We start from the raw sequence: 57,671 nt of genomic DNA, 5'->3' as shown, positions 1-57,671 counted from the left end.
CCACTGCTGCCAGTCTTACCAACAGGGCATCGAAGCTGATCAGGATGACACCGGCAACCACGGTGACGATTCCTTTGAGGCTAGCGGTCCCGGCAGGCAGAGAAGCTTTTGGCATGGTGTTCCTTACAGTTCAGGTTTAATCGTGAGAAGGTTTCGTCGGGAATTCGTTCAAGGTTGATCCCGAACAATCAGGCAGGCAGATATTAAGGATCACCCCGCCGCCACTAATTTTAATTTACGAGCCTGAGCCGCTTGAATTTCTGATAGAGTGCTTGTGCCGACTCAGCCGATTATCAACTGGTATTTAATTTAAGCAGACACTTCATTTTCCTTATGGGCGGCGACGGGCTTCTAAAAATGAATCAACAACTTTCAGGTGTACTATTCGGCCTTGCAGCTTTTCTCGCCTGGGGATTACTACCTGCATATTGGAAGCAGTTACAGCCGCTTGCCCCTTTTGAGGTTCTCTGTCACCGGATTGTCTGGTCATGTATCTTCCTGAGCATCATTATCTCCTGGCAGCAACGCTGGCCCGAGGTCAAAGGCATCATACGGGATCGGGACAACCTGAAAAAACTCTGCTGCAGCAGTTTGTTGATTGGGGCCAACTGGTTTATATACATCTGGGCGGTAAACAGCAACCATGTTGTCGAGACCAGTCTCGGCTATTACATCAGCCCCATGTTCAATGTCGCTATCGGCTTCCTGTTGCTCAAGGAAAGGTTTTCCCGATTACAGACAGCGGCTCTTTTTTTTGCCATGGCGGGGGTTTTGTATTCACTGTCAACTTATGGTAGCCCACCCTTGTTCGCGCTGGCCCTGGCGTTCAGCTTTGCTTTCTACGGATATGCCCGTAAAAAAATCATGGTCGCTCCGATCCCCGGTTTGCTGGTAGAAACCAGTCTGCTGTTCTTGCCGGCCCTTGGCTACATATTTTATCATCAATACTTCCATGAGAGCGTCTTCGGACAACAATCTGGAATAACTTTCTGGCTCATTGGTTCAGGGATCGCCACGAGCCTACCCCTCTTATGGTTTGCCATGGCAATGAAGACACTCAAGCTCTCTACCGTTGGGATAATGCAGTACCTGGCCCCGACGATTGCTTTTGTACTTGGGGTCTTTGTTTATCAGGAACCTTTTAATCTCCACAGCGCAGTCACGTTTCTTTTGATTTGGATTGGCGTGGTTGTCTTTTGTTTCGATGCCGGTCTGCGCTCCGCGCGGAGCGGCTAACTTTGATGGCATTTAGTGACAGGGACGTCGCCAGTACCCTGACCACATTGACCGGCAGTTAATGTCGGGAATCGTTTCATCCCCGCTGGTGCGGGGGGTACCGGGCTACGGAGTCGTCTGGCACCTTTTTTTTCTTCGCCTTAAACACCCCACTTCACTCGAGTGTGAATAAAAGTCACACTCCCGGCATTAAAGAAAAAAACCGCAACCCATCAGCTTCAGTTTCAGCCGGTGGTTGCGGTTATGGTTGTGGCTTTGTGTGTTCATGCTCCCCCCCTTGGTCAAATCGGATGTTAACTTGTTGCGGGGGTACAGGCAAGCATATCTGAAATAGATGATTCGGAAATCATACCGTTATCGCGCGTGGCGGGCGGACTCTGAGCGTCAGCAGGATTGCCGTGACAACCAGCGCCGCCAACAGCAGGCCGATCAGGGGCGCTGAGTCAGTGTGATCAAGAACCAGCCCGATCAGCACGGGTGCCAGGGCGGTTGACACGACCATGACCGCCTGGGCGACGGCGCGGATGGCGCCCAGGTGCCGGGTGCCGTAGCGTTCCGGCCACAGGGCACCACCGGCAGCACCGCTGCCGCCGAGACTGCCGCCCGTCAACAGCAGGTAGAGGTAGAGAGCCCAGTCTCCGGGGATGGTCGCCAGAACCAGTAGTCCGGCCACGAGGGGCAACAGGGCCAGGGGCAGGGCCCGCTGGGCACCGAAACGATCGATCAGTGGTCCGGCAGCCAGCAGGCTGAACAGATGGCCGAGGGCAAAACCGGTAAAGGCGATGCCGACTTTTTCCAGCGGCCAGCCGCGCAGACCGATGATCGCGGCCTGGTGAAAGAGGACCGCGGTGATGGTGAAGGGGGTCGCCAGGGCAGCGGGGAGCAGCAGATAAAAGCCGGGGTCATGCAGCACCTGGTTGCGGGTCAGGCTGTTTTGCGCAGAGCTGGTTGTGGTCTGCCCCCTGGTATCGTCGGGAGGTGGTGCGTAGCGAGCCAGTGTCAGCAGCAGCGGCAGTGCTATCAGGAGCAGAAAAGCAACAGCAACAAACCACGGCAGGCGCCAGTTGCCAAGCGCCAGCAAGAGTCCGGCAGCCAGGGGCAAGGTCGATTCTGCTAATGGAAAGCCGGCAACGGTGAGGGCCATGACGCGCCCGCGCTGCTGGTGAAAATAGCGCCCTGCCACGGTGACACCGAGGTGGGACAAGAGCCCCTGACCGCCAAAACGGATCAGCAGGAAACCGGGAATCAACAGTAGCCAGTTGGGTGCCAAGCCAATTGTCAGACAGCCGCTAACCAGAATCAGCAATGCCGCAAGCGTCAATTGCGGGAGAGGTCTGGTGTCTACCAGTTCGCCAAATTTGAGCAGCAGCAGAGCTGAAACCAGAGTCGCGCCGCCGTAACTGAAACCGTAAGCGCTGTTGCTCAAGACAAATTCTTCACGAATAAATTGACCGAACACCGAGATGAAAAACGTCTGGCCAAAACCGGAGGTGGCTGTGGCAAGCAGGGCAAAAAGGGCCAGCTGGGGATGTTCTGCGATAAATGTTGGTGGTTTCATCATGGGATCTTGGCATCGTTGCGGCGCATTGCAAGGTTTTTCTCAGCGTTTTTACCTGCGTGCGGTTACGGGTTGAATGTTGTGTTAATTAAAAGGCCCCGGTATCAGGTTCCACAGAAGGTTTGATAGACCCGTTGTGACGCAGGCGCTGGTTCGCGGTATTGGCGGTCAGCGTCAGCCGGATCGGCATAGGGGGTTGTAAGGACGCGCAGCAGGTTTTGAAAAGGTTGCAGGTTGCCATCCATTTGCGCTGCTGACAGCGCTTCTTCCACCCGATGGTTGCGTGGAATGACCGCCGGATTGTGGCGATCCATGTTTTTTTTAACTGCGCTGAACGGTTTTCTCTGTTGCTCTAACCGTGCTAGCCAACGGTTGTGCCACAGCTGAAAAGCTGCATCGCGATGCAGTTCACTGTCCGTTAATTGCTCAGCGGCCAGGGCGCGGAAGCTGTTGGTGTAGTCGGCCCGTAAACGCTGCATTATAGTCAGCAGATCATCGATCAGGGCCCGATCCTGTTCCTGTTCATCCATCAACCCCAGCTTTGCCCGCATCCCTTTTAGCCAGGCCCGGCGAAACTTATCTTCAAATTGATCCAGAGCCTCTTGAGCCAAGGCGATCGCGGTTTCCTGCCGCTCAGCCAATAAGGGCAACAGGGCTTCGGCGAAGCGGGTCAGGTTCCATTTAGCGATGGGGGGCTGGTTGGCATAGGCGTAGCGCCCCTGATGATCAATGGAACTGAAGACGGTAGCGGGGTTGTAGCCATCCATGAAGGCGCAGGGGCCGTAATCGATGGTTTCTCCGGAAATGGAAACGTTGTCGGTGTTCATCACCCCGTGAATAAAACCGATCAGCAGCCATTGGGCGACCAGATCAGCCTGGCGGTCGATGACCGCCTCCAGCAGGGCGGAGTAGGGATTGCCCTGCCGGGCTACATCGGGATAGTGGCGCTGAATGGCGTAATCGGCAAGAATTTTTACATCTGCGGAGGTGCCACGCCAGACAGCGTACTCAAAGGTTCCAACGCGCAGATGGCTAGCCGCGACCCTGGTCAGAATGGCACCCGGCAGCAGGGTTTCCCGCCGCACTGACTCCCCGGTTGTAACCACCGCTAAACTACGGCTGGTCGGAATACCGAGGGCATGCATGGCTTCGCTGATCAGATATTCGCGCAGCATGGGGCTCAGCGCGGCCCGTCCGTCGCCGCGGCGGGAAAAAGGCGTTTGACCGGAGCCCTTGAGCTGGATATCGACGCGTTCACCGGCGGGAGTGATCTGCTCGCCCAGGAGAATGGCGCGCCCGTCACCAAGCATGGTGAACCCGCCAAACTGATGTCCGGCATAGGCCTGGGCAAGGGGGACCGCGCCCGGAGGCAATAGATTCCCTGCAAAAATTTCAGCGCCCCGGGACGTATTCAGGTCGTGCGACCTAAGGCCGAGTTGCTCTGCCAGAGCGTGATTAAATACAACCAGTTGCGGTGCCCGTACTGCTACCGGTGCCAGTTTCCGGTAGAAAATATCAGGCAGCTCAAGGTAGCTGTTATCAAAGTTCCAGCCGGCTTGGGATGGCGTTGAGGATTGTACGGAGTCCATTTTTCCCTCTCGAATCTGGGTTGAGGTGACGATTCATTGTACCGTCAAGACCATCCGGAGGGGTAGGGGAGGCAGGTTATTTTATCCCGAACTTTTTCAGAATCTCCGCCGGGGCCTGCTCGAAGTGGGAAAACTCCATGGTGAAACTCCCCTGGCCTTTGGTGGCGCTGCGTAGCTCAGTCATGTAGCCGAACATTTCCAGCAGAGGTACGCTGGCACGGATGACGTCCTGGCCGGGAAGGGAGGTGATGCCCTCAATCTGACCACGCTTCTGATTGAGGCTGCCCATGACCCTTCCGGTATAGTCGGAGGGTGCCGTCAGTTCCAGCGCCATGACCGGTTCGAGCAGGGTCGGCGAGCTATCCCGTAAGGCCTGGTTCACTGCCCGCGAAATTGCCGTTGCAATGCCGAGATCAGTCACCCGGTGGCTGTCATAGGGGGCGGCGGTCAGGGTCAAGACCAGATCGGTCAGGGGGTAGCCCGCGGCCGGACCGGATTGACAGGCTTGATGGAGTTGCTCTTTGATCCGTTGTGCGATCTCGGATGGCCAGGGAGCAAGGACTTCTGCCGGAACATCGATGTGAAGCCCCTGTTTACGCGGCTGCGGGTTGAGGCGGAGGGTGACTTCGCCGTAGTGGGTTTTGCCATCGATTTCACGTTCAAACAGTTCATGGTGCTGGCAGGCACAACGAATAGTTTCACGGTAGACGACCTGCGGCCGGCCGGTCTGGGTGTCGACGCCGAAATCGGTTTTGAGGCGCTGTACCACTACCTCCAGATGGAGTTCACCCATGCCGGTCAGCAGGGTCTGTCCGGTTTCCGGATCTTCCTTGACTTTGAAGGTGGGGTCTTCCCATTGGAGTTTCTCCAGGGCCAGGGGAAGCTTGTCGCGGTCATCAACGGTCTTTGGTTCAACCGCCAGGGAGACAACCGGCTCCGGATAGCTGAGGCCGGCCAGCTGTAACGGGTTTCCCGGTGAACTCAAGGTGTCGCCGGTCAGGACCTGCTTTAACCCGGTGGCGGTGACAATGTCACCGGCGCCGGCCTCATCAATCCGTTCACGTTTGTGGGCATGCATGCGAAACAGACGGGCGATTTTTTCATCACTGCCGGTGCGGCTGTTGTGCAACACATCCCCTGGTTTGATCTGACCGGCGTATATCCGCAGGTAGGTCAGCTTGCGACCCTCATCGGCCAGAACCTTGAAAGCCAGGGCACAAACCGGGCCGTCCACAGAAGTTGTAACCGATATCCTAGCACCATCCTCCAGTTGTCTTGCCGGTGCCGGGGGGGCATCGAGGGGGGAGGGCAGCAGCGCGCAGATCATATCGAGGAGCGGCTGAATGCCCTTGTTGCGCAGGGCTGACCCCAACAGTACCGGAAAAATCCGGCAGGTAAGAACTCCGGTGCGCAAGGCGGCCAAAAGGCGCTCCGACGCAATCGATTTACCCTCAAGGACATCGGCGAGGATTGCATCATCAAAGTCCGCCGCGGTTTCCAGCAGCAGTTCACGGTGTCGGCGGACAGCGTCCATCATCTCAGCTGGAATGTCATGATATTCGAGGGTCTGACCGAGATCGTCAACATCGAAATAAATCGCCTGTTGCAGGATCAGATCGATTACCCCGATGAAATGTTCTTCACTGCCGATGGGCAGTTGCAGCAGGACCGGGCGAGCATGGAGCTTGGTCTGCAGGGCTTCAATCACCTGCTCATGATCGGCCCCGATACGATCCATCTTGTTGATCAGGCAGATGCGCGGCACCTGATAACGGTCGGCCTGACGCCACACCGACTCACTCTGCGGTTGTACTCCTTCAACCGCACTGAAGATGGCAACGGCACCATCAAGGGCGCGCAGGGAGCGCTCTACCTCGATGGTGAAATCGATATGTCCGGGGGTGTCGATGATATTAAAGGTATAGTCGTTCCACTGACAGCGGGTGGCGGTGGCGGTGATGGTGATGCCGCGCTGTTGTTCCTGCTCCATCCAGTCCATGACGGCCATCCCGTCGTGGACTTCGCCCATCTTGTGAATTTCGCCGGTATAGAACAGAATGCGTTCGGAAACCGTGGTTTTGCCGGCATCAATATGAGAGATAATGCCAAAATTACGAATATGTTCAAGCTGCAGTCTCATATGTCACCTGTCGTTGGTCAAAAGCTGCATTGCAGCCGTTGGAGTAGATCCGGATCGAGGTTGTTGGCGTGGGCGTAGTCCAGTTCGATCTCCTCGATCTGAAAATAATCCAGTCCGCTGTTACTGAAAAAATCTTCTCTTAAAACCCGGTTGCCATTGTGGATGATTTCCGGGAGAAACTCATGCAGATAAAGATATTCCATATACAGATCTTGCAGGACCTTCTCAAACATTTGGCGATTCAATCGCTGATTGAACATGTTGCTCGAACCGAGTTCATGGTTGAGGGCCTCATAAAGGTCATCCTGAATGCTTTTGTTCAGAATATTGGTGTTTTTTGTTTTCAGCCAGGCTTTAGCTGCCGTGAGAGTATTGCGAAAATGTTGTTCTTCTCCGGTAATAAAATGTAACTCTTCGTAAAGTTCGTCTGCCCGTAAATGCCCGGCGGTAACGGCAGAGAGCCCTTGCTTCAGATGGGCCAGTTTGCGACGACCAAAATTGCCGATATAACAGGTTTTATGTAAATCAGTGAAAAACAGTCGTTCAAATAGATCGGTGCTGATCCGGTTGAATTCCTGATAACTGGCAAGCAACCGATGAATGACCGTTTCTGCAGGCAGGTGGTTGTCAAGAAAAACAATCCGGTTGATGGCGGTCGTGGTGATATCGATGGCATCAAACAGAAGGCAGATGTTGTCGAACTGCTGTCGGGTTCTGCTGCTGTTACTGATATCTTGTGGATCATTCAGTCGGGCCTTAAGCTCCTCGATCATTCTGTTAAAACGAATATCGTAATGTTTGCGTGCCTGCTGCCGGGCGCCAAGAAGTTCCGCCACCTGCCCATTGCTGAGTTCTTGCCCGGTCGCCAGCTGATCAAGCAGATTGCGCGCAGTGGTGATATGTTCGGTTGCCTGGGTCCAGGGATCAAGCCCGGCCAGATAGTTCTGATCAAGGGTCTGCAGGAGGATTTCCGGAATCTGCTGCCGCAGGGCGATGGTTTTTATCCGGCTGATCTGTTGTTGTTGGGCGGAAGTCAGCCGGCGTTGCGCAGCACAGGTTAAGAGAAGTTTGCGGTAGCTGTCTGCGACCCGATAGTTGTCGCGGTGACGATAGATAACATCAAGACGGATGCGATCCTGTTGTAAGGCTGAAATATCCAGGTGCTTGGCCAGTTCCTCCAGAGCTTTGAGGCGGATATCTGTCATCTTGCGATCAGGATAATAAAGATTGCGCAGCTCCTGCTGAAAGTGAAGATGACGGGTATGGGTCAGGCGCACCAGATACAGGGTACAGTCGCTCGGCAATTGGGAGAGAATGCTGGTTGCCAGCCTGGAATCATCTGCGTGTGCCGGTTCCGGCAGACGTTTGAGGTTTTTGCCGAGCAATCTCAGGAGTGATTCCTGACGTGTCTGGATACTGGCGCCGGAAAGCCCGTGAATGAAGAAGAAGTAGTTGTGGATGGCGTGCCCCTGACTGAACACCTGATCATAATCAAGCACGGCCTGATGATGGTCCCGCCATTGCAGCTGGCCGTGACGATCACCGGTCGCACCCAGCAGGGTCAGGCGATTCACGACGCCGTCTTTGATCAGGTCTGCCGGTGGCAGTTTGTCGCCGTACATATAGCCGCACAGGGTCCCTCCTGTCCCACGCTGACTTATCTTTTCCGCTGTCAGGGTCAGCTCATTACCGGGTGAAAAAAAGCGTACCCTGCCGTCTTCCATGGCATAAAAGTGATGGTGAGATAAACGGTGGCCGGCAGCTGTCGCAAAAAATTCCACCTGTTGATTGATGTGCCCATGCAGGCGTAACTCAGTTTTCATAACAGATCTCGTCGCTGCTCTGCAGCTGGACTTCATAGGAAAAGCGCTGGCCATCATACGCAAGGTTGATGCCTGCAGGTAAGCCGGCGTCAGCACTAAAATGGTCAACATCATGGCTCAGATGGGTGAGCAGGGTTTGTTTTGCTCCAATCGCCTGGGCTATGGCAACCGCTTCGGGGATGTTAAAATGGGTCGGGTGAGGCTTGAAACGTAAACCGTCAAGGACCAGCAGCTGCAGTCCGTCGAGCAGCGCCAGCGAGCTGGCGGGAATCCTGTTACAGTCGGTTAAGTAAGCGAAAGGGCCGCAGCGATAGCCGGTGGCTCCCTGCGCGCCGTGGTGCAGGGGGACCGGGATAACCTCCAGCCCAAAAAGGGTCATGGCTCCTTCAATCGGGTGGAGCGTCAGCCTGGGGACGTAGCCTGACGGCTGACGCTGATCGAAGATGTAACTGAAATTTCTGCGCAGGCTGGTCAGGGTTTCAGGGGCGGCGTACAATGGGATCGGGGCGCTCCCCCGCTGGTTGAAGCCGCGCAGATCGTCAATGCCGTGGACATGGTCGGCATGACAGTGGGTATAAAGAACAGCATCAATATGTTCAATATTTTCACGTAACGCCTGGTGGCGCAGATCTGTTGCCGTATCGATGAGCAGATTATGGCCGCCGCAGGAGAGCAGGGCACTACAGCGCGTGCGCCGGTTACGGCTATCAGAAGAGCGGCAGACACGACAACGACAGCCAACCACCGGAATGCCGGTGCTGGTTCCTGTGCCGAGCAGAACAATGTTCAGGGCCGTTGTTGGCATGTTCAAATGTATCCCGGATGTTTAAAAAAACAGGTAATTGGCCAGTTAATCTAGCACTTTGATTCAGGGTAGTACAAGGATTGATTGGTTTGGTTAACCGGGCTAAACTTTAGCATGAGCGATCTATATTGAGACTTTTTGCGGTTGCAACAACCGTTGATTGTGGAGTCAATGTGGGAAAAAAACCGTCAGAACCGATCAACAAGCTATGTCACAGCTGCATCCGTACCTGCAAACAGCCGGAATCGATGCTGTTGCTCACCTGTCCGCGTTACCGGCAGCGGCCCTTTGCGTCGCAGGAACTTAGATTCAGGCAACTTGATCTGTTTGATGAAAAAAGCTAGTCACTCGATCCGATCGAGAAAGTCTTGCAGCAAGGGGATGAATTTTTCGGGTTCCACCAGAAAGGAATCATGACCGTAGTCGGACGGGATACAGTGGTATTCGACCGCTTTGTGCTGGCGCCGTAATTCGTTCACGACTTCTTCGGTCTGTTGCGGGGGGTAAAGCCAGTCGGAAGTAAATGCAAACCATAGGGATGAACAATTCAGATGGCTTAACGCGTCACTGAGTGAATCAAAATTCCAGGTGACATCGTACAGGTCGAGGGCCTTTGCCAGGTAGAGAAAAGAATTGGTGTCAAATTTGTCGACAAAGGTACCGCCGTTATAGTTAAGGTACCGTTCGATCTCGAATTGACCAAAAAAATCGAACATCCCGTCACGCACAGAAAAACGCCGGTCAAACTTCAACCACATGGACGCATCAGACAGGAACGAGATATGGCCCACCGCCCGTGCCAGGGCGAGACCGTCGCCGGGCGGGTGTTCGATCGGGTAATTCCCCTTTTTCCACAGGGGATCATTGTAGATGGCCTGGCGTGCCAGGGCATTCAGGGCGATTGCCATGGGAGAGGTACGGCCGGTGCCGGCAATCGGAACAATGGAGCGCACCATGTGAGGATAGATAATCGCCCACTCGACCGCCTGCATGGCACCCATGGAGCCACCGATAACCGTTTTTAAACTGCCGATACCGAGGTGATCGAGGAGCAGTTTCTGGGCACGCACCATGTCGCGTACCATCAGTACCGGAAATTTAAGGCGATAGGGTTTGCCGGTGCGGGGGTTGATGCTGGTCGGGCCGGTAGATCCTTTGCAGGAACCGATGGTGTTGCTGCAGATAACGAAATAACGGTCAGTATCCAGCACCTTGCCGGGGCCGATCATGTTATCCCACCAGCCCGGTTTGCGATCCTCCGGTGCATGGTAGCCGGCGGCATGGGCGTCACCGGTCCAGGCGTGGGTAGCCAGGATCACATTCGACCGGTCGCGATTCAGGGTGCCGTAGGTCTCATAAGCGATGGTCAAAGGGCCAAGCAAACGTCCGCTCTCAAGGCGCAGCTCGGTTTTGATGTCTAAATATTTAGTTGTGACCAGGCCGACGCTCGGTTCCAATGAATCAACCCTTTTAGTAGTTCGTTGGTCTTCGAAAACTCCGAAGGTTAATAGGCAAATTTCTGATTCGAAAACCAGAAGTTGTTCGCAGGGTCAGGGAGATCAGGCCGTTGAGCTGAAGCTTGGGCGCTGGTGCCGCACAACCGGATGCGAAGATTGACACAGAGATCGCGGAAAAAAGTGGTTTCAGGGACAGAAACAACAAAAGCCCTCCGTGTTATGGGAGGGCCTTTGTTGATAGCGGTTACTTCCGTATCGTCAGGCGCCGTCCCCATCTGTCCCGCCCGGCTTGAGGCCGGTCGGGCAGGAATTGGCACCATTTGGTTCGCTACGAACCCGGTTGCCGTGGTTTCACAGGGCCTACTCCCTCCACCACTCGGGATAAAGACGTGCATCTCTTCAGTGTTTCAAGGACTCTAGCCTACTGCCTCTTTTCTTGTCAATTATTCCTTGTGACAAATCAGACCTTGTTCAATGCTTTCAGTTTTTCATCCTGACGGCGGACGATATCAGCGATACTGTGGCGCAACAACACCTTGGAGAGTTCCTGCTGTGCCTCCTCCCAGACTTCATGGGCGGCACAAAAGGCATCACGGGCACAGAACTCAGAATCAACCAGGCAGTGGTTGAGCTTGAGGTCTCCTTCCTGGGCCTGAAAAATATCGAGCAGGGTGATCTGTTCCGCACCTTTCGCCAACAGAAAACCCCCGCCGACACCGCGCTGAGAACTGACAATACCGCTTTTGATCAGCGGTTGCAGGATTTTGGTTAAAAAGGCAGGGGTTACCCCCTGGGTGCGACAGATGTCCTTTTTCAGAACCACCTGGTCGCGAGGCTGTTGAGCCAGATAGATGATGGTTCTGATGGCATACTCAGTTGCGCGTGTAATGACCACTCGATGATCCTCCCCAAAAAAGACCCATGGATTCTGTATGCTTGTTTTTTTGTCCAGGTACTGCTGCTATAATTACCTGATTACTGTTGCTGCTGTAAAGAAACTTAACCATAATAATGAAGTTTACTATTGTGATTCTAACCCACTCTTCTGTGCCTGTCATCGGTCGATTTGCTCCCAGTCCTACCGGGCCACTCCATTTTGGCACGCTGGTGGCCGCAGTTGCCAGTTATCTGCAAGCTCGCCGGACTGGTGGCCGGTGGTTGGTGCGGATCGAAGACCTTGATCCGCCTCGGGTTGTTTCCGGAGCTGCTGCCGCGCTGCTGGTGCTGCTGGAAGATCTTGGTTTCGAGTGGGATGGTCAGATTTCTTATCAAAGCACGCGGTTTGATCGTTATCGAGAGATCCTCAAGGAGCTGCGCCATCGGCAGCTGGTTTTTGAATGCGGCTGCAGTCGCCGCGAGATCCTCGCCAGTGCCCCGCATCCCGGTGAGGAAGGCCCGATCTATCCAGGGACCTGTAGGCGCGGAGTCCGTGGCAATCGGCGTGAGCGCTCAGTTCGCCTGCGCGTTGAGGATGGAGATGTCCGCTATATTGACGGGATCCAGGGAGAGCAACGCCAGAACCTGGAGCGTGAGGTCGGCGACTTCGTTCTGTATCGGGCCGATGGTGTTTTTGCCTATCAGCTGGCGGTCGTGATTGATGATATCGATGCCGGGGTTTCGCAGGTCGTGCGTGGCGCCGATCTGCTGTTTTCAACCCCACGGCAGATCTGGCTCTATCGGTGTCTGGAGGCTCAGCCACCAGCCTATTTTCATCACCCGCTGGTTCTTGGTGCCGACGGGCGGAAACTCAGTAAACGTGACGGTGATTATCCCCTGATTACGGCCGCTAACGGGGCGCGCATGCTGTGGCTCGCCCTTGATTTTCTGGGCCAGTCGCCACCACCGGAACTGGCGGACACGGCAGCGGCAGAGATCCTCAGCTGGGGGTGTGGGAATTTTTCCATTGCCGCGATCGGAAGGGAAAATCGTTCACTGTCTCTGTGATTGGCATTTGTTTTTTGGCTGAATGAGGATATTCTTGCCCTTGACGCAGGTCCCCCCCCCCCCCGACCCGGCGGCATGGATGGAGCTGAATAGTAACATTTAAACTTTCATCAACGGAGAATGAAATGAAAAGAGTATTTTTTGCACTATTTATCCTGGTGTTTCTTGGTGGTTGCAGTAGCGGCGTCTATAATATTCCCAAGCGCGAATATCAATCCCGCGTGCAGGTTCTGGGAGTTGTGCCGATTCTGGTCGACAACAGACCGATGAATTATCCCCACAGTGCCGAAGTTTACAATCTGCTTAAAACCTCGGCCCGGAACAAGCACTATCATCTGACTGAACAATTGCGGGAAAAAAAAGGCTACTTTGATGTGCGCCCCCTTGATATCAATGCTGACATGACCGCCCTCTCCCTGTTGGCCGGTGGCGGTACCTATGATGACAGCGGGCATCCCTTGGGATATCAATTTGACCCGGCGACGGTATCTGCGCTGGCCCGCCAGAATGTTGTTGATGCCCTGCTGGTTGTGGTCTTTTCCGGTGAACAGATCGAGGAAAACCGGCGTTCGCGCACCAAACTGGAGAGTTTGCGTACGAGCTACAGCAGCATTCAGGCAACCGCTAAAGTCGTCGATCGTGACGGCCGGATTCTCTGGGAATTAACCGGTGCGGATAGCTATATGGCAGTCAATCTGCAATATCCCGACTTCGATGAGGCACACTTCAATCGTACCAACCAGGTCCATGTCAAGAACATCAGTGTTGCCGGTGTCGAGCGCATCATTAGCGATGGCGAGGAGCCTGATACCGCGGAGCCGTCGCGCATGTACCGCGAACTGTTTTCAACTATCGCTGGTGCCATCAGCCCGGGGCTGCTGGACTCGCTGCGTTAGGTTTTTTCGAAAAAACCTGACCGGTTGTCGCAAGAATAGTATCTTTCCTGGTTGACATGAGACGATAAAGCGGGTAAAAGCACAAAAAGCGCGAAAACTTTGATGCCTGCCCGCTTTATCTTCCTTACAAAAAATACTGTTGTGCTTATTATATGTTGTCAATATACGCCTGATATGAACAGACCAACCATCGACAGAATAAACCTGGACTAAAAGAGCCCTGATTACACACTGATTAATTAATAAGCCTATCTTCACAGCTTGAACCGAGCGGCCTTCTGTTCGTTGTCTTCGGACACGGCGGTTCGGTTGGCGGTGGCTGTCCTGTCGGTCAATTCCGGAGAACCTTCTATGAATCTGAAAGACCTGAAACAAACAAAAATTGCTGATCTGATTGCTCTGGGCAAGGAACTCGGCCTTGAAGAAATCGGTGGTATGCGTCGCCAGGATCTTATTTTTAATATCCTTAAGGCAACAGCGGCCCAGAAAAATGCCATCTTTGGTGAAGGTGTCCTGGAAATACTGCCCGACGGTTTCGGTTTTTTACGGGCGCCGGATGCCAATTATCTGCCCGGGCCGGACGATATCTATATTTCACCGTCGCAGATTCGTCGCTTTGCATTGCGCACAGGTGATACGGTAGCCGGTCAGATTCGCCCGCCCAAGGAAGGTGAACGCTACTTTGCCCTGCTCAAGGTTTCTGAGGTGAACTTTGAGAATCCGGTCAAGATGCGGGACAAGACCTTCTTCGATAACCTCACTCCCCTCTATCCAGAACAGCGCCTGACCCTGGAAACTTCCTCCGATAATCAGGCTACCCGCATCATGGACATGCTCGCGCCCATTGGCAAAGGGCAGCGTGGCCTGATTGTCGCTCCTCCGCGCACGGGTAAAACCGTGCTGTTACAGAATATTGCCAACTCCATCGCCCAGAATCACCCTGAGGTGTACCTGATTGTTCTGCTGATTGATGAGCGCCCGGAAGAGGTCACCGACATGCAGCGCAGTGTCAATGGCGAAGTTATTTCGTCCACCTTTGACGAGCCCGCTACCCGTCACGTGCAGGTTGCTGAGATGGTGATTGAAAAAGCCAAGCGTCTGGTCGAGCACCAGCGCGATGTGGTGATTCTGCTCGACTCCATTACCCGGCTGGCGCGCGCCTACAATACCATCGTCCCCTCGAGTGGCAAAATCCTCTCCGGCGGGGTGGACGCTCATGCCCTGCATAAACCGAAACGGTTCTTCGGTGCCGCGCGTAACATTGAAGAGGGTGGGAGCCTGACCATTATTGCTACCGCCCTGATCGATACCGGTAGCAAGATGGATGAGGTTATCTTTGAAGAGTTCAAGGGCACCGGCAACATGGAGCTACATCTTGATCGGCGCCTGGCCGACAAACGGACCTTCCCGGCCATGGACATCAACCGTTCCGGCACCCGTCGCGAAGAGCTGCTGGTGGATGAGACCCACCTCCAGCGTATCTGGCTGTTGCGCAAGGTGCTCACATCGATGAATACCGTTGACAGCATGGAGTTCCTGCTCGAGAAAATGGCGGAAACCAAAACCAACCAGGAATTTCTTGATTCGATGAATCAATAGCAGGTCGGGGCCGTTCGGGCTTTAGGAAGACATGATGTTTCCTGTTGTAAAGACATTGCGGTCGCTTTTCGATGCCCAGCTTTTTCTTCTTCTTATCGCCTGTGCCTTTCTGGCCCTGGCCGTGGTTGTTGCCGCAGGAATTGCGGTGACCTGGCTGACCGCAACCTTTATTACCCTGAAATACGCTTGGCTCGATACCACGGTAAATGTCATGGCGGGGCTTCTCAGCGGAGTCGGCGGGTGGTTTATGTTGCCCGTCTTGATAGTTCTTATTGGTGGTGTCTTTCAGGAAAAAATTATTCATCGGGTCGAGCAGCGCAGCTATCCGCACAGCAGGCGAAAGACGGAACCGAAACTGTGGCCTGACGTTGTCCACGATCTTCTTTTCACGCTGCGCGCCTTGCTGCTTAACCTGTTGATTCTGCCGACCTATCTTCTGGGCATCGGTCCGCTGCTATCCATCATGTTGAATAGTTACCTGTTGGGCAGGGAATTTTTTGAATCCGCAGCCGGGTATCATCTCGGCAAACCTGCCGCCCATCAGCTGGGCAAAAAGCATTCAACAACTGTCCATAGCGGCGGCTTGATTATCACCTGTCTGAGCTTGATACCGGTGATCAATCTGATCGCGCCGGTATTTGCGACCATCTGGATGGTGCATGTCTATCACCGCCTGGCAGATCCGTTACCCGTGCCGCAGGATTAACCCTGATCCGACCGTATTTCATCTGGTCCATTCCTGTTGCCCGCAACGCTATTGCGCGGTTTAGCGATAGAAAAAAGACTGAAAAAAAACCACTTCTGAAATGCTGAGGGGCTGTTCAGGCAGGTCATATTGTCCGGTTTCAGGCGCAGTGAACAGAATTCTGTTCGGCGGCGTCACCGGTTGAGAAAAATGGTTGAGAAAGATCTTGCTCACATGCTGTAAAAATGTTATTCAGGCTAATTGTTCGTGACATTTTAACCGGCCTGTACCCAAGCCAGGCTGACAAGGAGAAAAAAGATGAAAGAAGGAATCCATCCTAAATATGACGTGAGCCCGGTACGCTGTGACTGCGGTAACACCTTTGAAACCCGCTCAACCTTGTGCAAGGAAATCCATACGGAAATCTGTTCGGCCTGCCACCCGTTCTATACGGGCAAACAGAAGCTGATTGATACCGCCGGCCGGATTGAACGCTTCCGCAAAAAGTACGCCCAGAAGTAATCGGGTAAGATCTGAAAAAAGCGGCCCGGTTCAAGGGGCCGCTTTTTTTTATGGTGCTGCCGGATAATCTGCCGGTAGCGTCTTCACCTTTATCGGCGGTGTGAAAGTATCCTATGTTTGCCAATCTGGAAGATGTTGCTGATCGTTTTCGTGAGGTCGAAGGGCTTCTCTCCGAGCCCAGGATCATTGCCGATCAGAAGCGTTATCGTCAACTGAGCAAAGAACACGCTGATCTAAGCGAGGTGGTCGCGGTCTACAAGCGCTATCAACAGGTTTGTTCCGATATCGCCGGAAACCGGGAGCTGCTTGGTGACAGCGATCCGGAGATGAAGGCGCTGGCCGAGGCTGAACTGGAGCAATTGGAACAGCAACAGGAACTGCTCGAAGACGAGTTACGGCTACTGCTGTTGCCCAAAGATCCCAACGACGAAAAAAACATCATTCTTGAAATTCGTGCCGGTACCGGTGGTGACGAAGCCGCTCTTTTTGCCGCCGATCTGTTCCGTATGTACAGTCGTTATGCCGAACGTAACCGCTGGAAGGTCGAGCTGATGAGTCTGTCGGAGACCGACGGTGGGGGTTTTAAAGAGGTGATCGCGCAGATCAGCGGTGAGCGGGTCTATTCACGCCTGAAGTTTGAGAGCGGTACCCATCGGGTGCAACGTGTTCCGGACACGGAAACGCAAGGAAGAATCCATACGTCAGCCTGTACCGTAGCGGTGCTGCCGGAGGTTGAAGATGTCGATATCCAGATCAATCCCGCAGATTTGCGCGTCGACTTGTACCGTTCATCCGGGGCCGGTGGCCAGCACGTCAATAAAACCGAGTCGGCAGTACGTCTGACCCATATTCCTACCGGCGTGGTTGTTGCCTGCCAGGAGGGAAAGTCCCAGCATAAAAACAAGGCGCAGGCGCTCAAGTTGCTGCAATCGCGCATTTATGAGCAGATGCAGCGCCGGCAACAGGCCGAAGTTGCCGCTGATCGCAAAAGCCAGGTCGGCAGCGGTGATCGCAGTGAGCGGATACGGACCTACAATTTCCCCCAGGGGCGCTGTACCGATCACCGTATCGGCCTGACGTTGTACAAGCTTGACGCGATCATGCAGGGAGATGTGGACGATATTATCGAGGCTCTGATTACCGATCATCAAACCCGGTTGATGAGTCAGCAGGAGTCGTAGGGATTGAGCGAAAGCTGGACACTGCTGAAGCTGTTGCGCTGGATGACCGGGTACTTTAGTGACAAGGGGATCGACAACCCGCGCCTTGATGCCGAATTGCTCCTTGCCAACCAGCTTGGTCTTGACCGAGTCGGTCTTTATCTGAATTATGACCGACCCCTTACGGCCCTTGAACTGGATACCATCCGTCCCCTGGTTCAGCGCCGCGGTCGGCGCGAGCCGCTGCAGTACCTGCTTGGCATGAGCGAATTCTGGTCGTTACAATTTGAGGTAACGGCAGCGGTGCTGGCGCCACGCGCCGACACCGAGGTACTGGTGGAAGAGGCGCTTAAACGTTGTGACACTGATGGTACCTTGCTCGATGTCGGCACCGGCAGTGGCGCGATTCTCATCAGTCTGCTCAAGGAGTTGCCCGGCTGGCAGGGAATTGGTATGGATATTTCACCGGCGGCTCTCAAGGTTGCGCAGCGCAACCTTGCTGCACATCAGTTGACAGAGCGCGGACAGCTGCTGGAAGGGGATCTGGCAGCCTTGCCGGAACGGCATTTTGAGCTGATTGTTTCCAATCCTCCCTATGTTTCGACCGCCCAATGGCTTGAACTGATGCCTGAAGTGCGGGATTATGAACCGTCATTGGCGTTACTAGGTGGTGCCGATGGACTTGATTGTTATCGCAAATTAGTGGCTCAGGCGGATGTCTGTCTTAGCCCCGGCGGTTGGTTGCTGGTGGAAATCGGTGCCGATCAGGGCAATGCTGTCAGCGAGCTGTTTAAAGCGGCAGGTCTGAGCGAGTTGTTTTTACGTCACGACTACGGTCAGAATCCGCGGGTTGTCGGCGGCCGAAGGAACAGGTGATTAGTGGACAAGATTGTTATCAATGGTGGTGTTCCCCTGCGTGGCGAGGTTGAGGTCAGCGGCGCAAAAAATGCTGCCTTGCCGCTGTTGTTTGCAGCCTTACTGACCGATGGGGTGAGTGAAATCACCAATGTGCCGGAATTGCGCGACATCAACACAGCGATCAAGTTGCTGGGTGAGTTGGGCGCTGATGTGACCATGCACGATCATTGCTGCCGTATCGACAGTCAGCGGATTCAGAGTATCCAGGCTTCCTATGAACTGGTCAAAACCATGCGTGCTTCGGTGCTGGTGCTGGGTCCACTGCTGGCACGCTTTGGCCACGCCCGGGTCAGCCTCCCCGGCGGTTGTGCCATCGGTGCCCGGCCGATTAATCTGCACCTTAAAGGTCTTGAAGCCCTCGGGGCGACGATTCGCATTGACCATGGTTATGTTGAGGCCACCGCGCCACGTTTACGCGGAGGACGGATTTCCTTCGATATCCCGACTGTGGGTGGAACAGAGAACCTGCTGATGGCGGCAGCTCTGGCACAAGGGGAGACGGTGCTGGAAAATGCTGCCCGTGAACCGGAAGTCGTGCAGCTGGCGCAGGCTCTGATGAGCATGGGTGCAAAGATTGAGGGTGCCGGTACGGCTATTATCCATATCCAGGGGGTTGATAGTTTGGGTCCGCTGCATTGCCGGGTTATCCCCGACCGGATTGAGGCCGGCACCTTTATGGTCGCCGCGGCCATTACCGCCGGCGATGTTCTGGTAAAAGGGGCGGTGCGCAAGGACCTTGAAGCCCTGATCAGTAAACTGAAGCAAGCCGGTGCCCGTATCATTGAGGTGGGTGACGCCCTGCAGGTGATTGGACCTGAGAGACCGATGTCGGTAGATATCCGAACCAGTGTTTTCCCTGGCTTCCCGACCGATATGCAGGCCCAGTTCATGGCCCTGATGACCCTGACAGAGGGCAGCAGTCGGATCTCGGAGACGGTTTTTGAAAATCGTTTCATGCATGTGTGTGAATTGCAGCGGATGGGCGCGGATATTCAGATTGATGGTAACAGTGCGATGATTCGGGGAGTCCGTCAGTTAAACGGTGCACCGGTTATGGCGACGGATCTGCGCGCCAGCGCTTCGCTGATCCTGGCCGGGCTGGCTGCTGAAAATACCACAGAAGTTTCGAGGATTTATCATCTTGACCGGGGTTATGAAGGGATTGAAAAAAAACTGGCAACGCTGGGTGCCCGCATCCGGCGCGAACGGGAGTGACGCTGATGAATGACTGGATTACCTTTGCTCTGCCCAAGGGGCGGATTATGCAGGATTCGATGGAACTGTTCAGCAGAGTCGGCATCACCTGCCCGGAGATGAACGAGGACAGTCGTAAACTGGTCTTTGAAAATCCCGAACAGAAGCTGCGTTTCATGTCGGTGCGGGCCACCGATGTGCCCACCTATGTGGAATACGGCTGCGCCGATCTGGGGGTGGTGGGCAAGGATACGCTGCTCGAACAGGGAAAGAAACTCTACGAGCCTCTTGATCTCAAGTTCGGTTACTGCCGTCTGGTCGTGGCTGAACCCAAAGGGCTGAGGAACTCAGACAATCCGATGAACTGGTCAAATATTCGCGTGGCCACCAAATATCCAAATATTACCGAGCGCTATTTCGCCGCCCGCGGCATTCAGGTTGAGCTGATCAAGCTCTATGGTTCCATTGAGCTGGCCCCCCTGGTCGGTTTGTCCGAGCGCATTGTCGACCTGGTATCCACCGGTGGCACCCTCAAAGCCAATAATATGGTGGAGGTAGAAACCATCGCTGAAATTACCAGCCGTCTGATCGTAAATCGTGCCAGCCTCAAAACAAAACATGAGCGGATCAGGGCGATTATCGATGGCCTGGAAAAGATAATTGGTGATGAGGTGAGGATATCGCAATAGCGACGGAGAATGGGATGATCAGCATATTGAGATTCAGCGATAGCGATTTCAGCGAGCGCTTCCGGCGCATTGAAGAGCGTGCGGACGAGATTCCTGCCGGTATTGAAGAGACGGTAAAAGAAATTATCGCCGCTGTCCGTCAGCGCGGTGACGAGGCGGTTTTTGAACTGACAGCACGTTTCGACCGGCTGCAGCTGTCGGCTGCTACCATCGAGGTAACGCCGGAAGAAATTGCCGCAGCCACAGCCTCCATTGATCCCCGTTCACTTAAAGTGCTGGAACTGGCGGCCCGGCGCATTGCCGCCTACCATCAGAAGCAGAAGCAGCAGACCTGGCTTTCAACCGAAGAAGAAGACGTGCTCCTGGGCCAGATGGTTACCCCCCTTGAGCGCGTTGGTATCTATGTGCCCGGCGGCAAAGCGGCCTACCCCTCCTCGGTGCTGATGAATGCCGTTCCCGCCAAGGTAGCGGGCGTTGCTGAGATCATCATGACGGTGCCGATGCCGGGTGGCGACGCCAATCCCTATGTGCTGGCAGCGGCCTCTATTGCCGGGGTCGACCGGGTTTTCAAGATTGGTGGTGCCCAGGCCATAGCCGCGCTGGCTTACGGAACCGCCAGTGTGCCACGGGTCGACAAGATCACCGGACCGGGCAATATCTATGTGGCGACAGCGAAAAAACAGGTCTTTGGCCGGGTCGGAATTGATATGATCGCCGGGCCGAGCGAGATCCTGGTGATTAATGATGGCAGCGGTAACGCTGCCATCATTGCTGCTGATCTGCTGTCGCAGGCTGAGCACGACGAACTCGCCTCGGCGGTGCTGGTCACCAGTTGTGAACAGATGGCTGTGGCGGTGCAGCAGGAAGTGGATAAACAACTGCAGCAGCTGCAGCGCGAGAGTATCGCCCGCAAGTCGATTGACGCTTACGGTGCGATCATTGTTGCTGACAATCTGGATGAAGCGATCCGTTTTTCCAACCGTATCGCCCCCGAGCATCTGGAGTTGGCAGTGGCCGATCCTTTTGCGATTCTGCCCCAAATCCGCCACGCCGGCGCCATTTTCATGGGACATCACACCCCCGAAGCTGCGGGCGACTATCTGGCCGGGCCGAATCATACATTGCCGACCGGCGGTACCGCGCGCTTTTTCTCGCCCCTGTCGGTGGAGGATTTTGTCAAGAAATCGAGTATTATTTCTTTCTCTGCTGCCGGTTTAAAGCGGCTGGGCCAAGAGGTAGTACACCTCGCGGAACTGGAAGGACTGGAAGCCCATGGCCGGTCGGTGTCGTTGCGGCTGAAGGATTGATATTGACTGCAATAAACCAGCCACGAAATGCACAGAAAAAACACCAAGACAGGATTTAGAATTCAGGAGATAGAATCCAGAAGAAAGACAACACCTCCTATATTCTGTATTCTATATTCTGCATTCCCCCTCTGTGGTAAAAAATTGTACTTTTAAAAGAGGATATTATGACCAGATCAGCCATGATCGAGCGTGAAACCAGGGAAACGGCTATCAGTATCACCCTGAACCTTGATGGTAGCGGCCAGCATGAAATCGACAGTCCGGTGCCTTTTTTCAATCACATGCTCAGTGCGGTAGCGCGTCACGGTTTTTTTGACCTGATTGTCAAGGCCAGCGGTGATATTGAGATCGATGCTCACCATACGGTGGAAGATCTGGGTATCGTTCTCGGAGAAGCTTTCAAGAAGGCCTTGGGTGACAAGGCCGGAGTACGGCGTTTCGGGCGGGCGATCATGCCGATGCATGAAGCGCTGGCTTCGGTGGTGATCGATTTTTCCGGGCGCCCGTTCCTGGTGTTTAATGTCGAGCTGCCGAAAGCCAAGGTCGGTGAATTCGATACCGAACTGGTTGAAGAATTCTTTGTCGCCTTCTGTAATCACTCCGGCGCCAATATTCACGTGAATCTGGCCTATGGTGACAATCTCCATCATATCATCGAGGGAATTTTCAAGGCCTTTGGGCGGGCTCTGGATGAAGCAACGAGTATTGACCCCCGCATCCATGGAGTTTTGTCGACCAAGGGCACGCTTGAATGATCAATATCATCGATTATGAAATGGGCAATCTGCGCAGTGTTGCCAATGCTTTTGAGCGCCTGGGGCTAAACGCGCGGATCAGTTCTGATCCACAGGATATCGCAAGCGCCGACAAGGTTGTACTGCCGGGCGTCGGGGCCTTTCGTGACTGTATCGACAATCTGCGCCATGGTGGGTTTGTCGCGCCCTTGCTTGAACATATCGACAAGGGCAAGCCGCTACTCGGTATCTGCGTCGGGATGCAGATGCTGTTTGATGAGAGTGAGGAGTTCGGCCGCCACCAGGGATTGGGATTAATTCCCGGGCGGGTGGTGCGCTTTCCCGCTGACATGGTTGCGCACGGTGAACGCCTCAAGGTGCCGCACATGGGGTGGAACACCCTGGAGCTGCGCAGGGAGTCACCCCTGTTTAAGGGAATTGCCGACGGCAGTTACGTCTATTTTGTTCATTCCTACTATTGTGCCGCAGACGATCAGGAGGATGTTGCTGCCAGCTGTTGCTATGGCGATATTGAATTCTGTGCGTCCCTGTGGCGTAACAACATCATGGCAACCCAGTTTCATCCGGAAAAAAGCCAGGATCTGGGTCTTAAGATTTTTCGCAATTTCGGAGACTTGTAGTGATTATTTTACCGGCAATCGATTTAAAGGACGGACGCTGTGTGCGTCTTGAGCAGGGACTGATGGCCAAGGATACGGTTTATCATGATGATCCGGCAGCCCAGGCGCGTATCTGGCAGGAGCAGGGCGGGGAGTATCTGCATATCGTTGATCTGGATGGCGCTTTTGCCGGGGTGCCGAAGAATCGTGAGGCGATCAAGGCGATCATTGCTGCGATCGATATTCCTGCTGAACTCGGCGGCGGCATCCGCGATCTGGCGACCATCGAAGCCTACCTCGACCTGGGGATCGAGCGGGTAATTCTGGGTACTGTCGCCAAGGAGAATCCGGCCCTGGTGCAGGAGGCTTGTCATTTGTTCCCCGGCCGGATCGTCGTCGGTATTGATGCCAGGGATGGACTGGTCGCCATCCGTGGTTGGGCAGATGTGACCGAGAAAAAGGCCACCGAGCTTGCAAAAGAGATGGAGGTATTTGGTGTCGCTGCCATTATTTACACCGATATCGCCCGCGACGGCATGATGCTGGGACCGAATATTGAAGCGACTAAAGCCCTGGCCGAATCGATCAGTATTCCGGTTATTGCTTCGGGCGGGGTTGCTTCTCTGGATGATATCCGTCAGTTGCTCACCATCGAAGCGTCCGGCGTCAGCGGCGTGATCACCGGCAAAGCAATTTATACCGGCGCCCTTGATCTGCGCGCCGCCGTCGCCCTGACCAAAGGAGCGGTCTGATGCTGGCCAAACGGATCATCCCCTGTCTTGATGTGAAAGACGGTCGCGTCGTCAAGGGCGTCAATTTTGTCGACCTGCGTGACGCCGGTGATCCGGTTGAGGCGGCTGAGGCCTACTGTGCCCAGGGTGCCGATGAATTGACCTTTCTTGATATTACTGCCAGCAGTGATAACCGTGGGATTATCCTCGAAGTTGTCGCCCGCACCGCCGAACGGGTGTTCATGCCTTTGACGGTGGGCGGTGGGGTGCGGGAAATAGCTGATATCCGTAACCTGCTCAATGCCGGAGCCGACAAGGTATCAATCAATACGGCGGCGGTTCAGCGTCCTGAGCTGGTGCGGGAAGCGGCGCAGCGATTCGGCAGCCAGTGCATTGTCGTGGCTATTGACGCCCGCCAGGTGCCTGGCAGCGATCCCTTGGCCTGGGAGGTCTATACCCACGGTGGCCGCAATCCGACCGGCATTGATGCGGTGGCCTGGGCCAAACAGATGGAAGCATACGGCTGTGGTGAGATCCTTTTGACCTCCATGGACTGTGACGGCACCAAGCAGGGCTACGATATCGCTCTGACCCGAACCATTTCCGACGCGGTCGCTATTCCGGTGATCGCTTCCGGTGGTGTCGGTAATCTAGAGCATATCCGCGCCGGTTTTGTCGAAGGGGGAGCGAGCGCGGCTCTGGCGGCCTCGATTTTTCACTTCAAGGAATATACTATCGCCGAGTGCAAAGACTATCTGCGCGAACATGGCGTCATCGTTCGTCTCTGATGAAAGCAGGAATGGCATGAGTTCTGAAAACAAATCCACCAACCCTGACATTCTGGATGCTGTCTATCAGATCATCCTGGAGCGCAAGCAGCTTGAGCCCGGGGAAAAATCCTATGTGAAATCCTTGTATGACAAGGGTCTTGACAAAATCCTCGCTAAACTTGGTGAAGAGGCTACCGAGACGGCGGTTGCCGGTAAGGGAGGGGACCCGGATGAGGTGGTCTATGAAGCGGCTGATCTGATTTTTCATCTGCTGGTGCTGCTTGGATATTTCGAGCTGCCACCGGAAAGAATCTATGCCGAACTGCGTCGGCGTTTTGGTGTTTCCGGTATCGACGAGAAGGCGTCGCGCGCTACCTGAAAAGACCCGGTTCGCCTTAAAACTAGCTGAAAAAAAAGAAAAATTTGCATGAGTGCGGCTGGTTGTGATATTTATGTCTGATACAATTTAGCATTCTTTGCAGGGGTTTTTATTTTCCGCCCATGTTTGAGCCTTGCGATGACTTTGGTGCTGTCATTAGTAAAATGGCTTTATTGAAGAGAGGAATTAACTATGGGTACGACAACCAGTCTCAGTGAGGTCGCTGCGCCAGGCAGCAAAACCCGGCAACAGCAACTAATTCCTTTGGAGATGATGGAGTTTGCCGCTGAATGTCTGCGCACCCTGGCCCATCCCCACCGCTTGCGGATTGTCGAGATTCTGCTTGATCATGAAGAGTCGGTCGGTGAACTGGCGCGTGCCTGTGACCTGCCCAGCCATATGGTCTCTGACCATCTGCGGATCTTGAAGGATCGCGGTTTTCTCGATAACCAGCGCCAGGGGCGCAAGGTCTTTTACCGCATCGCTGAACCGGCACTGGGTGATATTATGAACTGCATTCATAAGCGCTTTGGCGCCCAGGGTCAGTGTATCACAGCGGAGGAAATTACTCGCGCCGTACGTTAACCTGTCAACCTTTCCAACGGCACGGATTGACATTAGTTGTTGCTGAACCCTTGATCCACAGCGTCGATAAAAAAGCCGGACCCTTAAAAAGGGTCCGGCTTTTTTTGTCATGCTTTGATGCTGCTGTGCTTGTGTGTCTTAGAACTTGACGTCGAAGCTGGCGTAGACCTGATCAGCTGATTTGACGGTCAATATTCCCATCTGGGTAGCGATTCCCCGCTCCTGGGCGCTGTCAATGTCGTATGGCTTGACATTCCAGTCCAGAGAACCGGTGTAATTGTAGCGATAGTGCTGATAGCCGACGCGGATACTGGCGGCGCCAAGCTTGGCAACGGCTTTGCCGGGCAGGTCATAGATACCGTAAACTTCGTAAACGTGACCGCGGGTGGCGAGCTTGGATGCATACATGTCGTCGTGGCCCGGGCTCATGCCGATCCAGTATTCACTGCCGTAGTTATATTCCGCACCAACCTTGAAGTTGCTCCTGGGGATATCGAAACGGCCACCAACATAGATGGAGTAGCCATCTTCAGAGTCGGTGTTCGGTCCCGAGAGCATCATCATCATGGCCATGGGATCGTTAAACAACCCTTTGCTGTTAGGATCAGTACGGCTCCATGCTCCATTGACGAAATAGTTGAAATTCTCGACTTTGTCCATGTAGAGCAGTGAGGTGTGATAGATATCACCGATATTTTGACGGCCACTGGGGAACATTGCCGCGAACTGCGGGCTTTGTTCCAGCATGGGGCTGATGTCAGGGTAGTTGAAAACATCCATCGCGACGTAGGACTGCAGATAAACAAAACGGTTGTTCTTGTTATAGATATCCCAGCTGATGCCGGCGAAGTCGGTATCGTCGAGGGTGTTTTCCCCTAAACCGGCTTCGTAACCGCGGCCGTAGCAGAAGCGGATGCGGCCGGGCAGATCCACCAGACCAAAGAGATTATCGTAGGCGTAACCCAGGGTGGCACCGTCAAAGGGCCAGTCCATGTAGGCGACCGGGGTAGCCATGCGGCTGCTGTTGTTCAGGCGCAGTTGGCTGGGAGGTCCATCGGTGGTGGGGCGACGACCCATGGAGAGCCAGAAGTTGCTGCCACCGAAACCTGCCCAGTTGAAGATGGCGCGATCCACGACCAGTTTGTCGTCTGCGGGGGTGCGACTGGAGTTTCCGTCGATGGCCGGATATCCACCGAAGAATCCCGCATTGTCAGTTGGGGTGTTCTGCATTCCCCAGGCCTTGTACATGGTGAGGCGACCGACAAAATTTACATTCTCCAGAGCCTGCACCCTCATGTTCAGACGCAGACGGTTGGTGAACAAGGCGTCGTTTTTGTCTGTTGTTGTGGTGTTGGCTGAGGTGTAGCGATCGCGGCTGTAGTAGTCATAACGGGTGCGAAAGTCACCGGACCACTCGAAGCGACTGCTCATGTCATCATAGATGGTTTCGTCGATTTCAGTAAGAAACTCTTCCTGCTGCTCTTGCTGTTGACGCATCTGCTCAAGCTGCTGCTGGAGTTCCATTGTCTGGCGGTTCAGGGCCTCAATACGTTCCTCGAGGGTCGCTGCCAGTCCGCTGACGGGCAGGGCCAGCAGGCCGACCAGTACCAGAATACCAAGTGCCTTATTCATCTTTCCTCCTTGTGGTGGGTGGTGAGTGTGGGCCGGGAAGTTGAGCGGCAGGATCCCGTTACAAGGCCAACAATGGCCAACTTGCACTAAAAGCTCACACTTCGATCAAATGTGGCAAAAATTATCAGTCGCGTTTATATGTCGAAATGTCTCGACAGGTCAACATAAAAATGGAGCGGGCATTCTTTCTGGTGTGGTTTTTTGAGCTGAAGGATTCAGCTGTCAGGACTTCAGGGCCTCCCGGAAGGTGCAACCTTGTTCTGTTTGGCGGTGATTGCCAGACACCGCCTTCTTGTGCTAAAAACCGGTATCGTCAGGGATCTGCCCAGCGGCAGTTTAAGGCTGGAAATAATTGTGGATTCCGTGTAAAGTGGAAAGTTAGAGATTTCTATCCCTCCCACTATTCGTTGACCACGCAGCCATTGAGTCGTCATTTATGAACGCAAGCTGGATACTATCACCTCGGGAACGTAAAGCCCTACGCCGCAAGCGCATGTTGCGGATAGGACTTGTTACTGTGGTGCTGGCTGGCCTGTTTGGTTATTTTGTTTCCATTCCGCACCAGCGTCAGAAGCTTCCGACCAGTGTTGAAACAGCATTGGAACCGGTTAGTGACAAACGTCTTGAAGCTGTTGTCACGCCGGCTGCAGTCCCCCCCGCCGAAGAGGCCGACGAGCGAGTTGTTCTCCACCAGATCACCAACGGTGATACCTTAAGTACCATATTTGATCAGCTCGGCATCCACAGTGTGATGTACCAGATCCTTGCCGCCGACGAGTCGCTGCTGGCCCTTGATGTGCTGCGCCCCGGCCAGCATCTGACCTTTACCTTTGATGAGGACGGCACACGGTTGCTGAGCATGGAGCTCTTTATTGACCCGGGCAAACAGGTTCTTTATTCCCGGTTTGATGACGACAGTTTCGGCTACGAAGAGGTTATCCACCCAGGCCGGTGGCAGCAGCAGCTGCTTGATGGTGAAATCAACGGCAGCTTTTATCTGTCGGCTATAGGTGTCGGTTTAAGCGAGATGGAAACGGCCAACATTACTAACCTGTTCCGGGATCATCTCAACTTTGCCCGTGATATGCGCGCCGGGGATCGTTTCCAGGTGGTGCGCAGTCAGCAGTTTGTCGACGAGGAGTTTACCGGCCAGAGTCGTATTGAGGCGGTACGGATTGTGCGCCGGCATCGCGAACATACGGCCTTTTTATTTGAGGATGGCAGCTACTACGATGATAACGGGGAAAGTCTGGCCCGTGCCTTCCGGCGCTATCCCATGGGTGGCCAGTACCGTATCAGTTCTGCTTTTAATCCTGCCCGCAAACATCCGATTACCAGGCAGGTGCGCCCTCACAACGGGGTTGATTTCGCTATGCCGACCGGTACCCCGATCCTGGCAACCGGTGATGGGGTTGTAACGCGGGTGATGAGTCATCCTTATGCCGGCAAATATGTCGAAATCCAGCATGGCAGCCAGTATCTGACCCGTTACCTGCACCTGCATCGGATTCTGGTGAAGCGCGGCCAGACGGTAAAGCGTGGCGAGCGGATTGCCCTTTCCGGCAACACCGGGCGGTCAACCGGCCCTCATCTGCACTTTGAATTGCATGTTCGCGGTCGGCCGGTCAATCCGATCAAGGCCAATATCCCGATGGCGGCTTCTGTTCCTAAAGACAAGCGGACCGATTTTAACCAGCTGGTTGAGCAGCTGGTTGCGGTGATGGAAAACGGCAGTCACAAGATCGCTGCCGTTGACGGAATTCGCCAATAGGAGTCTTTTAGTCTCAGCTTCAGTCTGCCAGCGGATCTTCCCCTTCCTGCCAGCCCGCCAGATAACGTTCAAGCAGGTGGAAGTCTTCCCCTTTGTGCTCGGTGAGGGTGACGTACATATGCTCTTTGGGGATCTGCCAGGTGTCGTGCAGTAGTTGCATGAAGCCCAGCGTCAGCTCCCGGCGCTGTTGGATGGTTCGCCCCTCACGGATATCGGCGTTGACGAGGGCCACCCCTTTTTCCGGTTCTTTGACTCGTCCGATCGACAGATTGTAGGTTCCGAATTCACGGATCGAAATACTGATGTGATCGGTTCCGGTATCCATAATGGTAGAAAACAGCCGCCGGACTTTTTCAGCAAAAGCAATTTTAGCGCTATCTTCCAGAGGGCGATTGATTTCAAATTGCAGGTGAGGCATAAAATTCTCCATTTTAGGATATGTGGGGAAGTGTTGCGGACCGCGAGATTATAACATAGTTCTATTGTCTTGGAACCCCAGCCAGAGGATTTTAGAAGTGACAACCCAACTGACGCGCCCATCCAGCCCGGAGCTTGATCAATTACTTGGCCACGCTTTTCCTGTACTCGACGACGGTTTTGTCCGGCTTGTCGATTACATGGGGAATGATTCTTCCATTGTCCAGGCCGCCCGGGTTTCCTACGGTGATGGCACCCGTAAAGTGTCGGAAGATCGTGCCCTGATCCGCTATCTGTTACGCCATCAGCACACCACCCCTTTTGAGATGTGCATGCTCAAGCTCCATGTACGTGTGCCGATGGATAGCTGGCGCCAATGGATTCGCCATCGTACAGCCAGCGTCAATGAATACAGTACCCGCTACTCCATCGCCATTGATCGCGCCCAGATGACACCGGCTGATAGCTGGCGCCGGCAGGCGCAGGACAACAAACAGGGCAGCAGTGGTCTTTTTGCGCTGGCCGAAGGGGAACAGTTCAGTGCCGCTGAACAGGAGTTGCACCGCCTGAGTAAAGAAGTTTACCAGCAGCGCCTCGACGCCGGGGTCGCCCGCGAACAGGCGCGCAAGGATCTACCCTTAAGCACCTATACCGAGGCTTTCTGGCAGATTGATCTGCACAATCTATTGCATTTTCTGGCCCTGCGCATGGACAGCCACGCCCAGTTGGAGATTCGTCGCTATGCTGAAACCATTGGCGAAAAGATCGTCAAGCAGTGGGTGCCGGCGACCTGGGAAGCCTTCCAGGATTATCGTTTCGGGCAGATGACCCTGTCACGCCAGGAGCAGGAACTGCTGACGCTGGTCGTCAATGGTCAGGCGGCAATGGCGGTCGCCTGGTGTACCAGAACCGGTTGGGTCAAGCAGAAACAGGAACGCCAGATTCTCTCGCGTGAGGCGAAAGAATTTGCGGTCAAGCTGGCAAGTTTCGGACTGACACCACCCTGGTAGACCGCAGGCAACATGGTGCTTAAAACAACAAAAAAGGCAGCCTCGGATAGGCTGCCTTTTTGCTTCAGGGCGGTTACTGGCGCAGTGAGTTGGGATGGTGGCCTTCAAACTCCTTAGCGACAGTATGGCAGACGGTGCAGTCGTTGCCGATGGGGCGATCGTTGCCCTGGTACTGCAGCGGCTGAATAATATCACGTCGACTACCGTACTTGTTGATCGCCGGGTACAGGGCATGAGTGCTGCCGTGGCAGGCCTGACACATCATAACGCCCATCAGATCCTGTCGGTTGCGAAACAGCTCGTCTTCCACACTCGTCCAGCGGTTAAACGCATCCAGCGACGAACCGACAGCAAAAAAATCATGACAGGTGAGACAGTCGGGTTGTTGGCTCCAGGGTTGGCGCGGGTTGATGGTGTCGACACTGTAGTTTCTGCTGCTTAAGTTTGCCATTAAAACCTCTGCTCCCGCTTTGCCCGTCTGCTGCTCCAGTTTCAGCAGGCTTAAGGAATGCTCTTCCATGGTGCCGTGGCAATGGGTGCAGTTCATAAAGGCTGCATGATGTTCACGGTGAAAATGGGTTGCCCCGTGGGGATCGCCGGCGTGGCAGGAGATGCAGGCCTGGGCGTCATCCCGCTCAGTAAGAAAGTTGGCGTGCCAGCCATGGATGGCGGCTGACAGGTTGAGCAGCGGCGAGGATTCCTCGCCATGGCGGGGATGGCAGGACGCACACGCAAGGGGGGCGCCATCCTTGGCTTGCTGCAGCAAAGTCGTGCCGCTGATGCGGTCATGAACGGCAAGCACATCCAGGGCTGTGGTGTTGCTGATACCGGTTTTATCGTCTACCTTCCAGCCGCCGCCATGACAGTTTTTGCACCCCATTTCGGTGGCAACCGGAACAGTGGTTCTGGTGGTGGCCAGGAGTTCTCCCGACTCAGTGTCGATGGCACTGATGGTAAACAACGGATAGGGGTTTACCTCGCCGGTAGTTGTGTAGGGCACCAGCGGGATGTTATCGGCATAAAACAGAAAACGATCAGCAGCGGCTGCCATGATGCCGGACTTTTCAGCGGCAAGCAGTTGTGAGGTCGATGAACCAGGGGCCTCGTCGATCTGATAGCGGATTTCCACTCCCTCAATAAGCCGTTGAGGTGAATCGCCGCGGCGCACCAGTTGCGCCTGGATCGCGCTGCCCGGTGTCTGGATCTGCCAGTAGTCATCGGCATCACTGAGTTCGCGCATGCCCACGGGGCTCCAGGCCAGAAGCACGTATTCGTCCCGGTTTTTGTCAAATGAAGGAATCTCCACCGGCAATTCAACCGTGGCAACAGTACTGTTGCCACGGCTCAGATTGTATAGATCTTCCGTTTCCGGTTGCTGATTGATCACCCCGACCAGATAGGTTGCCAGTGCCCAGCGCTCATTGCGATTGCCGATAAAGGGCGGCATGTAGGGGCTCATCGTCCCCAGACCGTTGAGTTTGGAGTCCATTCCGAAGACATTGTCGTATTTCTGCACCAATGGCCGGATATCGTTCAGCGGGCCATCAATGGCGTGACAGGCACTGCACTGAAACTTGAACAGTTGATGCCCGACCTCCGCTAAATTCTCATTGGTTGTTTCATCGAGGCCTGTCCAGCGCCCGCTCTTGAGAAATCCCGACTGCATGATCTCGGGGGCGGTACTCACCGGAATCTGATTGGAATACATGTAATGATAAAGGACAAAGGGGCGCCGTCCGCCCTCGCGGACGAACTCAAATGCACCAAAATACACAAAAGCAATAGCTACGACACCGAAGGCAAAGATCTTCTGCAGGCTGTTGGGCAGGCGGATGGTCATGATCAGGGCGGCAATAAAGAGCAGGGGCATAAACCAGAACATGGTGGACAGGTAACTGGTAAGTTCCGGCGATTTTTCCAGGATCATGGAGCGTTGCGGCTCGGGAAGGGCTTTTAGATACCACCAACCACCCGTTACCATCAGAATGAAGGGGAGAACAACCCAGCCGGCGCAGGTGCGCATGATTTTCTGCCGCAGTGCGGCATCCTTGATATAGGCACCAGTGACAAAGCCAAACACGCCGCATATGACCAGGGACAGACCGGTGCGAAACACCAGTGACGGCCAGAAGCTAGGGTTGAAAAAGCCGGACCAGAAATTCTGGTTGTCGCTCCAGCCGCCAGGAGTGAGCATAAAGCCGATGATACCGTTGATCAGGAACAGGGACATCCAGGCACAGAAGAAATAGATCATTCCCACCCGCATGTGGTTTTGCCGGCCCATCTTGCCGAAGGTGTAGAAGTAGATAAACAGGGCGATGATTTCTGCCAGAAAAAAGACCCATTCCGCGGCCCAGCCGAACACGAAGATATGGATCAGGGCGGAGGTGGCTCCCGGACTGACCAGGGAGATAATCCACCAGATGCCGACGCCGGTCATGCCGCCGAAAACCATGGTCAACAGCAGAAAAAATTTGCTGTGTTTTTTTACGTAATCGAGCAGGCCCTGGTCTTCTTCCTGATAGGCCTTGTTTTCCATGGCGACGAGAAACAGCCCACCACCGACGGCGAAGTGGGCGACAAAGACATGGACAACGGCAATCAGGGCAATAAGAAAACCGCCACCAAAGGTCGTCAGTTCCCAGACCGGATAGTTCATTTTGCTACCTCCTTACCGCAATTCAGCGCCAGCTTGATCATGTAGACAATCAGGGCCAGGCCGCCGACCAACACCAGTAAAAAGAAAATCAGAGGGGAATACTGGGTGGCAACCTCAAGATCACCAAGACTGAAGTAAGGCTGCAGATAGGCTGTGCGCACCAGATCACGCATCAACACCATGACAATCATCAGCACCAGGGTGAGACTGCAGGTGGCCATCACCCGCTGACGGTAACCAAAGTGCAGAACCGCCAGGGTCAGTAGTAGGCCGACAACCAGTAACCCGGTTCCCAGGCTACTTCCACCCATAAAGATCATCATGACCTCGCGTGGCAAGGCGATCAGAAACCAGATGCCGACGACGAGCTGTAAAGCCGTTGCCAGGGTAAAATAACGCATCCCCTTGTTGATCAGCGCCGCCGGATCAACAAGGCTTTTGCGCCAGCTAAAATGACCGATCAGGGCCAGATACAGTCCGGCAACCGCCACCGCGCCGATGATAAAATGCAGATAGCGGGGGATGACCGAGGGGTCGGAAAGGTTCAACAGGGTGCCGCCGCTATTGGTAAAGTACGCCAGCCAACGCTCCGGTTGCAGCATCAGGGTCATGTTGTTGGTAAACAGGAAGGCGATGAACAGCATCAGAACCACTGCGACCTGGGCGAAAAAAACGGCAGGCTTACCCAGCCTGTCAAACTTGAAATCATAGATATAGGCGGCGTAATAGGCAAAAATCAGCATGGCGATAATCGCCAGCCACCAGACCGCCATCAGCACTGAACTGGTATAGATGAACTGGCCGTAGAGCACCTGCAGAAAGAGTAGCGGCGCCACACCGAAATTGACGGCAAAGGCGATGGTGTAAGGCCACTTGTAGCTGAACTCCCGGCAAAGTAACCGATCCTGCTCGGTTTTGCGAAATGAGCTGATGAGCGTGATGATGCCGCCGCCAAGCATGGCGTTCATCACCAGGAGATGGAGCAGAAAGGTGACCAGCAGTAGAACATAAAACCAGCCCCAGGGTGCTGGTATAATATCAGCAGCGGGAACAAGCGCGGCAGGATCCATGGGGTGTCTCCTTGTTAGAGAAAAAAATGTGGGGGTGAAAATATGCGAGGTTGACCGAATATTTCAGTTAACTTGTTGACGAGAAAAGTAGCATAAAAAGAGGGGAAATGACAGGGTGATGAAAAACTTTAAAAGATGGGGTTGGCTTTAGTTTCCGGTGGGCTGAATTCACTGCAATTTGCCGCGTTGCATGACTGGGAACTGAGAATAAAGAACCGAGAATCCAGAAGGAAATATTCTGAAGCAGGTTTTCTTACAACTTCTGATTTCTTGTTTCGATAGTCCTATAAACCGGTGCTTGCAGTGACCTTTAGTCAAGGGTGTTGATCGTCATCTGATTTCTTATCCGGCAACTCCTCATCGTCATCATCCAGCATCCGGTATTTCGGCCCTTCGACATCGTCAAATTCTCCCTTTTTGACCGCGTAAAGAAAAAACAACCAGACTCCGGTGCCGATACAGAAGGAAAGAAAAATCAACAGGATGGTGGAGGTCATCATGGCAGTTGTCCGTGGCGCTTGAGGCGCAGGGAGTTCAGCAGGACACAGATTGAACTGATGGCCATCGCTGCCGCCGCGTAAACCGGCGCCAGCAGGCCGCTGGCGGCCAGGGGGATAGCAATCAGATTATAGCTGAAAGCCCAGGCCAGGTTCTGTTTGATGTTGACCAGGGTTTTTTGTGCGAGGCACAGGGCAAAGGGGATGTTGGCCAGGTGCGGACGGGTGAGAATCAGATCCGCGCTTTCAACCGCGATGTCGGTGCTGCCGGCAATGGCACAGCCGATGGTGGCTTTCGACAGGGCCGGCGCATCATTGATCCCGTCACCCACCATCATCACCGCAGCCGGGGCCAGCTGGTCAATCTGTTCGGTTTTCTGTTCCGGGGTCAGTTCAGCGTACCAGGTTTCAATCGCCAGCATTGAACAGATACGGCGGGCGACATCTTCACGATCGCCGGTTAACAGCAGGCTGGTGTAGCCGAGTCGCTTCAGGTCACTGAACATCCGGGGCGCATCGGCGCGTACCTGATCCTCAAGGGTGACCAGGCCAATATACCGGCCATCGCATGCCAGATGAACCTCGCTGCGCCCGTCGGTTGTGGTCTCAGGCAGGTCGATTCCCCGCTGTTTCAGAAAACGCCGGTTGCCGGCGATGAGATGCGTGTTGCCCTGCCAGGCTTCCATTCCCAGACCGGTATAGGTGGTGGATTTTTCAACCGGAGAGGGAGTGATGCCGTGGCGGGCAGTTTCCTTGAGAATGCCGCGGGCGAGGGGGTGGTGGCTGCCTGCTTCGATATCTGCCAGCCCTTGCAGTAATTGCTGTTCATGTCCATGGCGGCTGGGGCTGATTGCAACGACATGGGGCCGCCCGATGGTGATGGTGCCGGTTTTGTCAAAAGCCAGGTATTTAATGCGTGATGCCGCCTCAAGAATATCGCCACCACGAAACAGCACCCCGGCTTCAGCCGCCCGTCCGGTGGCGATCATTACCGCCGTCGGGGTCGCCAGCCCGAGGGCGCAGGGGCAGGCAACGACCAGCACCGAGACGGCATTGAGCAGGGCGGCACCATCACGCAGGTGCCAGTAAATAAAAGTCGCGGCGGATATCATTAAAACGATCGGGATAAAAACCCCGGCAACCCGGTCGGCGAGACGCTGAATCGGTGCCTGATCGGTCTGCGCTTGTTCAACGATGGCGGTCATCCGGGCGAGGAAGGAGTCGTCGGCGGCCGCGGTGACCTTGACCTCGATGTTGCCGTTCAGATTGAGGGTGCCGGAGACCACCCGATCGCCGCTTTCCTTGAGCACCGGCAGGGGCTCGCCGGTGACGGCCGCTTCATCAATTTCACTGGTACCACGGGCGACGATGCCATCCACCGGCAGGCGATCTCCGGCTTTGAGTTGGATAAGGTCCCCAGGGCGCAGTTGCCGGCTGTCAACCTCGTGCCAGACGCCATCTTCATAACGCAGGGCATGTGAGGGCGCCAGCTTGAGCAGACGATCAATCCCGGCGGCAGCCTTGCGTCTGGCTCCCGTTTCGATCAGGCGCCCGGCAAGAATCAGGGTGATAATCATAGCCGCGGTTTCAAAGTAGACTTCAGCGTCGGTGGCCATGGCATAGAGACTATAGAAATAGGCGCAGAGGGTTCCCAGAGCAATCAACAGATCCATGTTGGGTTCATGATTGCGCAGGCTGATCCAGGCGCCACGAATAAAAGGATAGCCCGAATAGAAAACGACCGGCGTGGTGACAATGGCGGCAAAATACTCCAGCATCGTTTTAGTCTGAAGATCGATCCCCTGAAAATAACCGGCGTACAGGGCCAGGGAAAATCCCATCAGCTGCATGGTCAAAAAAACCGCCGTCCCGAAGCGCATAAGCAGGCTGCGCATTTCGCGGTGGGCCGATTGCTGCAGTTCGTCCAGGCTGTATGGGCGCGCCAGATAACCGATGGCGGCCAGTTTGCGGCAGATATCGGCAGCGCTGATCACCGTGTCGGTAAAGCGGATCAGCACCCGGTGGGTGGCAAAATTGACCCGAACCGACAAAATCCCCGGATGTTTTTGCAGCAGTCGTTCAATCAGCCAGATGCAGCTGGCACAGCGGATCCCATCGACAATCAGGCTGATTTCGTCCCCGGTTTCTTGATGACGGACAAAACGCGCCAGGTAGGCATCGTCAAAACGTAAGTTGAAGGCTTCCTTGAGGGTCCCGGCCTCACGGTCGGGGCGCTGATAAAAATGCTCGAGGCCCGCGCCACGGATAATCAGATATGCGCCGCGACAGCCGTAGCAACAGAAGTTGCGGGTGGTTCCGGCGATCTCTTCGGTTACCAGATCGGCAGGGGAAAACTGTTCAGCACAGTGGTCGCAGGTTAGCTCGTTGATAGCGGTCATTTCAGAGGGTCAACAACAGGCGCCGCAAAATCCGGGCACCATCATGATCAAACTCAGCCCGGATGAGGGTTTCACCGGATAATTGGGGTAATTGCGCACGATAGACGCCGGGATCTGACTCCTCAAGGGGAACAATCAGCAAGGCTCCGCGGTACTGCAGTTCAAGCAGACCTTGAGCGCCGCTGACCGGTTCGCCTTCATGGTTGGTTAAGCGCTGGATCAACACGCCGTCAATCAGCTCGCTGTGAAGCTCCCACCCCAGTACGGCTGCCGCCCGTTTCTCGAGCATCGTGCTGTTGTATTTCAGCCCGTTGCTGTAATAATCCCGATCACTGATGTCACTGACCCGGGTAGCAGCCTGGTAGGCAGCCCACCCGGAAAATACCAGAAAGGAGCAGAGCAGCAGGGGAACAAGCAGGGCGGAATTGAATCTGGCCATGATTTTCTCGTTTCGTTACCGGCAAAGGATGTCAGCAAGCAATAACCGTTGGGCTTATTGACTATTGACTGGCGCTGATAGTTGCGCCCTGGCGGTGGCAACCGGCTGCTGATGGTTGCCCAGCAGTTGGAATTCTACCACGATCGGCTGATTGCTGACAGGAGAGAGCACCATCAGCCGGAGCTGGTAATTGCCGCCGGCGGCGACAGAAATCTGGTCTGTCTGCCCCCTGATCTCCAGTGACTTACCATCTGGAGCGAGGGCTCGCAGGTGATATTCCTGACTTTCTGCACTGCGGTTGTTGATCCAGACAGTAAACAGGTTGGTTTGCAGGTTATTGACGATCCGGCTGACAGCCGTTGGTGCCAGTGAGATTTTCAGGGACGCTGATGATCGCGCCAGGGCAGCGTAAGCCAGGCCGCTGAGCAGACCGATCAGGAGCAACCCTGACAGCAGTAAACGGAGGTTCAGCAGACCCTTGGCACCGCGGTTGTCAACACCGAAGGTGTAGTAGATCAGCCCAGGTTCTCCCCGCTTGGCCATGATCCGCCGACAGGCGTCGAGACAGCGGCCACAATTAATACATTCAATCTGGTAACCTTTGCGGATGTCAATGCCCATGGGGCAGGTGCCCACACAGGAATTACAACGGATACAGCGTGGCTTTTCTTTCTCCGGCAAATTCAGGGTGAGGGTTGCCGGGTCAACAAAAGAAGACTGAATGCGCCCATAGGGGCAGAATTCACGACACATCAGCCGCCTGATCAGGGCGAGGTTAAGATAGATGATGGCAGTGATGACCAGAAAAGTGATCAGGACGCCAAGGTGCAGGGTGCCGGTGAACAGGCCGGCAAGAAAACGCTGGGGTTCGATGAAGTACCAGAGCAGATTAGCTGCTACCAGCATAGCCAGCAACAGATAGAAAATGTGAGCAAAGACCTTGCTAAGGACCGCACCCTGCAGACGGTTGCTGAGGATTTTAAGCTTTAATCGCCCCGCAAACCATTCTGCCAGGTCGGTCAGGGTTGTTTGAGGACAGGCCCAGCCACACCAGAGACGGCCAAAAACCAGGGTGATAAACAGAAAGGCGACCGCTGTCACGAGGATAAAAAGCAACAACAAATAGAGTTCCTGAATGCGCAGGATCTGACCGAACAGGTGCAGGCTGAGACTGGGGATATCGATGCGCACGAGGCTGACGCCACCCGGTTGTATCCATGGCAGCAGGATTATGGTCAGGGTCGTCAGCCACTGGAAGGTTCGGCGCCAGGGGCCGAGGAGCAGCGGCCGCTTTGGTGGATGGGTGGTAGGCATGATGAGGTTGCGGTGGCCCTAGTACCCTCTACCCCATAATCTATCGCATCTTGCTTGTCTTTTGACGCGTCAAAATCCTGTGCAATCTTTGCGATTTTTTAAGAGTTACAGGGTCCTGGTCGGCCACCGCTTCAAGGTTCCTTTGCCGGTTACAGCTCGAGTAGATAAGCTACCAGGGCATCAATTTCGTTGCTCTTCAGACTGCCTGCAAAGCCGGGCATCATGTCGCCACGTCCATCAGTAATGCTGGTACGGATGCTGTCGGCATCCTTTCCATAGGCGTAATCGCCGGTCAGATCGGTAGCAAAACCACCGGCGCCACCAGTACCATGGCAGGCCGCACAGTTGGCATTGTAAAGACCCGCTGCGTTAATCCCGCCCGCTTCAGCGGCTGTTGCCGAGATTCCTGGAGATTGTTCAGTTGCAGCTGCAGCCGGATCGGGCCGGGTATAAGTCTCCTGATAAGCTGCCATTTTTTCCTCGAACTCTTTTTCCGAACTCCAGCCGCTGAAAAGGTAATAGGCGCTGAAACCGATTCCCCAGATGATCAGCCCGTAAAAAAGAAGGTTGAAATATAAAGGCGGCGCCTGCTTGCGATCTTCAACAATGCCGTCAGCATGTTCGTCGTGGTTATCACGTTTTTTTGCACTCATCTGTTACAACCTTTCTCTGGTTCTCAAGGCTTGTTCCGTTCGAACTAATCGTCGTCCATCATCCGGTATTTAGGGGCTTCTTTTTTCTGTTTGTTCTTGCGCCTGTAGGTGTTGAGTACAATCAGGGCAAAAACAATGAAAAGGCCGAAGGTTATCGCCAGATACATAATGGACGCCAGATCCATGGTCAGTCTCCCGTCGACTGATCGTATTTGATCAGATTGACCAGTTGCCAGACCCGCTCGGTACCAAGACTGGCGTAAGAGGGCATGCCCCCTGCCGCTATCCCATCATAGATGATACGGAAGAGAATCTCTTCATCGTAATGATCGCCTACCAGCTCCGGTCCGATACCACCCTGCATGTCGTTGCCATGACAGGCAGAACAATTGCTCTGATAGAGGGGCCGCCAGCTTGCCAGGGTAGCCTGGTCGGTTCCGCTGAAGGGGTTGTGCAGTTCACCGACAATTTCCGTGCGAGCTGTCTGGCGCCAGGGAATGTCGCTGCCGAGTTTCTGCATGTAGGCAATGATGGCGTCCATCTCGTTTTTGTCGGCAAGCTCGGAAATTTGCTCTTCGCTATAAGGGAATCCCAGGACTTCTACCTTGCGCCGGACCTTGTCAGGTTTAAGCGTATTTTTACTCAGCCAGCCGTAAGCCGGCATGTTGGTTTTTGGATAGATGGAGCTCGGGGTCTCCATGTGCTGATAGTGCCAGGCATCGGGATATTTGCCACCCAGACGTGCCAGATCGGGTCCGGTACGCTTGGATCCCCAGAGGAAGGGGCGATCGTAGACAAATTCACCCGATTTGGAATAGTCACCGTAGCGTACGACTTCGGCCACCAGCGGTCGTACCGTCTGGGAGTGACAGTTGTTGCAGCCTTCGCGCATGTAGATATCACGACCTTCCTGTTCCAGGGGGGTGTAGGGAGTGACTCCTTCAATGCGATCGGCCTCGGTATTAACCCAGACAAAAGGGAGAACCATCGTGACGATGGTGCCGACCAGAATGGTCGCGGTCGCCAGAAGCATCAGGAGAATCGGTTTCTTTTCCCACATGATTTAGGCCCTTCCTTCTACTTCAAGCAGTTTCGGCGCCGGTTCTTTGCCCTTTTGCAGGGTCATGTAGACATTGTAGATAAAGACCAGCATGCCAAGCAGGTAAATGAGGCCACCTATAGCGCGAATCCACCAATAGGGGTACATCTCAACCATGGTCTCGGTGAAGGTGTAGGTAAGGCTACCGTCGGCATTCATGGCGTTCCACATGCCGGCCTGCAGTACTCCGGCGATCCACATACTGGTTGACCAGATCAGCTGGCCGATCACTACCAGCCAGAAATGGAGGTTGGCCAGCGGGATGCTGTAAACTTCACGTCCGTAAATGCGCGGCAGCAGGTAGTAGATACCGGCAACGCTGACCAGTGAGACCCAGCCCATGGTGCCCATGTGAATGTGTCCGGGGATCCAGTCGGTATAATGAATGAAGGCTGAAAATGAGCGGATTGCCTGCATGGGCCCCTGCAATGTCTGCAGACCGTAAAAGGTGATGCCGAGGATCAGAAACTTGACCAGATAATTGTCGCGCATCTGGTGCCACTGACCGTTCATGGACAGATAGCCGTTGATTACCGATCCCCAGGATGGGGCGATCAGCATAATCGAAAAGGCCATGGCCAGGGTCTGAATCCAGTCAGGCACCGGTGTCCAGAGAAGGTGGTGGGCACCGGTCCACAGGTACATGAAGATCAGGGACCAGAAAGAGATAATAGAAAGACGATGGCTGTAGATGGGAACGCCGGTGGTCTTGGGCAAAAAATAGTAGAACATCGCCAGTGGTGGTGCAGTCAGGGCCATGGCCACAGCGTTGTGGCCAAACCACCACTGGACGTTGGCGCTGTTGGTGCCGGCAAAAATCGAGTAGGATTTAAACGCCGAAACCGGTACCGCCAGGGCATTGACGATAAACAGGATGGCAATACCGATGATTGCTGCCATCATGTACCACAAAGAGATGTACATCTGCTCCTCTTTGCGTTTGATAATGGTCATGATGATATTAATAGAGAAGGCAACCCACAACACTACGATCATGATGTCGATCGGCCACTCCATCTCGTGGTACTCGAGGGTCGAACTGTATCCTAACAGCAGGGTGACGGCTGCCGCTGCAATGGTCAGGTTGAACAACCACAGCTGGAATCTGGCCAGTCCCGGACTCCATAGCGGGGTTTTGCATAAGCGTTGTACCATGTAGAGAAACATGGCAAAGATGGTGCCCACTCCCCAGCCATAGATGCCGGCGTTGGTGTGAATCGGACGCAGGCGACCAAAGGTGAAATAGGGTGGGTAGTTCAGATCAGGATTGACCATCTGAAATGAAACAATCACCCCGACAAGTACCGCGACGACACCCCAGACAATGCTCCAGTTAACAAAGCCTTTGACGATGTCGGTATGATATTGCGGTTTTCCCATGTGGCCTCCTGAGGCGGGTTGACAGGTATGTCCAAAGGAACGGATAAATGTGGCAGAGGTTGGGTCGTGAATAGAAATCGTGACCATTTTAGTGAAATGCTAAGGAAAGTCAATTGGCATTGGGACGCTTTGGCGCTAAAATAGCGGACAGTGTTGATTTTGGCGGGCTGATGGAAATTGTTAAACAACAATAAATTAAAAAGGAGATCATCAATGAAAATCGTTTCTCTGGATCAGGTGCCTCAGATTGCTATGGCCATGGAAGGTGCGCATCTTGTCAGCAAGCAGGTTCCGGTTGGCAAAGATGATGGCGCCCCGAATTTTTCATTCCGGGTTTTTACCATTGCTCCCGGTGGCCACACCCCCTATCACGTACACACTTCTGAACATCTAAATTATGTTGTTGCCGGTGAGGGTGCCGTGGTCAATGAGGCGGGAGAACAGAAGCCGGTCAGGGCCGGTGATTTCGCCCTGGTCTTGCCGAACGAAAAACATCAGTATCGTAACACCTCGGCAACTGAGGATTTCAAAATGATCTGTGCTGTTCCGGGAGCATACGAGTAATGCACTCACCACTGAGCCACAGAGGCACTGAGAAATTCATAACACCTGGCTTTCTCTGCGTTCTCTGAGGCTCAAGTGGGCGAAGTGAACGGCTGGTGAATCGATTTGTTTTCAGTTCTGATCTTGCGATTTCTCCGGCGTTTTGGCCTGTGCCATTTCAATGAAAGGTTTGATCAGATCTATCGGCATGGGGAACAGAATCGTCGAGTTTTTCTCGGCGGCGATTTCGGTCATGGTTTGTAAAAAGCGCAACTGGAGTGCTCCGGGCTGGGCCGAAATCTGCTCGGCAGCATTGGCCAGGGTTTTTGAGGCCTCAAATTCTCCGGTGGCATGAATGACCTTGGAGCGGCGCTCGCGTTCGGCCTCGGCCTGGCGGGCCATGGCGCGCTGCATCGTGGCTGGAAGGTCAACGTGCTTGATCTCAACATTGGAAATCTTGACTCCCCAGGGGTCGGTCTGGCGGTCGAGAATCTCCTGCAGGTCGTGGTTGATCTTGTCTCTTTCCGCCAGCAGCTCATCCAGTTCCACCTGGCCCAGAACGCTGCGTAGTGAGGTCTGAGCCAGCTGGCTGGTCGCGTAGAGGTAGTTGTCGACTTCGATCAGCGCCTTGTCCGGCTGGACAACGCGGAAATAGAGAACCGCATTGACCTTGACCGAGACGTTGTCGCGGGTAATGATATCCTGCTCGGGAACATCCATGGCAACGGTACGCATATTGATCTTGGTCATCTGATCGATGATCGGAATGATGAATTTCAGCCCCGGCCCTTTAACGCTTGAGAAGCGGCCAAGGCGAAACACTACTCCGCGTTCATACTCAAGCAATATCCGAACTGCGGCACTGATAATGACCGCGCCAATAACGACAATGATAATCCAGAAAAATCCTGCACCAAAATCAAACATTAGAGGGTCTCCTTTTTTTCGAAATCAGCGGACTGATCGGTTGATGTGGTGGCTGCAACTTTGATTTTTAAACCGTCAAGCACTTCTATGACCTCCACTGCCTTACCTTTAGCAATCGGCGCGTCGGCTCGAGCCGACCAATGTTCTCCGTAAACAAAAGCGCGTCCGCTGTCGGAATCGATGTCCTCGACGGCTTCCCCTTGCTTGCCGATCAGTCCGTCCTGGCCAAAATGGCTGTGACGTTTCTGGGTTTTGACCACCATGGTGGCGGCAAAGGTAGTAAAAGCGGCGCAGGAAAGCACAGTTGCGGCGATCACCGCGCGGGAAATCTGCAGGTAGGGTTCGCTGCTGTCGACCAGCATCAGGGACCCCAGGCTCATGGCAATAAGGCCGCCAATGGCCAGCATACCATAAGACGGGACGTTGGCTTCGAGGACAAACAGGATAAAGGCAACAACAATCAGCAGCAAGCCTACGTAGTTGACCGGCAGGGCCGAAAAGGCAAACAGGGCCAGCAAAATGGCGATGGCACCAACCGCGCCGGGGAAAATCGACCCTGGCTGGGAAATTTCAAAAAAGATACCGAGGATACCGAGCATCATCAGCAGGTAGGCAAAGCTCGGATTGCTCAGGGCGTTGAGGATCTTCTGGCGCCAATTCATTTCGACGGTCACCAGCTGATTGCCGGCGCCGGTGAAGATCATGACCTCGCCATCACGGATAAACTTGTAGCCGTCGAGCTGGCGTAGCAGGTCTCCGCGATCCTCAGCGATCAGGTCGATCACTGCCAGGTCCAGGGCCTCCCGGGCAGAGATGGAAACGCCGTCACGCACGGCTTCTTCCGCCCATTCCTGGTTTCGTCCCCGCTTTTGCGCCAGGCTGCGCGCGTAGGCAGCAGCATCGTTGGCGACTTTTTTCATCATCGTTTCATCGGCTCCGCCGCTACCGCCGCCGATACTGACCGGCGTTGCTGCGCCAATATTGGTGCCCGGAGCCATGGCCGCAAAGTCGGCGGCCAGGGTGATCAGTGCCCCGGCGGAAGCGGCCCGGGCACCTTGTGGCGCGACATAAACAATGGTCGGAATCTGTGAATTGAGCTGCGCCTGAATGATATCGCGCATGGCGGTGTCCAGCCCGCCGGGAGTGTCGAGCTCAATCAGCACTGCCCGGTTGTTGTTACGGTTAGCGGTTGCGATGGTGTCGGCGATAAAGGACGCGATAACCGGATTGATAGGTGCTGCGATCTCGATAAGCAGGATGTTGTTCTGTGCCGGCGGGTTGGCAAACAGCGGCAGTGACGGGGTCAGGGCGAGTAACGCAAACCCCAGCAGTGCAGCAGAAAGGCTGATGGTGCGCCGGAAGGTTCTGGTTGTCTGCTGCGGCCAGGTTGTCACTGTCTTCGCGCCTTTTGTTGTCGTCCTGGAGCAGGTTTGTGGCGGTTAAATGGAGCGCCCGCCCAGGTGATGTGATGAATTAGTCACTTCTTTGCTTGTGTTTTTGCAATCAGTCGCTATAATAGGCGGTTTGTATATATGGGTGCCAGAACCTTCTGCGCGCCCTCTTTGCATTATAAGTCCTACCGAAACTTCTACGATCAGGTGTATCAATATGAGTCTTAAAGAGCAACTCAACCAAGATATGAAGGTGGCGATGAAGGGCAGGCAGACAGACCGCCTCAGCACGATTCGCCAGCTCCGCAGTGCCATCAAAAACAAAGAAATCGAAGTCAGACAAGAAATTGATGATAGTGCTATTCTGGCTGTCATCAGCACCCTTGTCAAGCAACGTCGGGAGTCTGCCGAGCTTTATCGCAGTAATGACCGTCCTGAGCTGGCCGACAAGGAAGAAGCCGAGCTGGCAGTGCTGCAACAGTATCTTCCCGCGCAGTTAAGTGAGGATGAACTCCGCGCTCTGGTGGCGGAGGTGATTGCCGCGACCGGGGCCACGTCCCTAAAGGACATCGGCAAGGTGATGCCGGCGGTTATGGCGAAAACCAAAGGCAGCGCTGAAGGTCGGCTGGTCAACCAGGTAGTCAGAGAGTTGCTGGCCGGCTGAACGGGCTGGCTCCTTTTTGCCTCTCACCGTGTGTTCCTAAAGGGAGTTCTTTTTTGGGTCTGGTTGATATTCTGATTCTGGTGGTGTTGGCTGTCTTTTTGATCAAGGGATTGCTGCGCGGCCTGCTCAAGGAGATCTGCTCGCTCCTTGGTCTGGTGCTGGGGGGTGTTTTTGCTTTTACCTTTCATGTTCCCCTTGCTCAATTTCTTCAGGACAGTGCCGGCCTGCCAGGGGCGATTTCTGTGTGGGCAGCTTTTCTGGCTGTTTTCCTCGGGGTCGTGGTTGTTTTTGCGGTGCTCGGGTTTGTTCTGCACCGGTTTGCCAAAATCATTCTGCTGGGCGGGGTCAATCGCCTTGCCGGCGGAGTGTTCGGTCTGATTCAGGCGGTGGTCATTCTTGCCATGCTGATCATTGCCATGGGGTCCCAGCCCGCTCCGGCCATGGCGCGGCAGTTGCTCGGGGCTTCGCACCTGGCACCACCCTTCGCCACTTTGGGTGAAACCCTCCTGGACGAAGGACGGGCGCTGATGGGCAGGTCTTCAGGCCGATGATGGATAATGACGCAGCCTTGTTCGAGCGTCTTGGTTTTCCTGAATTGCGCGGCTGGCTTGCTGGTCAAACTCAGTCAGAGCCGGGACGCTTGCTGGCTCAGCAGCTTGGGTTACTGGAAGATCAGGCTGCAGTTGAACAGGCGCTGACCGAAGTCGATGAGGCGCTGGCGCTGCTTCAGGCTGACAAGTCGCCGGCGCTGGGGGGCTGTTGTGATTTAACCCCGATCCTGGCTGATTGTCAGGCCCCCGGTAGTCTGGTGTCGGCGGCGGAGCTGCGGCCGGTGCTGCAGTCGCTGCTGGCGCTAGCGGGTTGCCGTAACTGGTTTAGGGGCCGCAAGGAGGCGTATCGCCTGGCGCTTGTGGCCGATGGTCTGATGCCGCTGCCGGAATTGCAGCGGCGCTTGCAGAACGCCATCGGCGAACGCGGTGAATTGCTGGACAATGCCTCGCCAAAGCTCGCTGAACTGCGGTATGAAGGGCGACAGACCCGTGACCGGGTCAAGCAGCAGCTCGAGCGGTTGCTGACGGATGAGCGCCTCGCCGCCTGTTTTCAGGACCGCCTGGTGACGGTGCGTAACGGCCGCTATGTGGTTCCGATCAAAAGCGATTACCGTGGTCGACTTAAAGGCTTTGTTCAGGATGAGTCAGCCAGTGGCCAGACCCTCTATGTGGAACCGGCCCAGATCCTCGATGGCAACAATCGTCTGCAGCAACTGCAGCGCGAAGAACAGCGTGAAGAGCGGCGCATCCTGCTCCAGCTTGCCGATCTGCTGCGTCGTGATCGGGCCCTCTTGCTCAGCAACCAGCAATTGTTGGCTCAAATTGATTTACGTTTTGCTGCGGCGCGCCTGTCACAATCCTATCAGGGTTGTCGCCCTGAGCTCGTGAGTTCCTCGCTGATTGAGCTGCGTCAGGTCCGTCATCCGTTGTTGATGATCCGCGCCGGTCAATTTGACATCTGTGCCGCGGCGCCCATTGATCTGCTGATTGCGGAGGACACCCAGGTTCTGGTGGTCAGCGGCCCGAACACCGGTGGCAAATCGGTCGCTTTAAAGACCCTGGGACTGCTGCTGTTGATGGTGCGCGCCGGATTGCACCTGCCCTGTCGCGGTGACAGCCGTATCCACCTGTATCAGCAGATGTTTGTTGATATTGGCGATGAGCAGAGTATTGCCGACAGCCTGTCGACCTTTTCCGGCCATCTGCTGAGGATCCGCACGATTCTTGAACAGGCCGATGCCGATACCCTGGTGCTGCTTGACGAAGCCGGGAGTGGTACCGATCCGGCTGAAGGCGCGGCGTTGATTCAGGCGGTGGTCGAGGTTTTGTGCAGCAAGGGGGCAAAGATTCTGTTGACTACTCACCTTGGGCAGCTCAAACAATTTGCTCATGTTCGCTCGGGTATGACTAATGCAGCGGTGGAGTTTGATCCTGATACCCTGGAACCGACGTATGGTCTGCATTATGGTGTTCCCGGCGTCAGCAGTGCCCTGACAACCGCACGCCGCCTCGGATTACCGCCGGCGGTGGTTGAACGGGCCCAGGGTTTTCTGGGCGACCAGCATGATCAGAATCAGATCCTGATTGAACTTGGACGTCAGCGCCAGGAATTACATCGTGAGCTGGCGGCAACCCGGCAGCTGAAGTCGGAGGCGGCGGCGTCGCAGCAGTTGCGCAAGCGCCAGCTGCAGGAACTTAAAGAGAGTAAAGGCAAGGTTCTCGCACGTGCCGGTCGCCAGGCTGAAGAATTGATTGCCGCCACGCAAGAGCGCCTGAAACAGCTGCGGCGGCGGCAAGCAGAAACTTGCCCGCCGGGCCAGGCGGCGGCAGAGCGTGAAGAACTGGCTGCAGCGCGGCAGGCTTTTGCCGCTTTTGCGCCGAAGGCACGACAGAAAAGCGTGATGCCGCAGGATTTGCAGGTTGGCGAGCTGGTTCGGATTGTTGCCCTCGGAGTAGAGGCGCGAGTCGAACGGATCAGTGGCGGGCAGGTAGCTTTGCAGGTCGGTGGCAAGCGCATGCGCCAGCCGCTGACGGCGTTGGAACAGTTTGCCCCGCGCCGTTTTGTTGCAGCGCGCGTCGCTTCAAGTTCGCTGGTACGTCCCGGGGCGGCAGAGCAGCTCACGCCCCGGTTGAAATTGATCGGTGAACGGGTTGAGGATGCGCTGGCGTTGCTGGATCGCTACCTGAATGATGCCCTGCTGGCTCACTTGCAGCAGGTCGAGATTATTCATGGTGCCGGTACCGGCACCCTGCGGCGTGCCGTGCGCGACTATCTGGCGACCATGCCTGCGGTGACGGCATTTTATGCGGCGGCGCAGGAGCAGGGTGGGGACAATGTGACGGTGGTTGAGTTGGGAGGACGATGAGCGGACAGATTGGCGACGATAAAATTGAACTGGTTCGTGACCGTACCGATATCGTTGAGCTGGTCTCCCAGTATGTTGATCTCAAAACCTCCGGTCGTAACCGCCTGGGGTTGTGTCCTTTTCACGCTGAAAAAACACCTTCTTTCAGTGTCAATGCCGAGCGTCAGTTTTATCATTGTTTCGGCTGTGGTGCCGGCGGTGATGTCTTCAGTTTCCTGATGCAGAGTGAAGGATTGAGCTTCCCTGATGCGGCCCGGCGGCTGGCCGAGCGCGCGGGCATTGATCTGGAAGAACGTCCCTTGACGCCGCCGGAGCGGGCACAGATTGAGGAACGCGAACGGCTGTACCGGATTAATGGTCTGGCGGCGGATTATTTCCATGCCAACCTGATGGAGCATCCGCAGGCGGTGAGTGCGCGCAGTTACATGAAAAAGCGCGGCTACGGTCAAAAAGCTGCTGCTGAATACCGCATCGGCTATGCTCTGCCCGGCAGATCCGGTTTGAAGGATCATCTTGAGCATCACCAGATAGCAGCTACCGAGGCGCGCACCCTGGGTTTGGTGCGTGAGGGAGCGTCGGGGGGCGGCGACTACGACATGTTCCGTTCGCGCCTGATGTTCCCGATTTTCGACCTGGCTGGTCGGGTTGTTGCCTTTGGTGGCCGGGTACTGGATGACGGCAAGCCGAAATATATCAATTCGCCGGAATCTCCCATTTATCATAAAGGGGCGGTGCTCTTTGGTCTTTATCAGGCACGCCAGGCGATCCGTGTTAGTGGTGATGTGCTGGTGGTTGAGGGGTATTTTGATCAGCTGGCCCTGAATCGTGCCGGTTTTGCACAGACGGTTGCCACCTGCGGTACCGCGCTGACCGCCGAACATGCTCAGCAGCTCAAGCGCTATGCGCAACGGGTGGTGCTGGTTTTTGATCAAGACAAAGCCGGCAAGCAGGCAACCTTCAAGGCGATGACAACCCTGCAGCAGGAAGGGGTGGCTGCCGCGGCTGTTACCTTGCCTTCAGGCGATGATCCTGATTCCTTTTTGCAGCGTCAGGGTGCCGAAGCTTTTCAGACCCGCCTGGATAGAGCTCGTCCGCTGATGGAGCTCTACATGGAGGAGACCCTTAAGGGGGCTGGTTACGGGGTGGAGTTGAAGGTGAAGGCGGTAGAACAGGTGCTGGAAAAAATCGTCGCCCTGAAGAGTGAATTAGAGCAGGATCTGTATCTTAAAGAATTATCCGGTCACAGCGGCATTGACGTCGCGCGGCTGCAGTCAAAGCTCGAAATGATCGCACGGCAACAGCGAGGACGAAGCCGGGCTCCGGGTTCAGGGGCACCATTGTTGCCATCCCATCCGGCGGACGAGCCTGGGCAACGGCCTTCAGCAGCCAGAGAGCAGCGTTCGCCTGCGAATAACCAGGAGCTGGTCAGTCGCGCCGAGCAGACCCTGCTCAGGTTGTTGCTTCAAAGTTCGGCAGTACGTACAGAATTCATCGGGCGCGGAGGGGTGGGTCTGATTCACCATCCCGATGTCGCTGCGGTCATGGCAGAAATTCTCAATCAGGCGACGGCCTCGGGATGTGACATCGAGTCCCTGCTGCCGGGTTTGACCGCCGTGCAGCGCGAGATTCTGGTGCAGGCGCGTCGTTGTGATCCGGAGGAGTTTGCCGAGACCCCGGATCAGGTAGCAAGCGATTGTTTGCGGGCGTTGGAGAAACAGGCACTCAAAAGACGATCGGATCAGCTCCGGCGCGAGTTGATCCCCGCAGCCGATGAACAGGGCGATGCGGAGTCTGCTGACCGTTATCGGGCGGAACTGTCGCAGTTGCAGTCGCAGATCAAGGGGCGGCGAGGCTAAAAAAATAAGAAAAAAAACAGGGTAGTGTTTCAATTCTGATAAAAACGGTTAAACTTGACACGAACGATCAATATTTTACTTTGAATGTAACGACGCATGGAGATTTAGTACTGATGGCGAAAAAAACCAATCCCGAAGAAGTACAGCAGCTAATTGATATGGGCAAGGAAAAGGGCTTTCTTACCTATGATGAAGTTAACGATATGCTCCCGGCCAGTATGGTGTCGTCGGAACAACTTGAAGATGTGATGAGCATGTTTGGTGAGATGGATATTGAGATTGTCGACAATGACAACAAAATATCCAGTTCCAAAGATGCAGATATTGATGAGGAGGAAGACGAAGGCGATGTTGAGCTTGAAGCCGGCACGCTCGGTAAGACCAGCGACCCGGTGCGGATGTATCTGCGGGAGATGGGGCAGGTCGCTCTGCTGACGCGGGAAGGGGAGGTCGAAATCGCCAAGCGGATCGAAGAGGGTGATGCGCTGGTAGCCAAGGTGATCATGCGGACCCCGATTGCTGCCCGTGAAGTGATGCTGCTGCTGGGAAAACTCGAGAAAGGGCAAATTGGGGTTTCCGAGATTACCCGCGAATATGATGAAGAAGAGGGGGGCGAGGTCGAAGGTCGACAACGTCAGCGGTTGATGGCTCTGCGCGAAAAATTGTTGCCTCTGGAACAGCAGATCAACGAGATCGACAAGGCGTTGCAACAGGAAACAGCGGTCCGCAAGGTCAAAAAGCTTAAAAAGGATGAAGTCGAGGCGCGCGAAAAAATGACTGAGTTGCTGCGCGAGGTTCGCCTGAAGGATTTTCAGGTTGCCAAGATTGTCGACCGTCTAAAAGAAATGGGTACCCAGGTTAAAAAAGGTCAGGCGGAAATCAGTGCCTGCGAGCAGATGTTGACACGCCCACGCGCTGAAATAACCAGCTACCTGACGCGGATGCGCCAGAGTGATGAGGATGCCCATGCTGTTGCTGACGAGCTACAGGTCTCGGGTGACGTGTTGCTATCGGTGGAGAAGCGTCTTGCCGCCGCCGAGCGCAAATTTAAACGGGTAAATGCTGAATCGGGCTTTGAACCGGAAGAACTGCAGGAATATCTCAAGGAAGTCTACAAGGGAGAATGGATTGCCAAAAAGGCCAAGGCTGAGCTGATTGAGGCTAATCTGCGGTTGGTCGTGTCGATTGCCAAAAAATACACCAATCGCGGGCTGCAGTTTCTTGATCTGATTCAGGAGGGCAATATCGGCCTGATGAAGGCAGTCGACAAGTTTGAATATCGCCGCGGGTACAAGTTTTCGACCTACGCTACCTGGTGGATTCGTCAGGCGATCACCCGCGCCATCGCTGATCAGGCGCGCACCATCCGTATTCCGGTCCATATGATCGAAACCATCAACAAGCTGATTCGCACCACCCGGCAACTGGTTCAGGAATGCGGGCGTGAACCGACGCCGGAAGAAATTGCCGAGCGGATGGATCTGCCCCTCGACAAGGTCCGGCGGGTGTTGAAAATCGCCAAGGAGCCGATCAGTCTTGAAACGCCGATCGGCGAGGAGGAGGATTCATCGCTTGGTGATTTTATTGAGGATAAGGGGATTATCTCACCCCTTGAGGCGGTCATTAAGGGCAACCTGAGTGACCAGACCTCGCGGGTGCTCGCTTCATTGACGCCGCGCGAAGAAAAAGTGCTGCGCATGCGCTTCGGCATTGGAGAAAAATCAGATCACACCCTGGAAGAAGTGGGCCAGGATTTTAACGTAACCCGCGAGCGCATTCGCCAGATTGAAGCCAAGGCGCTGCGCAAACTGCGCCACCCGAGCCGCTCAAAACGTCTGCGGGGATTCTCGGCGGTTGATTAAAAGAAGTCCGGGCATCAACAACAGAGATTGTCGGTGCTCGGTTTGCTGGTAGAAATTGCTGAAATAAACTTGACAGCCGGCGGAATATTTTTTAATGTTTCCTCTTGCGCTTACGCAAAGTTAAGGAAGCGGGCCTATAGCTCAGTTGGTTAGAGCCGCCGGCTCATAACCGGCTGGTCCCAGGTTCGAGTCCTGGTGGGCCCACCACTTTTTTGACTCGTTCGCCGGTTACATCGTCGTTTGTTGTATTGAGATTAAAAAGGCCTGTCATATTCATGCGAGAACAGCAGCTATACTACTCAACCTCCCGGTTCGGCAACGGTGAGGTCGCTTGATGAGATCAGCCCAGCAGAGTATGCCCGAACGAGAAACCAGAATTTCAACCAAGAGTGCACCGGTGAACCAGTGCACTCTTTCTTTTTGCTCAGCATCCGGTTTGCGGGAGTAAAATGGCTGAGAAAAATACAGCACGCGTAGCGGATATTGTCGGTTTGATTAACCGTATTTCCCCTCCTCATCTGGCCGAAGACTGGGACAATGTCGGTCTGCAGGTTGGTGATCCCAGCGCGCCGGTGCGCCGCATCCTGGTTTGTCTTGATGCTGAAGCCGGTGCTGTTGAAGAAGCCGCGCGCCTCGGCGCTGATCTGATTGTATGCCACCATCCCCTGATTTTTCGCCCCCTCAAGCGAATAACTCCTGGTGACCCGGTGGGAGATGTTATTTTTCGGGCAATTCAACGCACCATCGCCATCGTTGCCGCCCACACGAATCTTGATCGCAGCGTGGATGGTCTTAATGACTGGCTGGCAGCACAACTAGGTCTTGCTGCTGTGACACCCCTGGAACGTCCGCGCTGCGATGGCTATTACAAGCTGGTTGTTTATGTTCCCAGCGGCCACGAGAATGCTGTGATGGAGGCCATGTTCGCAGCTGGAGCCGGTCATATCGGCGCGTATGACCGCTGCTCATTTCGTACCAGCGGCACCGGCACCTTTCGTGCTGGTGCTGACACCGATCCCTTCATCGGTACCCCCGGCACCTATAAAGAAACTGAAGAGTTACGACTTGAAACGATTATTCCGATCCAGCTGCGTGATCGCATTATCCCGCGCATGATCAAGGCTCATCCCTACGAAGAGGTTGCCTATGATCTGATCCCGCTGGCCAATCCGGTGCAGGGGGCCGGACTCGGACGCATTGGTGTTCTCAATGAGAAGCTGCCCCTTGACGCTTTTGCCGGTCAAGTCAGAAGAACCCTTGATGTTGCTGCGGTGCGCATGGTTGGTAACGCCGACCAGATGATTGGCAAGGTAGCTGTCTGCGGTGGAGGTGGTATGGTGACCTATGCCGATGCTCAGCGCCTGGGGGCTGACTGCCTGGTTACTGGCGATATTAAATTTCATGAAGCCCAGCGAGCACGAGCTGATGGCATGGCATTAATTGATGCCGGTCACTTCGGCACCGAAAAAATTATGATTAAAAAAATGGCCGAGCGGTTGACGTCCCTGATTGCTGAGCAGCGCTTTGGTCTTGAGGTTATCACCATGACGACAGAACATGATCCGTTTATTACCATCACCTGATAAGTAATACATAACAATGGAGGTACCGCGTGCAAGAAAAGATGAACCTGCTTAGAGATTTGCAGGAAATCGACCAGGAAATCAGCATCATCGAAACGACCCGCAGTGGCTATCAACAGGAACTGGGTGTTTTTGCCGAGCAGACCGCCGATGTTCAGACCATGCTCGATCAACTTAACGCTGAGATCGATCAGTTGCGCCAGGAAGAAGCGCAGATTGAGCAGGAACTGCACAAGCAGCGTGATAATGTCGCCAGGGTAGAGGCACGTTTGCCCGGTATCCAGACCCAGAAGGAGTACGTGGCGGTTCTTAAAGAAATTGATGTAGCTAAAAAAGGGAACAAGGATCTTGAAGACCTGCTGCAGAAAAAACGCAAAGAGATTACGGTTCTTGTTGAGGATCAGCAGGAGAAACAGACCAGCCTGGATGCCATCACTGACAATGCCAGGGCGCGGGGCATTGAACTTGACCGGCTGTTGAGCGAGTCAGGCAGCCAGCTTGAGCAACATACCCGCAACCGGGAAAAGGTGGCTGCGGATGTCCCGAAAAATCTGCTGCGAAAATACCAGGGATTGTTCAAGCGACGCAATGGCCAGGCCCTGGCAGTTGCCAGAAATGGTGCCTGTCTTGGATGTAATATGCAGTTGCCCCCCCAGTTGTTCAATCAGCTGCTGCTGGGCGCTGATATGCAGACCTGCCCTCACTGCAATCGCATTCTTTATGTAGAAGTCGAAGTTTAGTCTTTCGGCTGGAGAAGGACAGATGATCGCCGCTCGCTCTGGTTCGCCGGGGTCGGGGGGAGGAAAGTCCGGGCTCCACAGGACAGGATGGTTCCTAACGGGAACCGGGGGTGACCCCAGGGAAAGTGCCACAGAAAGAAAACCGCCCGCCTGGTTTTCCCGGCGGGTAAGGGTGAAAGGGTGAGGTAAGAGCTCACCAGTTCCGGCGGTGACGACGGAAGCTAGGTAAACCCCATCCGGAGCAAGGCCTAATAGGGGAACGTTTGAGGGTGGTCCGCCCGAAGTTCCCGGGTTGGCCGCTTGAGGTTGTCGGCAACGGCAATCCTAGATGAATGATCATCACCCTGTTCGTGGGTAACCACGCAGGGGACAGAACCCGGCTTACGACCTTCTCCAGCCACCATGATGATAGCGGCAGTATGAATTAAGATCATGCTGCCGCTATTTTTATTGCAGGTTGCCCATGCATTACCACCGTCAACAGTTATGGCAGCAGATTGTCACCGAAGTTCAGGATCAATATCTAAGCCTCGGGCAAGATGAAAAAGACTGGCTCGTGCCTAGGTTGGAAGCGATTGCCGACTTGCAGCGACAACTGAATACGCTCTTTGAAAAGGCTTACGGGGAACAACATTGTCGCGAGTGCGCAGGCGGCTGTTGCCATGCCGGTCACAACCATATGACCCTGGTTAATCTGCTCCAGTATGTCTACCGTCAACAACAACTGCCCGCTGCTGATTTTCAGCAAAGTTGTCCGTTTCTTGGCGCTGAAGGTTGTCTGTTGCCGGTCAGTCGCAGGCCTTATAATTGTATCTCTTTTAATTGTGATATAATCGAGTCCTGTTTGTCTGCTGCGGACTTAAATCAATTCTACCGGCTCGAAGGAGAATTGCGTCAACTCTATCTGGCGGTAGCCCGGCGCTATGCAGGGGCCGCGATGACCGGTCTGTTGTTGCAGTCCGCGCGATTACAGGAGCGATCTTTTTTTCATTTATTGCCGGCACCTATGCCGAAGGACGAATGCCATGACGACATTGAGTTTTGATCGTTCCAACGGTGAAATTGATGAATATATTGATCTGATGATGAGTAAGGCGGGCGTACACCACCCCCGGCTGATTCGAGAGATGATCCTGACTGCTCTGAAGTCCGGTCAGGAAAACAGCTATATGGCAGATCAGAAACTGATGCGCACCACCATGAAGGAGATGCGCTATACCAACAAGATCTTTGCCCCCTATCGCGACCGTAAAAAGGTAACGGTCTTCGGTAGTGCCCGCACCCGGCGCGACGAGCCGATTTATCAGACCTGCGTTGACTTCTGCCGGGAATTGGCTGAGCACAACTATATGGTTATAACCGGTGGTGGGCCCGGCATCATGCTGGCAGGGAATGAGGGCGCCGGGGCGGAGAATTCCTTTGCCGTTAATATTCACCTGCCTTTTGAGCAGGAAACCAATCCGGTAATGAGCGAGGACGATAAAGTCATCACCTACCGCTACTTTTTCAACCGCAAGGTGGCTTTCTTGAAAGAGGCTCATGCGGTTGCGCTGTTTCCCGGCGGTTTCGGTACCCTGGATGAGGCGATGGAAGTCATTACCCTGGTGCAGACCGGAAAAAACGCTCCCATCCCTCTGGTGCTCATTGATGATGATGGTGGCTACTGGGACGAATGGTTCAAGTTTTTGCGTGACAGCTTGTTCAAGCGTGGTCTGATTTCCGGGGAGGACTTTGGTTTGTTTACCATTACCCGTGATTACCGTGAGGCCATTGATGTGATTGATGAGTTCTATCGTAACTACCACTCCCTGCGTTATGTCGGCAAAAAAATGGTTATTCGCTTGAATAACCCCCTCCAGCAGGAGCAGTGCGATACCCTGATCAGTGAATTTGGTGAGATCCTTGCTCCGGGTGGGACGATGATCCTCAATGAAGCATTGCCTGAAGAACATGACCAGCCGGATCTGCACAATTTGCCGCGTTTGATTATTGACTTTAATCAGCGCAGTTTTGGCCTGCTCAGTGCTTTAATTCGGCGCATCAATGTTTTCTAGAAGTTAGCTATGATGACAGAACATACTGGAATCCCTATCAGCCCGACGCGCGTCGACATCTGTCGTCACGATCTCAAGCGCATGCACACCCTGGCCCGGACCCTGTTTCGTTTGAGTCAGCGTGATTCCTATCGCCGGCTGGTTTTGCCCGAGGTGCCGGATACCGCCCGTTTTGACCCGGGCCATGCGGCCCTGATGATGGGTTACGATTTTCATCTGGGAGCAGACGGGCCGAGGCTGATTGAGGTCAATACCAATGCCGGCGGCGCTTTTGTTGCCTGGCAAAGCCAGATGCGCGATCTGCAGGGAGGCGATGGGATACCCCTGTCAGAGCGCTACCAGCAGCGATTGCTGTTCAGTTTCCAGCGCGAGTGGCGGGATTTTTCCAGATCACGGCAGGCCCTTAAGTGTCTGGTCATCCTCGACGAAGACCCCCCGAACCAGCCCCTGTATCCGGAAATGGTCAGCTGTCGTGACTGGCTCATCAGTAACGACATCGATGCCCGTATTGTCGACCCTGGCGATCTGCAGATGGCCGCCGACGGCGTTTACCATCAGGATCGCAAGGTTGAACTCATTTACAACCGCCACTGTGACTTTTATCTCGAAGATCAGACGCAGTCTTCTTTGCGGAGCGCCTATCTGGCCGGTAGCGTCTGCTTGTCACCCAACCCCTTTGCCTACGCATTGCTGGCAGACAAACGGCGGATGATTCTGTGGACGGACGAAGCGGCCTTACAGTTGCTTGGTCTTTCATCTGCAAGGATGCGGTTGTTGCGCGAGATGGTTCCATTGAGCCGTCTGATGGGTGATATGGATGCTGCTCAGTTGTGGGATGAACGTAAAGAGCTGATTTTCAAGCCGGTTAATAAGTTTGGTGGCCGTGGCGTGTTGATGGGCAAAAGTATTACCCGCAAGCGCTTTGCTGAACTGGAAGCGGATTCAACCCTGGTACAGCAACTTGTTCCCCCCTCTCAGGTGGTGAGCCGGGAGGGCGAATCCTTCAAGGTTGATCTGCGTCTCTTTGTTTACCGCGATCACCTGCTCGGGGTCGGTGCCCGTCTCTATCAGGGACAACTCACCAACCTGCGGACACCCGGCGGTGGTTTTGCCCCGGTGCGGATTGTTTGATCTCATACGGTAACCACAGAGGCACTGAGGCACTGAGAACAACACCTAATATCTCAGTGCCTCTGTGGCTTAACTTGATCTAAATTTTAATATTTCCCGAACTCATCATCATCCAGAGCGATGGCTTTTTTTGCAGCGTTCTTCTTTGGCGCCGGAGCCGGTGACTCGCCCCAGCCGCTGTTTTTCGCTGCTGTTGTCTTCTGCGGTATCGCCCGTACGTTGGAGTGAGCGCTGCTGCCACCTTTAAGGGTAAAGCGCATCAGCATCTCGCGCATCTGGGCGGCCTGGCCGGAAAGCTCTTCGGAAGCCGCCGCACTCT

54 protein-coding genes, 1 tRNA gene, 1 other RNA gene and 1 riboswitch (1 of these 57 running past the window's edge) are annotated in these 57,671 nt (G+C 54.6%); of the genes, 33 read left to right on the top strand and 23 right to left on the bottom strand.

What is annotated here, in order from left to right; genetic code table 11:
- Positions 1-115, bottom strand: the 5' portion of a protein-coding gene (locus AC1931_RS10770) for a DMT family transporter (RefSeq protein ID WP_483877267.1). It extends 779 nt beyond the left edge of the window; the window shows 115 of its 894 coding nt (coding positions 1-115); it begins with the start codon at positions 113-115; its stop codon lies off the left edge, out of view.
- Positions 116-357: 242 nt separating this feature from the next.
- On the opposite strand from AC1931_RS10770, the gene rarD reads away from it, so the two are divergent.
- Positions 358-1,236: an EamA family transporter RarD gene (rarD, locus tag AC1931_RS10765; protein WP_483877266.1), complete on the top strand. Its 879-nt coding sequence runs from the start codon at positions 358-360 to the stop codon at positions 1,234-1,236.
- Positions 1,237-1,582: 346 nt separating this feature from the next.
- On the opposite strand, the gene AC1931_RS10760 is transcribed toward rarD, so the two are convergent.
- The 5 genes from AC1931_RS10760 to AC1931_RS10740 form a co-directional block, all read right to left on the bottom strand.
- Positions 1,583-2,797, bottom strand: coding sequence for an MFS transporter (locus tag AC1931_RS10760; RefSeq protein WP_483877265.1), 1,215 nt, complete (start codon positions 2,795-2,797; stop codon positions 1,583-1,585).
- Between the two features lie 101 nt (positions 2,798-2,898).
- On the bottom strand, positions 2,899-4,383 hold the full coding sequence (locus tag AC1931_RS10755; protein WP_483877264.1) for a protein adenylyltransferase SelO: 1,485 nt from the start codon (positions 4,381-4,383) through the stop codon (positions 2,899-2,901).
- 76 nt (positions 4,384-4,459) lie between these two features.
- Complete coding sequence (gene fusA / locus AC1931_RS10750) at positions 4,460-6,523, bottom strand: elongation factor G (protein WP_483877263.1); 2,064 nt, start codon at positions 6,521-6,523, stop codon at positions 4,460-4,462.
- A 17-nt stretch (positions 6,524-6,540) separates the two neighbouring features.
- Complete coding sequence (locus AC1931_RS10745) at positions 6,541-8,346, bottom strand: TIGR04442 family protein (protein ID WP_483877262.1); 1,806 nt, start codon at positions 8,344-8,346, stop codon at positions 6,541-6,543.
- The gene (locus tag AC1931_RS10740; RefSeq protein ID WP_483877261.1) at positions 8,336-9,151 is read right to left on the bottom strand and encodes a GPMC system MBL fold metallohydrolase; all 816 of its coding nucleotides are present in this window, start codon (positions 9,149-9,151) and stop codon (positions 8,336-8,338) included. Before AC1931_RS10740 ends, AC1931_RS10745 begins: the two co-directional genes overlap by 11 nt.
- 173 nt (positions 9,152-9,324) lie before the next feature.
- Between AC1931_RS10740 and AC1931_RS10735 the strand changes: the two genes are divergently transcribed.
- On the top strand, positions 9,325-9,495 hold the full coding sequence (locus AC1931_RS10735) for a hypothetical protein (protein WP_483877260.1): 171 nt from the start codon (positions 9,325-9,327) through the stop codon (positions 9,493-9,495).
- Here AC1931_RS10735 and metX read toward each other — a convergent pair whose 3' ends face one another.
- Together metX and AC1931_RS10725 are read right to left on the bottom strand one after the other, a co-directional pair.
- Entirely contained in the window at positions 9,496-10,608 is a 1,113-nt protein-coding gene (metX, locus tag AC1931_RS10730) for a homoserine O-acetyltransferase MetX (RefSeq protein ID WP_483877259.1), read from the bottom strand. It lies immediately after the preceding gene.
- Positions 10,609-10,876: 268 nt separating this feature from the next.
- A riboswitch (SAM riboswitch) is annotated at positions 10,877-10,996 on the bottom strand.
- A 72-nt stretch (positions 10,997-11,068) separates the two neighbouring features.
- Positions 11,069-11,503 (bottom strand): RrF2 family transcriptional regulator, encoded by a 435-nt coding sequence (locus tag AC1931_RS10725; RefSeq protein ID WP_483877258.1) that lies wholly within the window; start codon positions 11,501-11,503, stop codon positions 11,069-11,071.
- 116 nt (positions 11,504-11,619) lie between these two features.
- Here AC1931_RS10725 and gluQRS point away from each other — a divergent pair, with 116 nt between their 5' ends.
- From gluQRS to AC1931_RS10645, 16 genes are all read left to right on the top strand, one after another.
- Entirely contained in the window at positions 11,620-12,552 is a 933-nt protein-coding gene (gluQRS, locus tag AC1931_RS10720; RefSeq protein WP_483877257.1) for a tRNA glutamyl-Q(34) synthetase GluQRS, read from the top strand.
- Between the two features lie 125 nt (positions 12,553-12,677).
- Positions 12,678-13,448, top strand: a complete 771-nt coding sequence (locus tag AC1931_RS10715) for a hypothetical protein (protein ID WP_483877256.1) — start codon at positions 12,678-12,680, stop codon at positions 13,446-13,448.
- Positions 13,449-13,799: 351 nt separating this feature from the next.
- On the top strand, positions 13,800-15,047 hold the full coding sequence (gene rho / locus AC1931_RS10710) for a transcription termination factor Rho (RefSeq protein ID WP_483877255.1): 1,248 nt from the start codon (positions 13,800-13,802) through the stop codon (positions 15,045-15,047).
- 31 nt (positions 15,048-15,078) lie between these two features.
- A complete protein-coding gene (locus AC1931_RS10705; RefSeq protein WP_483877254.1) occupies positions 15,079-15,753 on the top strand; it encodes an EI24 domain-containing protein in 675 nt (224 codons plus the stop codon).
- Positions 15,754-16,050: 297 nt separating this feature from the next.
- Positions 16,051-16,254: a 50S ribosomal protein L31 gene (gene rpmE, locus AC1931_RS10700; protein ID WP_483877253.1), complete on the top strand. Its 204-nt coding sequence runs from the start codon at positions 16,051-16,053 to the stop codon at positions 16,252-16,254.
- Between the two features lie 113 nt (positions 16,255-16,367).
- Positions 16,368-17,435: a peptide chain release factor 1 gene (gene prfA, locus AC1931_RS10695; RefSeq protein WP_483877252.1), complete on the top strand. Its 1,068-nt coding sequence runs from the start codon at positions 16,368-16,370 to the stop codon at positions 17,433-17,435.
- 3 nt (positions 17,436-17,438) lie between these two features.
- A complete protein-coding gene (gene prmC, locus AC1931_RS10690) occupies positions 17,439-18,290 on the top strand; it encodes a peptide chain release factor N(5)-glutamine methyltransferase (RefSeq protein ID WP_483877251.1) in 852 nt (283 codons plus the stop codon).
- Between the two features lie 3 nt (positions 18,291-18,293).
- Positions 18,294-19,547, top strand: coding sequence for a UDP-N-acetylglucosamine 1-carboxyvinyltransferase (murA, locus tag AC1931_RS10685; RefSeq protein WP_483877250.1), 1,254 nt, complete (start codon positions 18,294-18,296; stop codon positions 19,545-19,547).
- Between the two features lie 5 nt (positions 19,548-19,552).
- Entirely contained in the window at positions 19,553-20,215 is a 663-nt protein-coding gene (gene hisG / locus AC1931_RS10680) for an ATP phosphoribosyltransferase (RefSeq protein WP_483877249.1), read from the top strand.
- 17 nt (positions 20,216-20,232) lie between these two features.
- Complete coding sequence (hisD, locus tag AC1931_RS10675) at positions 20,233-21,522, top strand: histidinol dehydrogenase (RefSeq protein ID WP_483877446.1); 1,290 nt, start codon at positions 20,233-20,235, stop codon at positions 21,520-21,522.
- 167 nt (positions 21,523-21,689) lie between these two features.
- Positions 21,690-22,280, top strand: a complete 591-nt coding sequence (gene hisB / locus AC1931_RS10670) for an imidazoleglycerol-phosphate dehydratase HisB (RefSeq protein WP_483877248.1) — start codon at positions 21,690-21,692, stop codon at positions 22,278-22,280.
- Positions 22,277-22,900, top strand: a complete 624-nt coding sequence (gene hisH, locus AC1931_RS10665) for an imidazole glycerol phosphate synthase subunit HisH (protein WP_483877247.1) — start codon at positions 22,277-22,279, stop codon at positions 22,898-22,900. The genes hisB and hisH overlap by 4 nt, the downstream gene beginning before the upstream one ends.
- Complete coding sequence (gene hisA / locus AC1931_RS10660) at positions 22,900-23,631, top strand: 1-(5-phosphoribosyl)-5-[(5-phosphoribosylamino)methylideneamino]imidazole-4-carboxamide isomerase (RefSeq protein ID WP_483877246.1); 732 nt, start codon at positions 22,900-22,902, stop codon at positions 23,629-23,631. The genes hisH and hisA overlap by 1 nt, the downstream gene beginning before the upstream one ends.
- Positions 23,631-24,398 (top strand): imidazole glycerol phosphate synthase subunit HisF, encoded by a 768-nt coding sequence (hisF, locus tag AC1931_RS10655; protein ID WP_483877245.1) that lies wholly within the window; start codon positions 23,631-23,633, stop codon positions 24,396-24,398. Before hisA ends, hisF begins: the two co-directional genes overlap by 1 nt.
- Positions 24,399-24,414: 16 nt before the next feature.
- The gene (locus tag AC1931_RS10650; RefSeq protein ID WP_483877244.1) at positions 24,415-24,759 is read left to right on the top strand and encodes a phosphoribosyl-ATP diphosphatase; all 345 of its coding nucleotides are present in this window, start codon (positions 24,415-24,417) and stop codon (positions 24,757-24,759) included.
- Between the two features lie 192 nt (positions 24,760-24,951).
- Positions 24,952-25,344 carry an ArsR/SmtB family transcription factor gene (locus AC1931_RS10645; protein ID WP_483877243.1) on the top strand — a complete coding sequence of 131 codons (393 nt, stop codon included), beginning with the start codon at positions 24,952-24,954 and terminating at the stop codon, positions 25,342-25,344.
- A 138-nt stretch (positions 25,345-25,482) separates the two neighbouring features.
- Here AC1931_RS10645 and AC1931_RS10640 read toward each other — a convergent pair whose 3' ends face one another.
- The gene (locus AC1931_RS10640; protein WP_483877242.1) at positions 25,483-26,976 is read right to left on the bottom strand and encodes a DUF3373 family protein; all 1,494 of its coding nucleotides are present in this window, start codon (positions 26,974-26,976) and stop codon (positions 25,483-25,485) included.
- A gap of 436 nt (positions 26,977-27,412) precedes the next feature.
- Between AC1931_RS10640 and AC1931_RS10635 the strand changes: the two genes are divergently transcribed.
- Complete coding sequence (locus AC1931_RS10635; protein WP_483877241.1) at positions 27,413-28,747, top strand: peptidoglycan DD-metalloendopeptidase family protein; 1,335 nt, start codon at positions 27,413-27,415, stop codon at positions 28,745-28,747.
- Between the two features lie 19 nt (positions 28,748-28,766).
- Here AC1931_RS10635 and AC1931_RS10630 read toward each other — a convergent pair whose 3' ends face one another.
- Positions 28,767-29,165, bottom strand: a complete 399-nt coding sequence (locus AC1931_RS10630; RefSeq protein WP_483877240.1) for a tautomerase — start codon at positions 29,163-29,165, stop codon at positions 28,767-28,769.
- Between the two features lie 97 nt (positions 29,166-29,262).
- On the opposite strand from AC1931_RS10630, the gene thyX reads away from it, so the two are divergent.
- The gene (gene thyX, locus AC1931_RS10625; RefSeq protein WP_483877239.1) at positions 29,263-30,174 is read left to right on the top strand and encodes an FAD-dependent thymidylate synthase; all 912 of its coding nucleotides are present in this window, start codon (positions 29,263-29,265) and stop codon (positions 30,172-30,174) included.
- 73 nt (positions 30,175-30,247) lie between these two features.
- Here thyX and AC1931_RS10620 read toward each other — a convergent pair whose 3' ends face one another.
- The 10 genes from AC1931_RS10620 to AC1931_RS10575 all read right to left on the bottom strand — a co-directional run bounded on the left by AC1931_RS10620 (position 30,248) and on the right by AC1931_RS10575 (position 41,684).
- Complete coding sequence (locus AC1931_RS10620) at positions 30,248-32,833, bottom strand: cytochrome ubiquinol oxidase subunit I (RefSeq protein WP_483877238.1); 2,586 nt, start codon at positions 32,831-32,833, stop codon at positions 30,248-30,250.
- Complete coding sequence (locus AC1931_RS10615; RefSeq protein ID WP_483877237.1) at positions 32,830-33,903, bottom strand: hypothetical protein; 1,074 nt, start codon at positions 33,901-33,903, stop codon at positions 32,830-32,832. Before AC1931_RS10615 ends, AC1931_RS10620 begins: the two co-directional genes overlap by 4 nt.
- A 314-nt stretch (positions 33,904-34,217) precedes the next feature.
- Positions 34,218-34,403 carry a cbb3-type cytochrome oxidase assembly protein CcoS gene (gene ccoS, locus AC1931_RS10610; protein WP_483877236.1) on the bottom strand — a complete coding sequence of 62 codons (186 nt, stop codon included), beginning with the start codon at positions 34,401-34,403 and terminating at the stop codon, positions 34,218-34,220.
- Entirely contained in the window at positions 34,400-36,799 is a 2,400-nt protein-coding gene (locus tag AC1931_RS10605; RefSeq protein WP_483877235.1) for a heavy metal translocating P-type ATPase, read from the bottom strand. The genes ccoS and AC1931_RS10605 overlap by 4 nt, the downstream gene beginning before the upstream one ends.
- Before the next feature lies 1 nt (position 36,800).
- Complete coding sequence (locus tag AC1931_RS10600; RefSeq protein WP_483877234.1) at positions 36,801-37,238, bottom strand: FixH family protein; 438 nt, start codon at positions 37,236-37,238, stop codon at positions 36,801-36,803.
- Positions 37,239-37,292: 54 nt separating this feature from the next.
- Positions 37,293-38,552, bottom strand: coding sequence for a 4Fe-4S dicluster domain-containing protein (locus AC1931_RS10595; protein WP_483877233.1), 1,260 nt, complete (start codon positions 38,550-38,552; stop codon positions 37,293-37,295).
- A gap of 149 nt (positions 38,553-38,701) precedes the next feature.
- Positions 38,702-39,205 (bottom strand): c-type cytochrome, encoded by a 504-nt coding sequence (locus tag AC1931_RS10590; protein WP_483877232.1) that lies wholly within the window; start codon positions 39,203-39,205, stop codon positions 38,702-38,704.
- Positions 39,206-39,249: 44 nt separating this feature from the next.
- Positions 39,250-39,390 (bottom strand): cbb3-type cytochrome c oxidase subunit 3, encoded by a 141-nt coding sequence (locus AC1931_RS10585; RefSeq protein ID WP_483877231.1) that lies wholly within the window; start codon positions 39,388-39,390, stop codon positions 39,250-39,252.
- 2 nt (positions 39,391-39,392) lie between these two features.
- Positions 39,393-40,265: a cytochrome-c oxidase, cbb3-type subunit II gene (gene ccoO / locus AC1931_RS10580; protein WP_483877230.1), complete on the bottom strand. Its 873-nt coding sequence runs from the start codon at positions 40,263-40,265 to the stop codon at positions 39,393-39,395.
- Between the two features lie 3 nt (positions 40,266-40,268).
- Positions 40,269-41,684, bottom strand: a complete 1,416-nt coding sequence (locus AC1931_RS10575) for a cbb3-type cytochrome c oxidase subunit I (protein ID WP_483877229.1) — start codon at positions 41,682-41,684, stop codon at positions 40,269-40,271.
- A gap of 213 nt (positions 41,685-41,897) precedes the next feature.
- Here AC1931_RS10575 and AC1931_RS10570 point away from each other — a divergent pair, with 213 nt between their 5' ends.
- Complete coding sequence (locus tag AC1931_RS10570; RefSeq protein WP_483877228.1) at positions 41,898-42,248, top strand: cupin domain-containing protein; 351 nt, start codon at positions 41,898-41,900, stop codon at positions 42,246-42,248.
- 111 nt (positions 42,249-42,359) lie between these two features.
- Here the strand turns inward: AC1931_RS10570 and AC1931_RS10565 are convergent, their stop codons facing one another.
- On the bottom strand, positions 42,360-43,154 hold the full coding sequence (locus tag AC1931_RS10565) for a slipin family protein (RefSeq protein ID WP_483877227.1): 795 nt from the start codon (positions 43,152-43,154) through the stop codon (positions 42,360-42,362).
- On the bottom strand, positions 43,154-44,548 hold the full coding sequence (locus tag AC1931_RS10560) for an NfeD family protein (protein ID WP_483877226.1): 1,395 nt from the start codon (positions 44,546-44,548) through the stop codon (positions 43,154-43,156). The genes AC1931_RS10565 and AC1931_RS10560 overlap by 1 nt, the downstream gene beginning before the upstream one ends.
- Positions 44,549-44,762: 214 nt before the next feature.
- Here AC1931_RS10560 and AC1931_RS10555 point away from each other — a divergent pair, with 214 nt between their 5' ends.
- From AC1931_RS10555 to AC1931_RS10500, 12 genes are all read left to right on the top strand, one after another.
- The gene (locus AC1931_RS10555; RefSeq protein WP_483877225.1) at positions 44,763-45,209 is read left to right on the top strand and encodes a GatB/YqeY domain-containing protein; all 447 of its coding nucleotides are present in this window, start codon (positions 44,763-44,765) and stop codon (positions 45,207-45,209) included.
- A gap of 53 nt (positions 45,210-45,262) precedes the next feature.
- Entirely contained in the window at positions 45,263-45,760 is a 498-nt protein-coding gene (locus tag AC1931_RS10550) for a CvpA family protein (protein WP_483877224.1), read from the top strand.
- Positions 45,757-48,126, top strand: coding sequence for an endonuclease MutS2 (locus AC1931_RS10545; protein WP_483877223.1), 2,370 nt, complete (start codon positions 45,757-45,759; stop codon positions 48,124-48,126). The genes AC1931_RS10550 and AC1931_RS10545 overlap by 4 nt, the downstream gene beginning before the upstream one ends.
- Positions 48,123-49,982, top strand: coding sequence for a DNA primase (gene dnaG, locus AC1931_RS10540; RefSeq protein ID WP_483877222.1), 1,860 nt, complete (start codon positions 48,123-48,125; stop codon positions 49,980-49,982). Before AC1931_RS10545 ends, dnaG begins: the two co-directional genes overlap by 4 nt.
- Before the next feature lie 113 nt (positions 49,983-50,095).
- Positions 50,096-51,844, top strand: coding sequence for an RNA polymerase sigma factor RpoD (rpoD, locus tag AC1931_RS10535; protein ID WP_483877221.1), 1,749 nt, complete (start codon positions 50,096-50,098; stop codon positions 51,842-51,844).
- A 130-nt stretch (positions 51,845-51,974) separates the two neighbouring features.
- A tRNA-Ile gene (locus AC1931_RS10530) sits at positions 51,975-52,051 on the top strand.
- A gap of 242 nt (positions 52,052-52,293) precedes the next feature.
- Entirely contained in the window at positions 52,294-53,427 is a 1,134-nt protein-coding gene (locus tag AC1931_RS10525; protein ID WP_483877220.1) for a Nif3-like dinuclear metal center hexameric protein, read from the top strand.
- A 29-nt stretch (positions 53,428-53,456) separates the two neighbouring features.
- Positions 53,457-54,167, top strand: coding sequence for a zinc ribbon domain-containing protein (locus tag AC1931_RS10520; protein ID WP_483877219.1), 711 nt, complete (start codon positions 53,457-53,459; stop codon positions 54,165-54,167).
- A gap of 10 nt (positions 54,168-54,177) precedes the next feature.
- Positions 54,178-54,566: RNase P RNA component class A (rnpB, locus tag AC1931_RS10515), an RNA gene on the top strand.
- Between the two features lie 64 nt (positions 54,567-54,630).
- Positions 54,631-55,212 (top strand): hypothetical protein, encoded by a 582-nt coding sequence (locus tag AC1931_RS10510; RefSeq protein WP_483877218.1) that lies wholly within the window; start codon positions 54,631-54,633, stop codon positions 55,210-55,212.
- Positions 55,193-56,221 carry an LOG family protein gene (locus AC1931_RS10505; RefSeq protein WP_483877217.1) on the top strand — a complete coding sequence of 343 codons (1,029 nt, stop codon included), beginning with the start codon at positions 55,193-55,195 and terminating at the stop codon, positions 56,219-56,221. Before AC1931_RS10510 ends, AC1931_RS10505 begins: the two co-directional genes overlap by 20 nt.
- 9 nt (positions 56,222-56,230) lie before the next feature.
- Positions 56,231-57,352: a hypothetical protein gene (locus tag AC1931_RS10500; RefSeq protein ID WP_483877216.1), complete on the top strand. Its 1,122-nt coding sequence runs from the start codon at positions 56,231-56,233 to the stop codon at positions 57,350-57,352.
- Positions 57,353-57,438: 86 nt separating this feature from the next.
- Here the strand turns inward: AC1931_RS10500 and AC1931_RS10495 are convergent.
- Positions 57,439-57,671 (bottom strand): hypothetical protein (locus AC1931_RS10495; protein WP_483877215.1); only part of this gene is annotated, 233 nt, incomplete at its 5' end.

Source organism: Pelovirga sp. C15f (assembly GCF_057178085.1).
This window is presented reverse-complemented; position numbering and strand designations above follow the sequence as displayed.

What these genes read in the sequence shown, in the direction of transcription:
- AC1931_RS10635 (WP_483877241.1), top strand. Translation starts at nt 27,413, where the DNA reads ATGAACGCAAGCTGGATACTATCACCTCGGGAACGTAAAGCCCTACGC.
- AC1931_RS10600 (WP_483877234.1), bottom strand. Translation starts at nt 37,238, where the DNA reads ATGGCCAGATTCAATTCCGCCCTGCTTGTTCCCCTGCTGCTCTGCTCC.
- AC1931_RS10570 (WP_483877228.1), top strand. Translation starts at nt 41,898, where the DNA reads ATGAAAATCGTTTCTCTGGATCAGGTGCCTCAGATTGCTATGGCCATG.
- prfA (WP_483877252.1), top strand. Translation starts at nt 16,368, where the DNA reads ATGTTTGCCAATCTGGAAGATGTTGCTGATCGTTTTCGTGAGGTCGAA.
- AC1931_RS10715 (WP_483877256.1), top strand. Translation starts at nt 12,678, where the DNA reads ATGAAAAGAGTATTTTTTGCACTATTTATCCTGGTGTTTCTTGGTGGT.
- AC1931_RS10545 (WP_483877223.1), top strand. Translation starts at nt 45,757, where the DNA reads ATGATGGATAATGACGCAGCCTTGTTCGAGCGTCTTGGTTTTCCTGAA.
- AC1931_RS10755 (WP_483877264.1), bottom strand. Translation starts at nt 4,383, where the DNA reads ATGGACTCCGTACAATCCTCAACGCCATCCCAAGCCGGCTGGAACTTT.
- AC1931_RS10640 (WP_483877242.1), bottom strand. Translation starts at nt 26,976, where the DNA reads ATGAATAAGGCACTTGGTATTCTGGTACTGGTCGGCCTGCTGGCCCTG.
- AC1931_RS10620 (WP_483877238.1), bottom strand. Translation starts at nt 32,833, where the DNA reads ATGAACTATCCGGTCTGGGAACTGACGACCTTTGGTGGCGGTTTTCTT.
- AC1931_RS10525 (WP_483877220.1), top strand. Translation starts at nt 52,294, where the DNA reads ATGGCTGAGAAAAATACAGCACGCGTAGCGGATATTGTCGGTTTGATT.
- AC1931_RS10605 (WP_483877235.1), bottom strand. Translation starts at nt 36,799, where the DNA reads ATGACCGCTATCAACGAGCTAACCTGCGACCACTGTGCTGAACAGTTT.
- AC1931_RS10645 (WP_483877243.1), top strand. Translation starts at nt 24,952, where the DNA reads ATGGGTACGACAACCAGTCTCAGTGAGGTCGCTGCGCCAGGCAGCAAA.
- dnaG (WP_483877222.1), top strand. Translation starts at nt 48,123, where the DNA reads ATGAGCGGACAGATTGGCGACGATAAAATTGAACTGGTTCGTGACCGT.
- AC1931_RS10590 (WP_483877232.1), bottom strand. Translation starts at nt 39,205, where the DNA reads ATGAGTGCAAAAAAACGTGATAACCACGACGAACATGCTGACGGCATT.
- AC1931_RS10505 (WP_483877217.1), top strand. Translation starts at nt 55,193, where the DNA reads ATGACGACATTGAGTTTTGATCGTTCCAACGGTGAAATTGATGAATAT.
- rarD (WP_483877266.1), top strand. Translation starts at nt 358, where the DNA reads ATGAATCAACAACTTTCAGGTGTACTATTCGGCCTTGCAGCTTTTCTC.
- AC1931_RS10615 (WP_483877237.1), bottom strand. Translation starts at nt 33,903, where the DNA reads ATGGATCCTGCCGCGCTTGTTCCCGCTGCTGATATTATACCAGCACCC.
- AC1931_RS10595 (WP_483877233.1), bottom strand. Translation starts at nt 38,552, where the DNA reads ATGCCTACCACCCATCCACCAAAGCGGCCGCTGCTCCTCGGCCCCTGG.
- AC1931_RS10510 (WP_483877218.1), top strand. Translation starts at nt 54,631, where the DNA reads ATGCATTACCACCGTCAACAGTTATGGCAGCAGATTGTCACCGAAGTT.
- AC1931_RS10565 (WP_483877227.1), bottom strand. Translation starts at nt 43,154, where the DNA reads ATGTTTGATTTTGGTGCAGGATTTTTCTGGATTATCATTGTCGTTATT.
- hisH (WP_483877247.1), top strand. Translation starts at nt 22,277, where the DNA reads ATGATCAATATCATCGATTATGAAATGGGCAATCTGCGCAGTGTTGCC.
- AC1931_RS10555 (WP_483877225.1), top strand. Translation starts at nt 44,763, where the DNA reads ATGAGTCTTAAAGAGCAACTCAACCAAGATATGAAGGTGGCGATGAAG.
- AC1931_RS10630 (WP_483877240.1), bottom strand. Translation starts at nt 29,165, where the DNA reads ATGCCTCACCTGCAATTTGAAATCAATCGCCCTCTGGAAGATAGCGCT.
- ccoO (WP_483877230.1), bottom strand. Translation starts at nt 40,265, where the DNA reads ATGTGGGAAAAGAAACCGATTCTCCTGATGCTTCTGGCGACCGCGACC.
- AC1931_RS10500 (WP_483877216.1), top strand. Translation starts at nt 56,231, where the DNA reads ATGATGACAGAACATACTGGAATCCCTATCAGCCCGACGCGCGTCGAC.
- hisG (WP_483877249.1), top strand. Translation starts at nt 19,553, where the DNA reads ATGAATGACTGGATTACCTTTGCTCTGCCCAAGGGGCGGATTATGCAG.
- AC1931_RS10745 (WP_483877262.1), bottom strand. Translation starts at nt 8,346, where the DNA reads ATGAAAACTGAGTTACGCCTGCATGGGCACATCAATCAACAGGTGGAA.
- AC1931_RS10740 (WP_483877261.1), bottom strand. Translation starts at nt 9,151, where the DNA reads ATGCCAACAACGGCCCTGAACATTGTTCTGCTCGGCACAGGAACCAGC.
- hisF (WP_483877245.1), top strand. Translation starts at nt 23,631, where the DNA reads ATGCTGGCCAAACGGATCATCCCCTGTCTTGATGTGAAAGACGGTCGC.
- gluQRS (WP_483877257.1), top strand. Translation starts at nt 11,620, where the DNA reads ATGAAGTTTACTATTGTGATTCTAACCCACTCTTCTGTGCCTGTCATC.
- hisB (WP_483877248.1), top strand. Translation starts at nt 21,690, where the DNA reads ATGACCAGATCAGCCATGATCGAGCGTGAAACCAGGGAAACGGCTATC.
- AC1931_RS10650 (WP_483877244.1), top strand. Translation starts at nt 24,415, where the DNA reads ATGAGTTCTGAAAACAAATCCACCAACCCTGACATTCTGGATGCTGTC.
- AC1931_RS10760 (WP_483877265.1), bottom strand. Translation starts at nt 2,797, where the DNA reads ATGATGAAACCACCAACATTTATCGCAGAACATCCCCAGCTGGCCCTT.
- ccoS (WP_483877236.1), bottom strand. Translation starts at nt 34,403, where the DNA reads ATGATGACCTCCACCATCCTGTTGATTTTTCTTTCCTTCTGTATCGGC.
- rpoD (WP_483877221.1), top strand. Translation starts at nt 50,096, where the DNA reads ATGGCGAAAAAAACCAATCCCGAAGAAGTACAGCAGCTAATTGATATG.
- AC1931_RS10705 (WP_483877254.1), top strand. Translation starts at nt 15,079, where the DNA reads ATGATGTTTCCTGTTGTAAAGACATTGCGGTCGCTTTTCGATGCCCAG.
- rho (WP_483877255.1), top strand. Translation starts at nt 13,800, where the DNA reads ATGAATCTGAAAGACCTGAAACAAACAAAAATTGCTGATCTGATTGCT.
- AC1931_RS10575 (WP_483877229.1), bottom strand. Translation starts at nt 41,684, where the DNA reads ATGGGAAAACCGCAATATCATACCGACATCGTCAAAGGCTTTGTTAAC.
- AC1931_RS10585 (WP_483877231.1), bottom strand. Translation starts at nt 39,390, where the DNA reads ATGGATCTGGCGTCCATTATGTATCTGGCGATAACCTTCGGCCTTTTC.
- fusA (WP_483877263.1), bottom strand. Translation starts at nt 6,523, where the DNA reads ATGAGACTGCAGCTTGAACATATTCGTAATTTTGGCATTATCTCTCAT.
- rpmE (WP_483877253.1), top strand. Translation starts at nt 16,051, where the DNA reads ATGAAAGAAGGAATCCATCCTAAATATGACGTGAGCCCGGTACGCTGT.